Source organism: Henriciella sp. (assembly GCF_029936995.1).
In the GTDB taxonomy this organism is placed as follows: domain Bacteria; phylum Pseudomonadota; class Alphaproteobacteria; order Caulobacterales; family Hyphomonadaceae; genus Henriciella.
In genome coordinates, this window is record NZ_JAPYRE010000004.1 from 1 (window position 1) to 57,671 (window position 57,671).

Annotated in this window: 42 protein-coding genes and 2 pseudogenes (1 of these 44 running past the window's edge); 20 read left to right on the top strand and 24 right to left on the bottom strand. The window is 56.9% G+C overall.

Translation table 11 applies throughout. The features are described from left to right. Positions 1 to 119: 119 nt before the first annotated feature. Positions 120 to 338 (top strand): annotated as a pseudogene (locus Q1K31_RS09630) (transposase); the annotation flags it as partial. A gap of 62 nt (positions 339 to 400) precedes the next feature. Here Q1K31_RS09630 and Q1K31_RS16640 read toward each other — a convergent pair. Next, the gene (locus Q1K31_RS16640) at positions 401 to 874 is read right to left on the bottom strand and encodes a MarR family transcriptional regulator (RefSeq protein WP_051599949.1); all 474 of its coding nucleotides are present in this window, start codon (positions 872 to 874) and stop codon (positions 401 to 403) included. Between the two features lie 419 nt (positions 875 to 1,293). Between Q1K31_RS16640 and Q1K31_RS09635 the strand changes: the two genes are divergently transcribed. From Q1K31_RS09635 to Q1K31_RS16650, 4 genes are all read left to right on the top strand, one after another. After that, entirely contained in the window at positions 1,294 to 4,209 is a 2,916-nt protein-coding gene (locus tag Q1K31_RS09635) for a TonB-dependent receptor (RefSeq protein WP_034766449.1), read from the top strand. Between the two features lie 756 nt (positions 4,210 to 4,965). Continuing rightward, positions 4,966 to 5,190 carry an IS66 family transposase gene (locus Q1K31_RS09640; RefSeq protein ID WP_009802131.1) on the top strand — a complete coding sequence of 75 codons (225 nt, stop codon included), beginning with the start codon at positions 4,966 to 4,968 and terminating at the stop codon, positions 5,188 to 5,190. Positions 5,191 to 5,201: 11 nt separating this feature from the next. Next, entirely contained in the window at positions 5,202 to 5,339 is a 138-nt protein-coding gene (locus Q1K31_RS16645; RefSeq protein ID WP_206740499.1) for a transposase, read from the top strand. A gap of 18 nt (positions 5,340 to 5,357) precedes the next feature. Next, on the top strand, positions 5,358 to 5,468 hold the full coding sequence (locus tag Q1K31_RS16650; protein ID WP_009802130.1) for an IS66 family transposase: 111 nt from the start codon (positions 5,358 to 5,360) through the stop codon (positions 5,466 to 5,468). 1,215 nt (positions 5,469 to 6,683) lie between these two features. Here Q1K31_RS16650 and Q1K31_RS09645 read toward each other — a convergent pair. Genes Q1K31_RS09645 through Q1K31_RS09655 form a run of 3 tightly spaced genes read right to left on the bottom strand, consistent with a single transcriptional unit; the run spans position 6,684 to position 8,796 of the window. Continuing rightward, entirely contained in the window at positions 6,684 to 8,180 is a 1,497-nt protein-coding gene (locus Q1K31_RS09645; protein ID WP_300379041.1) for a recombinase family protein, read from the bottom strand. Then, positions 8,177 to 8,563, bottom strand: coding sequence for a DUF2924 domain-containing protein (locus tag Q1K31_RS09650; protein WP_300379042.1), 387 nt, complete (start codon positions 8,561 to 8,563; stop codon positions 8,177 to 8,179). Before Q1K31_RS09650 ends, Q1K31_RS09645 begins: the two co-directional genes overlap by 4 nt. Then, positions 8,560 to 8,796 (bottom strand): DUF3489 domain-containing protein, encoded by a 237-nt coding sequence (locus Q1K31_RS09655; RefSeq protein ID WP_300379043.1) that lies wholly within the window; start codon positions 8,794 to 8,796, stop codon positions 8,560 to 8,562. Before Q1K31_RS09655 ends, Q1K31_RS09650 begins: the two co-directional genes overlap by 4 nt. A 284-nt stretch (positions 8,797 to 9,080) precedes the next feature. Here Q1K31_RS09655 and Q1K31_RS16655 point away from each other — a divergent pair. Together Q1K31_RS16655 and Q1K31_RS09665 are read left to right on the top strand one after the other, a co-directional pair. Continuing rightward, a pseudogene (locus tag Q1K31_RS16655) lies at positions 9,081 to 9,745 on the top strand (IS6 family transposase). Between the two features lie 166 nt (positions 9,746 to 9,911). After that, positions 9,912 to 10,316 (top strand): hypothetical protein, encoded by a 405-nt coding sequence (locus Q1K31_RS09665; RefSeq protein WP_300379045.1) that lies wholly within the window; start codon positions 9,912 to 9,914, stop codon positions 10,314 to 10,316. Positions 10,317 to 10,322: 6 nt separating this feature from the next. Here Q1K31_RS09665 and Q1K31_RS09670 read toward each other — a convergent pair whose 3' ends face one another. The 4 genes from Q1K31_RS09670 to Q1K31_RS09685 form a co-directional block, all read right to left on the bottom strand. After that, positions 10,323 to 11,255, bottom strand: a complete 933-nt coding sequence (locus Q1K31_RS09670; protein WP_300379046.1) for a hypothetical protein — start codon at positions 11,253 to 11,255, stop codon at positions 10,323 to 10,325. An 8-nt stretch (positions 11,256 to 11,263) separates the two neighbouring features. After that, positions 11,264 to 13,717 (bottom strand): fimbria/pilus outer membrane usher protein, encoded by a 2,454-nt coding sequence (locus Q1K31_RS09675; RefSeq protein WP_300379047.1) that lies wholly within the window; start codon positions 13,715 to 13,717, stop codon positions 11,264 to 11,266. 32 nt (positions 13,718 to 13,749) lie between these two features. Further along, positions 13,750 to 14,451, bottom strand: coding sequence for a hypothetical protein (locus Q1K31_RS09680; RefSeq protein ID WP_300379048.1), 702 nt, complete (start codon positions 14,449 to 14,451; stop codon positions 13,750 to 13,752). 162 nt (positions 14,452 to 14,613) lie between these two features. Then, positions 14,614 to 15,174, bottom strand: a complete 561-nt coding sequence (locus tag Q1K31_RS09685) for a spore coat protein U domain-containing protein (protein ID WP_300379049.1) — start codon at positions 15,172 to 15,174, stop codon at positions 14,614 to 14,616. A gap of 635 nt (positions 15,175 to 15,809) precedes the next feature. Here Q1K31_RS09685 and Q1K31_RS09690 point away from each other — a divergent pair. Beyond that, positions 15,810 to 16,382, top strand: a complete 573-nt coding sequence (locus tag Q1K31_RS09690) for a Crp/Fnr family transcriptional regulator (RefSeq protein ID WP_300379050.1) — start codon at positions 15,810 to 15,812, stop codon at positions 16,380 to 16,382. Positions 16,383 to 16,593: 211 nt separating this feature from the next. Here Q1K31_RS09690 and Q1K31_RS09695 read toward each other — a convergent pair whose 3' ends face one another. The 5 genes from Q1K31_RS09695 to Q1K31_RS09715 all read right to left on the bottom strand — a co-directional run bounded on the left by Q1K31_RS09695 (position 16,594) and on the right by Q1K31_RS09715 (position 26,640). Continuing rightward, on the bottom strand, positions 16,594 to 17,154 hold the full coding sequence (locus Q1K31_RS09695; RefSeq protein WP_300379051.1) for a hypothetical protein: 561 nt from the start codon (positions 17,152 to 17,154) through the stop codon (positions 16,594 to 16,596). A gap of 190 nt (positions 17,155 to 17,344) precedes the next feature. After that, a complete protein-coding gene (locus tag Q1K31_RS09700; protein WP_300379052.1) occupies positions 17,345 to 17,809 on the bottom strand; it encodes a hypothetical protein in 465 nt (154 codons plus the stop codon). Positions 17,810 to 17,936: 127 nt separating this feature from the next. After that, positions 17,937 to 20,228, bottom strand: coding sequence for a CshA/CshB family fibrillar adhesin-related protein (locus Q1K31_RS09705; RefSeq protein ID WP_300379053.1), 2,292 nt, complete (start codon positions 20,226 to 20,228; stop codon positions 17,937 to 17,939). Continuing rightward, positions 20,215 to 25,239 carry a hypothetical protein gene (locus Q1K31_RS09710; RefSeq protein WP_300379054.1) on the bottom strand — a complete coding sequence of 1,675 codons (5,025 nt, stop codon included), beginning with the start codon at positions 25,237 to 25,239 and terminating at the stop codon, positions 20,215 to 20,217. Before Q1K31_RS09710 ends, Q1K31_RS09705 begins: the two co-directional genes overlap by 14 nt. 168 nt (positions 25,240 to 25,407) lie before the next feature. After that, positions 25,408 to 26,640, bottom strand: coding sequence for a hypothetical protein (locus Q1K31_RS09715; protein WP_300379055.1), 1,233 nt, complete (start codon positions 26,638 to 26,640; stop codon positions 25,408 to 25,410). Between the two features lie 353 nt (positions 26,641 to 26,993). On the opposite strand from Q1K31_RS09715, the gene Q1K31_RS09720 reads away from it, so the two are divergent. The 5 genes from Q1K31_RS09720 to Q1K31_RS09740 all read left to right on the top strand — a co-directional run bounded on the left by Q1K31_RS09720 (position 26,994) and on the right by Q1K31_RS09740 (position 36,683). After that, entirely contained in the window at positions 26,994 to 27,632 is a 639-nt protein-coding gene (locus tag Q1K31_RS09720) for a response regulator transcription factor (protein WP_300379056.1), read from the top strand. Positions 27,633 to 27,819: 187 nt separating this feature from the next. Then, positions 27,820 to 30,072 (top strand): transglutaminase family protein, encoded by a 2,253-nt coding sequence (locus Q1K31_RS09725; RefSeq protein WP_300379057.1) that lies wholly within the window; start codon positions 27,820 to 27,822, stop codon positions 30,070 to 30,072. Then, complete coding sequence (locus tag Q1K31_RS09730; protein WP_300379058.1) at positions 30,069 to 34,991, top strand: VWA domain-containing protein; 4,923 nt, start codon at positions 30,069 to 30,071, stop codon at positions 34,989 to 34,991. Before Q1K31_RS09725 ends, Q1K31_RS09730 begins: the two co-directional genes overlap by 4 nt. Positions 34,992 to 35,119: 128 nt before the next feature. After that, complete coding sequence (locus Q1K31_RS09735; RefSeq protein WP_300379059.1) at positions 35,120 to 36,127, top strand: helix-turn-helix transcriptional regulator; 1,008 nt, start codon at positions 35,120 to 35,122, stop codon at positions 36,125 to 36,127. Between the two features lie 124 nt (positions 36,128 to 36,251). After that, on the top strand, positions 36,252 to 36,683 hold the full coding sequence (locus Q1K31_RS09740; protein ID WP_300379060.1) for a hypothetical protein: 432 nt from the start codon (positions 36,252 to 36,254) through the stop codon (positions 36,681 to 36,683). Between the two features lie 416 nt (positions 36,684 to 37,099). On the opposite strand, the gene ctaD is transcribed toward Q1K31_RS09740, so the two are convergent. Beyond that, positions 37,100 to 39,589: a cytochrome c oxidase subunit I gene (gene ctaD, locus Q1K31_RS09745; RefSeq protein ID WP_300379061.1), complete on the bottom strand. Its 2,490-nt coding sequence runs from the start codon at positions 39,587 to 39,589 to the stop codon at positions 37,100 to 37,102. After that, positions 39,586 to 40,254, bottom strand: coding sequence for a hypothetical protein (locus tag Q1K31_RS09750; protein WP_300379062.1), 669 nt, complete (start codon positions 40,252 to 40,254; stop codon positions 39,586 to 39,588). The genes ctaD and Q1K31_RS09750 overlap by 4 nt, the downstream gene beginning before the upstream one ends. An 18-nt stretch (positions 40,255 to 40,272) precedes the next feature. Here Q1K31_RS09750 and Q1K31_RS09755 point away from each other — a divergent pair, with 18 nt between their 5' ends. After that, complete coding sequence (locus Q1K31_RS09755; protein ID WP_300379063.1) at positions 40,273 to 40,785, top strand: DUF2231 domain-containing protein; 513 nt, start codon at positions 40,273 to 40,275, stop codon at positions 40,783 to 40,785. Here Q1K31_RS09755 and Q1K31_RS09760 read toward each other — a convergent pair. After that, positions 40,755 to 41,267: a CopD family protein gene (locus Q1K31_RS09760; protein WP_300379064.1), complete on the bottom strand. Its 513-nt coding sequence runs from the start codon at positions 41,265 to 41,267 to the stop codon at positions 40,755 to 40,757. The two genes, Q1K31_RS09755 and Q1K31_RS09760, sit on opposite strands and share 31 nt — an antisense overlap. After that, positions 41,264 to 41,962 (bottom strand): cytochrome c oxidase assembly protein, encoded by a 699-nt coding sequence (locus Q1K31_RS09765; RefSeq protein WP_300379065.1) that lies wholly within the window; start codon positions 41,960 to 41,962, stop codon positions 41,264 to 41,266. The genes Q1K31_RS09760 and Q1K31_RS09765 overlap by 4 nt, the downstream gene beginning before the upstream one ends. 270 nt (positions 41,963 to 42,232) lie before the next feature. Here Q1K31_RS09765 and Q1K31_RS09770 point away from each other — a divergent pair, with 270 nt between their 5' ends. The 5 genes from Q1K31_RS09770 (at position 42,233) to Q1K31_RS09790 (ending at position 48,150) form a co-directional block, all read left to right on the top strand. Beyond that, entirely contained in the window at positions 42,233 to 43,825 is a 1,593-nt protein-coding gene (locus Q1K31_RS09770; protein WP_300379066.1) for a bifunctional diguanylate cyclase/phosphodiesterase, read from the top strand. After that, positions 43,822 to 44,574 (top strand): LysM peptidoglycan-binding domain-containing protein, encoded by a 753-nt coding sequence (locus Q1K31_RS09775; protein ID WP_300379067.1) that lies wholly within the window; start codon positions 43,822 to 43,824, stop codon positions 44,572 to 44,574. Before Q1K31_RS09770 ends, Q1K31_RS09775 begins: the two co-directional genes overlap by 4 nt. Positions 44,575 to 44,627: 53 nt before the next feature. Next, positions 44,628 to 46,343 (top strand): serine/threonine-protein kinase, encoded by a 1,716-nt coding sequence (locus Q1K31_RS09780; RefSeq protein WP_300379068.1) that lies wholly within the window; start codon positions 44,628 to 44,630, stop codon positions 46,341 to 46,343. Between the two features lie 56 nt (positions 46,344 to 46,399). Further along, positions 46,400 to 47,395 (top strand): type VI secretion system-associated FHA domain protein TagH, encoded by a 996-nt coding sequence (gene tagH / locus Q1K31_RS09785; RefSeq protein ID WP_300379727.1) that lies wholly within the window; start codon positions 46,400 to 46,402, stop codon positions 47,393 to 47,395. Between the two features lie 89 nt (positions 47,396 to 47,484). Then, positions 47,485 to 48,150 carry a protein phosphatase 2C domain-containing protein gene (locus tag Q1K31_RS09790; RefSeq protein WP_300379069.1) on the top strand — a complete coding sequence of 222 codons (666 nt, stop codon included), beginning with the start codon at positions 47,485 to 47,487 and terminating at the stop codon, positions 48,148 to 48,150. Positions 48,151 to 48,351: 201 nt separating this feature from the next. Here Q1K31_RS09790 and eda read toward each other — a convergent pair whose 3' ends face one another. From eda to Q1K31_RS09825, 7 genes are all read right to left on the bottom strand, one after another. Then, positions 48,352 to 48,999, bottom strand: coding sequence for a bifunctional 4-hydroxy-2-oxoglutarate aldolase/2-dehydro-3-deoxy-phosphogluconate aldolase (gene eda, locus Q1K31_RS09795; RefSeq protein ID WP_300379070.1), 648 nt, complete (start codon positions 48,997 to 48,999; stop codon positions 48,352 to 48,354). Between the two features lie 45 nt (positions 49,000 to 49,044). Beyond that, positions 49,045 to 50,064 carry a sugar kinase gene (locus Q1K31_RS09800; protein WP_300379071.1) on the bottom strand — a complete coding sequence of 340 codons (1,020 nt, stop codon included), beginning with the start codon at positions 50,062 to 50,064 and terminating at the stop codon, positions 49,045 to 49,047. A gap of 94 nt (positions 50,065 to 50,158) precedes the next feature. Next, positions 50,159 to 50,911 carry an SDR family NAD(P)-dependent oxidoreductase gene (locus Q1K31_RS09805; RefSeq protein ID WP_300379072.1) on the bottom strand — a complete coding sequence of 251 codons (753 nt, stop codon included), beginning with the start codon at positions 50,909 to 50,911 and terminating at the stop codon, positions 50,159 to 50,161. Between the two features lie 18 nt (positions 50,912 to 50,929). After that, positions 50,930 to 52,255: an MFS transporter gene (locus Q1K31_RS09810; RefSeq protein ID WP_300379073.1), complete on the bottom strand. Its 1,326-nt coding sequence runs from the start codon at positions 52,253 to 52,255 to the stop codon at positions 50,930 to 50,932. Then, a complete protein-coding gene (locus Q1K31_RS09815; protein ID WP_300379074.1) occupies positions 52,252 to 52,617 on the bottom strand; it encodes a cupin domain-containing protein in 366 nt (121 codons plus the stop codon). The genes Q1K31_RS09810 and Q1K31_RS09815 overlap by 4 nt, the downstream gene beginning before the upstream one ends. After that, positions 52,614 to 54,854 (bottom strand): heparinase II/III family protein, encoded by a 2,241-nt coding sequence (locus tag Q1K31_RS09820; RefSeq protein WP_300379075.1) that lies wholly within the window; start codon positions 54,852 to 54,854, stop codon positions 52,614 to 52,616. Before Q1K31_RS09820 ends, Q1K31_RS09815 begins: the two co-directional genes overlap by 4 nt. Continuing rightward, positions 54,851 to 57,103 carry a polysaccharide lyase 6 family protein gene (locus Q1K31_RS09825; RefSeq protein ID WP_300379076.1) on the bottom strand — a complete coding sequence of 751 codons (2,253 nt, stop codon included), beginning with the start codon at positions 57,101 to 57,103 and terminating at the stop codon, positions 54,851 to 54,853. The genes Q1K31_RS09820 and Q1K31_RS09825 overlap by 4 nt, the downstream gene beginning before the upstream one ends. A 387-nt stretch (positions 57,104 to 57,490) precedes the next feature. Between Q1K31_RS09825 and Q1K31_RS09830 the strand changes: the two genes are divergently transcribed. Next, positions 57,491 to 57,671, top strand: partial view of a TonB-dependent receptor gene (locus tag Q1K31_RS09830; protein ID WP_367187576.1) — the start only. 2,765 nt of this gene lie beyond the right edge of the window; 181 of the gene's 2,946 nt are visible here — the first part of the coding sequence; it begins with the start codon at positions 57,491 to 57,493; the stop codon falls past the right edge of the window.

A 57,671-nucleotide genomic window follows, 5' to 3' on the forward strand; every position in this document is an offset into this window, starting at 1 on the left:
CTCGGCGAAACCAGCCCGCTAAGGTGAGGAAGCGCCAAAAACTCCAGCCCCGAATGAGGGCAATTTTGGGAGCGGTTCAGAAAGGGCTAGACTCTCGAAATGAATGAGGGACGCTTGGGGCTCAGGTCGAGTCCTTCAATGGATCGCTCCGGGACGAGTGCCTCAACATCAACTGGTTCGCCTCCTTGGCCGAGGCAAGGCGGCTGATCGAGGCGTGGAGGCGCGACTCCAATGAGAGCCGGCTTCACATGGCTCACAATGGGCAATCTCCCGACGAGTTTGCCCGTAACGCCAGCCTATGCCATGGTGGCAAGGTCAAAATCGCCACTGGATTTTAACGCCAAGGCCGGACCACCAGACCCAAGCGCGTCAGAATCACAAGTTACTGAAATCACGCAGCTTAATTTTCGGCTGGATTCTTAGGGATTAGCTTTTCAAGACATCGACGGAGGTTTCTAAGATCTTTCTCTTCGAACTCCGCAAATAACTCAGCGGCCACGCGCCTTCCAGCCCGGTCAATTTTAGACCGCCGGGAGAGTGCCAATCTGGAAGGCACGACTCTCCACACACGACGATCCTGACTGTCCGCGACCCGGGATACATATCCACTCCGCTCTAATTGGTCTATCAGAGCCCCGACTGAAGCTCGCCCCAGCTCCATTATCTCGGCTAATTCAGTTTGCGTGGGGTTAGAAAGCCGAAAAACATACAGCATCGCCCTCCATTGTGCCCGCGTCAGTTCCAATGCAGCCATATCCACATCGAATCGACGCCGAAGCTCGCGCGTGACACGGCCTATCAGAAAAGCCAGTTCAATTCGCTCATCGTTCAAGAAATCACTGTCAGCGAATCTTTGATTATTCTTTTGGGCCATTCCAACCAAACCTTGCCATGGTGTCAAAAGTTCAGTCTGGCTTTGTGCAGCTCGATATTCAACCGTTATGTTCAGAGCAAGAAAAAGTGCTGGCTAGATTAATCTAGCCAGCAAGTTTCCCAGAGCTACGGAATGTTGGGAGGACGTCTTCCTGACGATGCGATACCTTTCTCACTTCGTCGGAACGACAATTTTGACATTCCACCACTCAGAAAAGCAGCGGGCACTCGGACTGCCAACTGTTGCAAACTCCATTACTCAAAATTTACGGGCATGTCCATACTGTATGTTAGCGAACTGAGCTTCGCCCCCCCCTGAAAAAATAAAATGCCCCGGCATCCCATCTGCTTGCATATGGTATGACTTCGTACAATGATGCGCAAATCCGCAATAGACGGATACCATAATGGGAGGAAATTATGATTTTCACGAGATTGGCCAAGACAGCATTTCTATACACAACAGTATCGGTTTCGAGCGTCTTGTTCGCAGCCGAAGCTCAAGAAGAAGGTGATGTGAGAAAACTGCGGACAGTTGTTGTCACAACTCAGAAAACTTCAGAGTCGCTTCAGAACGTACCAATAGCTGTTTCTGCTTTTGATGAAGAGGCAATTGATAGACTCCAGTTAACTGGTGGTCCAGATCTCACAAAAGCCGTGCCGAACCTGTCGTTCACAAAAGGACAATTTACCGGCTTCAACCTCAAAATCAGAGGCATAGGAGTGGATGTGGTAGCAACATCCGGCGATGCCGGGGTGGGCATACATCAGAACGACGTCCCCCTTCAATCGAACAGACTTTTCGAATCGGAATTCTTTGACACTGAAAGGGTCGAGATCCTCCGTGGACCACAAGGAACACTCTATGGCCGAAACGCTAATGGGGGAGTGTTCAACCTGATCACCGCCAAGCCGGTTTTCGAAGAATTCCAGGCAGACGCCGCGCTAACTTACGGGAACTATAATTCAGTAAAAGCTAACGGCATGGTCAATTTGCCCGTAGGAGAACGGGTTGCCCTTCGAGTTGCCGGATCTCTCACGCAACGCGACGGGTACGTTGATAATATAGTCACCGGCAACGATATTGACGACCGGGACTTGTGGTCAGTCCGCGCCACTCTTGGATTTGAGCCGACCGACTCATTTAGTGGGTGGCTATTATATGAACATTTCGAAGAAGACGATACGCGTCTTCGCTCGGGCAAGCAGCTTTGCCGGAAAGACCCTCTAGATACTAGCTTTGCGGGAATTCCCATCGCCTTCGAAGATCAGATTTTCACGTCTCAGGGCTGCCTAAGTGCGCCTCTTGACGAGTCGCACGATACGGTGAATTCGGTCGCGACGCTGGCGGGTGGACTAGCTGTTCAGGTTGGACTGCTAAGTGGAGATGCATTCACGGCACCAGCCATTCAGGATTTGCGAACTATTGCGGCAGGATTTGACCCATTTTACCAAGCCGAACAGGATCTGTGGACACTTAGTTTGTCATGGGACATTAACGAAGTCCTGAAATTGACTTCATTGTCGAGTTTCAATGAAACATCTGTATTCTCTCTTGAGGATGTCTCCAAAGTCGAGCCCACAATCACCTTCAATGACTTGTCAGCAATTCCTCCAGGGATAAATCCGCAAGTCGATCTCTATAATTCAGTTTTCCCCGGCGGCGTCGTCAATGACCCGCAGATCGGCCCTTCGAACTTTTATACGGTGGCGGATCCATCCGGTGAGACAACAGAGGCATTTACACAAGAACTGCGTCTACAGTCGGATTTTAGTGGCCCGCTGAATTTCAATCTCGGCGCCATCTATATGGACTATGAGGCGGGCAATGACGATGTAATCGATGGATACTACTTCATAAGCAATGCCCTTACCGGTCTGCTGCAATTACACAACGCATCACTTGCAGCTGGTGGACCACCAGTGATTCCGGGAGTTCCATTCCCTGCAAGCCTTGATGAGTCCAATGTGGATGGCGACTCAAATATCGGCAATTCACTCAACGGCTTGGGACGAAATTACTTCCGGACAGTTTCCCCTTATGAGTTGCAGTCGACAGCGCTCTTCGGGGAAGCATATTATGATATAAATGATGAACTGACCTTCACGCTCGGATTGCGCTACACGAAGGATGAAAAGTCGCAAAAGAATATTCCGACCTATCTCTTCACGCCTGATGTCGTCCGCGCGGATCCATTAGCTCCGGTTCCGGATCCGGCGACAGAGACGAACCTGGACGGAAATGTCGACGGAATTTTCGAGGTTGAATTTGAAGAGGTTACAGGGCGCGCCGGATTTGATTGGACACCGGATTTGTCGTTCACAGATGATACGCTTCTGTATGGCTTTTACTCCCGCGGTTACAAGGGAGGTGGTATAAACCCACCGCAGCCTTCGGAAAATGCCAACGCATTCCCATCAACTTTTGAACCAGAGTTCATCAATGCATACGAAATGGGAACCAAGAATCGGTTCGCAGGAGGCACACAGCAACTTAATCTCGCAGGCTTCTATTATGACTATACGGATTATCAGATCACTCAGGTGATCAACCGCTCATCGGTGAATTTCAATGTCGATGCTGAGGTGTACGGCCTGGAGATTGAATATCTTTGGGCGCCCGGAAGTAACTGGCTGCTGTCTGCAAATATCGGTTTGCTCGAATCTAAGCTGGTTGATGTTTTTGCGATTGACGTCCTTGATCGCACGGCCGGTAACTCCGATTTCGTGGTTCTGAAGAACGCGGCAAGCTATTCGAACTGCGCTGTTTCCGCAGAAGGGTATGCAACGATTTTAGGCGCAATCGAGGCCGGGCAACTTGGCGCGGGCTCTACCGCTGGGCTGTGTCTTGGCAGTTTTGCAGGTCAGGAGGCGACTTTTGGGCTGGGAAATGTGTCCTATGTCGATGGGGACGGATCACTCCGCACAATCGGCGCATTGACGCCATTCGACGGCGTCAACAAAAACCTCAGCGACAACAATCTGCCGGGTGCTCCGGATACTACGCTAAACTTGGCAGCGGAGTATACTTTTCCATCTCTTGGTAATAGTAGCTGGGATCTGACAATCCGCGGTGATTATTACTATCAGACGGAGAGCTTTGCTCGTATCTGGAATGTTCCGCGCGACGAGATTTCCAGCTGGGAAAATGTCAATCTTTCTCTTGTCTTGGCGAATAATGACACCGGCTTCCAAATCACAGCTTTTGCCAAAAACCTGTTTGACGAAGAGGTGATAACGGGAGCCTATTTGCAGGACGACAGCCCTGGACTTTATAGCAATGTGTTTCTGACTGAACCGGCATTGTACGGAGTCACAATTTCGAAATCATGGTAGCAAGTACCGACGAAACATGACGCATGCATGCGAGGAGGCTAGAAGAACAGCAGAAATCTTCTGGCCTCAATAATCGAGAGGGTCGCTGGTTCATCGCCTTCTGCTGTTTGCACCCCTGCGCGGTATCCGAAAAAACTGACCTGAGCCCCAAGCGTCCCGCGTTTATTTCGAGAGTCTGACCCTTTCTGAACCGCCCCTAAAAGTGCCCTCATTCAGGGCTGGAGTATTTGGCGCTTCCTTACCTCTACGGGCTGGCTCTAACGAGGCGATCCATCAGTGCTGGTTCAGGCATTTTGCCCTGAGCCGGCCATTGAATGACTCGATGAAAAGTCATTGTCTGTCGTAAGCGCCACACTGCTCCCCTCGTGCGGCGCATGAGGTGAATGTGGCAAGAGTCCGCCGATCGTTAGAGTCGGACGGTCCAATTGGGAGCAGACGGCAAAATGGACGTCCTGAGGCGCCCCCAATGGGTTCCGAGATTATTGGGAGAGTCCGTTGGTTGAATAGCTCAAAGCGTGTTGGTTGGCGAGCGCGCCGAGCCCGGAGCCATCCCAAAGCTCAGGCGCTCGGCGCGCGCCTGTCGGCGTGAGGCCGCGGGTGCAGCAGGTCATCTAGCCCGAGCGCGCGTTGTGCCCGTGCGGCTGCGGCGAGATGGCCAGGATTGGCCAGGACGTCAGCGAACGGCTGACGCGCCTGGAATGACCGCAAGGACCGTGGAAGCTCGTCCAATGCTGGGTCCATCTGCGCCGAAGGTTCGTGAAGCTGGCGCGCAACACCAAGTCCCCGATCGCCGAGGCCGCCGTGCGCCAGTTCACTAAGCTATACGCCATTGAGGCGACGGTGCGAGGAATGACGCCACAAACTCGGATCGCCGCGCGACAACGGCACTCCTCCCCGATCATAGCCGCCTTGAAGCCCTGGTTTGAAAAGCAATTGTCAAGGGTCTCCTCCGGCTCTAAGCTGGCCGAAGACATTCTCTAAGGTCTTGCCCATTGGGAAGGGCTCACCCGCTTCCTGGCGATGGCCGGCTCGAGTTCGATACCAACCCGGTCGAAAACGCCATCCGGCCGATATGCCTAATCAGAAAAAATGCCCTGTTTTCTGGACACGAGATCGCGGCCGAAAACTGAGCGCTGCTCTCATCCGTCGTGGCCACCTGCAAGCTCAACGACGTTAATCCCATTGCCTACCGCGCAGATACCTTCGACGCCATCATCAACGGCCATCCGCAGAGCCAGATCGAGGAACTCATGCCCTGACGATTCCGGAAAATGTCATGCCTAAATCCGTAGGCGATCGGCGAGGCGCTTACTGTCTGTCGGTTTTCCGGGCCGTGAGGCGTCCAGCGTCACATTGTTTGGATGTGCCTATAGGTCGAAGTTCACGGGAGATGAACTCAGAGCCTTGGTCGACCCGGATCGTCTTCGGATAGTCAATCTTGCCGCACACAAGGTCGAGTTCATCTGACTTTAATCCGGTCTTTACAACGAACACCCACGCGGATTCTTTCGGAACTGTCGTCCAAAAATCGATGCCAGCTTTCCAGGCAACCTCAAACTGCTCCGGCCCGAGCGAGGAGTACGCAAGCACGTCCCGCTTTCTTGACTAAAAACCGATCGGCGCACCAGCACTTTTCATCGTCGAGACGCTTTTGGCGCCGAGAGGTGACCAGACGTCGGGTGTCACCTTTCCCCTGCAATACACCTTTTTAAGTCCTCAAAGCTTGTGGCCAGCCTCGATTCCATTGGGCACCCCCGTCAAGCGTCCTGCATCAGGTCAATTCATCAGTAATGGTGATACGCGATGAAGCCGCAGCCGGCCAGTAGAAGTTCTTTCCATTTCCAAATGAAGTGCCTCGCCCCTTGTTCCCGGCTAACGCCGGGTGACTTGGACGACACCTGCCGGACCTTGAAACCGTCCTTCCGAAGAATTTTTCCCGCCTCTGCGCGGCTCCTCCTGGATCATGTGTGGACACCCTGCGACCTCCGTATCAAATGGCTTCCATTCCAGCCAACAACCGAAAATGTTAATGTCATCATAGTGCTATCGCGTAGCAATAGTGCCCACCTTCATCCCGCACGGCCCGCCAGCCAGTCTTCCGAAAATCCCGAGAATAGAGGCGTCTGCGAATAGTCCCGACAATTCCGGGACTTGCAGGCGGCATTTCGGGCCGAATTCCTCGATTCCCGTCTCTCCCTGATTCCGGACAGGGCGAATTCCGTAAGAGTCTCCGCGCGCGAATTTTTCAGTCAGCTTTGTCCCGCGATTTCCCTGATAATGGGTGATTTACAGGGAATTTGGGCGAATTAACAGGGAGAGGGCAGATTTAGCCCCCTCTAAGAGCCCCGTCACAACTGGGGATTCCGAGGAAATTCCCTAAGCGAAAGAACAGGGAATTTGGGATCAAAGAACAGGGAATTTTCTCGTCAGAACAGGGAAATCAAGCGGCCCGAAAAGCAGAACAGGAAAGCTTTTCAGGAAAGAAAAATCGCGTCCTGGTGTTCCCATTTCACCGGGATCGAGATCTTGGAAAGCTGGTAAGCCGAGACATGCGGCGCCTGGCGGCCTCCACTGATCGCATCAAGCACGCGCGGCGAAAGAAAGGCCAGGTCAATATTGTGAGTGATGTAGGTCGCCGAGATGTCCTGCTCTTTCGCAATCTCGCTGATAGACTGGCCGGCCTTGATGGCTTCAAGCCAGCTCATCGCCCGCACGATTCGGCGGATCAGCACCTTGTCGATCTTGCGCGATGGAAGATGGCGATCAAGGACCAGCTTACGCTCGACCCCTCGACGCCGTTGGGTGTAAGTTATCTGTATTGGCTCGATCTCATCAACGCCAGCCAGGTGGAGGGCGACCGTTTCGTTTCCAATTATGACACGCTGGATTTTTTCAAGTGAGTTCGTGACTGATGCGTCAGGATCAAGATCCATCCGTATGTTCTGATCAAGCGCCTCGCGAACGGTCCGCTCGAGTTCGCGGGCCGGCAGCCGAATCTCGCGGTCTCGAGAAACATAGTAGCGATATCGCCGCTCGCCTTTCCGCGCATGGCTGGCTGTAAACGGATGCCCGGTCTCGTCGAAGACCTTGCCGGCAAGCGGGGAGGGGTTGGCGGTGTTCTTTCCGCTCTTCCGATCGTGTCGGTTGGCCTCGAGCTGTGCCTGGACGCGGTGCCAGAGGTCTTCGGGAATGATCGCCTCGTGCTGGCCATCATGCACCTTGTCGCGATGCCTGATCTTGCCGCGATAGATCGGATTGGACAGCAGCTGGTAGAGATGCCCGCGCGAGAAGGGCTTGCCGCCATAGGCCCGCCCGCTTGTGAAAGTGTGCTGCTTGGTCGTCAGGCCATTCACATCCGCGAAGTCCTTGAGCTGGCGGACGTTACCGAGCTCAAGATACTTTTCGAACAGGGTGGTGACGGTGCGGGCTTCAGACTTGTTGATGACAAGACCAGCGTCACGCTTGTCATAGCCCAGCGGGAGAAACCCGCCCATCCAGAGACCCTTCTTCTTGGAGGCGGCAATCTTGTCGCGGATACGCTCGGCGGTGACCTCGCGCTCGAACTGGGCAAAGGACAGAAGCACGTTCAGGGTGAGCCGGCCCATGCTTGTCGAGGTATTGAACTGCTGGGTCACCGAGACGAAGGAGGTGCCGGCTGCTTCCAGGGTTTCAACCAGTCGGGCAAAATCGGCCAGCGAGCGAGTCAGCCGGTCAATCTTGTAGACAACCACCATGTCGATCCGGCCCGCCTCGATCTCTGCAAGTAGTCGCTGCAAGCCAGGGCGGTCCATTGTGCCCCCGGATATCCCGCCATCATCATAATGCTCGCGAAGGATTTTCCAGCCCTCATGGCGTTGGGACTGGATATAGGCCTCGCAAGCCTCGCGCTGGGCATCGAGCGAGTTGAAGGCCTGGTCGAGGCCCTCGTCGGACGACTTGCGGGTATAGATCGCGCATCGCACCCGGCTCATGTCCGTACCCCGAAAAAGCGCGGGCCCGACCATTTTGTCCCGGTGATCTCGCGGGCGATGGCGCTGAGGGATCGCCAGGTCCGGCCTTTCCAGACATAGCCGTCCTCGGTTACGTCGACGATGTGCTCGACCCCGTTCCATTCGCGCACGAGCCTATGGCCGTGGTTGGCCACTTTGTCGGTTTCGGACGCGCCCGCAAGGCGTGAGAGCTTCCGCATGAGCACAGCGCGTGGTTTGCCCGACGCCTGCCATTGCTGCTCACAGGTCAGGATTTTCGCCATCATCGGCGCGCGAAGCTTGGGCGGAGGCGCTGAGCCGATGATCTCGACCCAGCGCGCAATGAGCTCTTCCCGGGAAAGCTCGGAGAAGTCTGCCTTGCTCATGACTTGGCTGTCCGCAGCTTGAAACGCGCCGCCGACGTTTCTGTCTTCGCGACGCACTCGATGACATAGCCGCGCTTGCGCAAGCGGGTGAGGGCCGCCCGGACCGTATGCGGCTGCCAGGACAGCAGGCCACAGAGCTGGTCCAGCGTCTGGCCCTTGCCTTTCAGGGCCTCGACGAGACGGGCTTCCTTGGTGCCGTCTTTCGGCGCGTGAATTGTCGGTTGTTCAGTCATGCGTGTCTCCTTGTGATTGCGGGGGCGATCATTCGCCCCCACTGAGACAAGCCCGGGGCGCTACCGGGCTACGCGATCTGTTGTTGACGACAGCAATGCTCGGATCAGGGGCGAAGTCCAGCGGGTTTCGAAAAAGCTGCGTGGACTGGTCGTGGGATGTCGGGGCACGTTAGGGGCATGGATGAACTGGACCCGATCCGTGAGCTGGTTGTCGAGGCGATGGCCGGCTTTGTCAGCGGACCCCGGCGATCGAGGGAGTAGGGTAGGTTGGCTAGCATTAATGAATGCCCCGAAATCCATTCCGTTATATCAAAACGTCACCGGAGATCATCCAGCTTGCGGTGATGATACATGTCCGCTTCCCGCTTTCTCCGCGCAACGTAGAAGACGTACTCCATGAGCGTGGCATTGACGTTTGCCACGAGAGTGCGAGGAATTGGGTGGACCGTTTTGGACCTATCTTCGCCGGGCAAGTTACATGCGTCGGATTCCACAATGGCGGTGGCACCTGGATGAGGTGTTCGTGAAGATCAACGTGGAGACGCATTACCTCTGGCGCGACGTCGATCATGAAGACGAAGTGCTTGAAAGCTATTTCACCAAAACACGAGATAAATCAGTGGCATTGCGCTTCCTGAAGAAGGCAATGAAACGGTACGGAAATCCACAAGCCATCGTGACGGACAGGCTCAGATCATATAGCACCGCGATAAAGGAAATAGGAAACGTCGACCGCCAGTAAGTCGGTCGCCATCTGAATAATCGAGTCAAGAATTCGCACTTGCCGTTTAGGCGACGAGAGCGAGCGATGCTGAGGTTCAGACTAAGGTCGAACCCGCAAAAATTCGCTTCGACCCACGCTACGTTTCACAATCATTTCAATCTCGAACGCCATATCAATCACCGCCAGACCTTTAAATCCATGCGAAATGCCGCCCTCCTAGAATGACGCAGGCTTCTGACTTGATGGGGGAAGGGGCGCTTAACGATATTGGAGATCGGTTCACATTCGACTGACAGTACGATTTTGTCTTTGATGCGGCAGTGAATTTGAGGTGGGTAAACCATTTTTTCTTAACGTTTTTTTGTTATTGGCTCTCCGGAAGGAGAACGTGATGTATAGATATGTTTCCGCCATTGCAGCTGTTAGTCTCTTATATGGAGCGCCGGGGAATACAGAAGCGGCAGGAAATGTCGATATTACAGTCGTTGTGCCCGAAGTCTGCCAGATCGAATCCACAGCCATTACGGTTGATTCGAACGGTTCCTCCGCGAGCGGTACGGTTTTCGAGATGTGCAATAGCGGTCGCGGCTTTCGCGTGATCGCCTCTCACCGGACTCTGGCCGGCGGAGAAGAAGTCGAGATCAATTATAACGGCCAGGTCCGCGAACTCGACAGCTCCGGCGTGAGCGATGTCGCTTTCCGCAATGGCCCGATCGCTGGCAGCGTGCCGGTCACGATTCAGAGCAACGGTCTCGTCGAAGGCATTTCCATCAGTCTCGGACTGACGATCATCTAATCTTCTCTACATTGCCGTTACGGTCATTGTGATCCGGTCCGAATAGCTGCCTGCCAGTGCAACGACCGGTGGCACCACAATGCGCATGGCGCGCCGGTCACCCGCCTGGGACGTGTGCTCGGGAAAAGCGATCTCGTACGTGCCAGCGAGGTCGACCTCGGTGCCGTCGAAGAAGAGGCGGTAGGGGATTTGCTCGCTTCCCTGCTCATGCAGAAGGCTGCCCATATTCGCCGAGCTGAATTCGACAGAATAGGGCGCCGTGCTGAAGATGCGGGCGGCGAACGGGTTGGAGCGTGTTTCGGTGGTGCTGGACAGGTTGCCGAGATCGATCTGGGCGGGCCCGCTGTCACCGGAGCCCACAACAGCCCCGACCAGACGCAGCGAAGATGCCGGCGGAATGATGATCGTGAGCGTCAGTGATGACCGGTCGGCGATATTGCCGGCGTCGTCAATGAGCAGGAGCTCGAGCTGCTCGGTATAGGTGCCTGCACGAAGTCCCCATTCGGTCGGAACACTCAGCCGGACTGGCACAGCCCGGCCCTCTGGCCCCGCCGGCACGTTTGCGATGGGGACATCACTGTCGGTCGTGCCGCCGGATGCTGCATCGGGCAGAACCTCTATCTGCCGATTGCGAGGGGTGCGCAGTGAGTATGGCGGGAAATCGGGCCCGGGCAGCGCGCCAATCCGCGCGATACGCAGCCTGGCCTCGCACCGCTGTCCAGGGAAACCGCGGCGATCATCCTGCCGCGTTTCGGTGCGCGCCTCGTTCAGGATGCGCACGGTGAAATTTTCCGTGGCCCGTCCGCCGGGTTCGATACTGTCGCCGTTGAGGCTGAGCGACTGGTCGCCATCGGAAAAAGCTGGCCGGCAATCCTGCGCGTTCGCAGTTGCAGGGAAGGCCAACATGGAGATGAGAGCGATGAATATCGTATTGCGCATGATGGCTCCTATTCAGATGCAGCCTGAAGATTGATCGTATCCAGCCGGTAGAGGCCTGTATTGTCCTCAGGGACCTTGATGGTGAACGCCTGACGCGTGTCGTTGAGGCGGACGGTGTAGGTCCGCCCCGGTGCAAGCCCGATAATACCAAAACGACCCGCAGAATTGGTAAAGAAGGGCTCGGGCTCAAACCCTTCGTCGTCTTGCGATGTGATGATACCCGTCGCCAGCTCAGCGGGGGCGTCGCCAATCCGGAGGAAACCGACCGCGCTCACGAACCTTTCATCGCCGACCTGCAGCTCATAACCACTGCGGAACGGAGGGTCGACGCGAACGACACCGGACCCGATATCATAGCCGGCTTCGAGCGTGTCGATGTCGTACTGGACGTCCTGGGTATTGTAGGAAGACAGGCGGTTCACGACGGCGGCACCGAGAATACCGCTGGACGCCTCATAGCCAGCGCCCCGCAGGCTGCGCCCGGTGATGACGTTGGTGCCATCAAGTGTCTTGTGGGGGTGGGCCAGCAGGAAGGAATCCTGGATCGGGCGGCCGACACCAAATGAGCCGTCTGCAAAGGCCAGCGATGTGCCGATTTGCAGCCGGGCGGTCTGATCGTCCGTGATACCTCCCAGCCCATTGCCAGACGAGGCGAGCGAGGCCCGCGCTTCGAAGCGGTTGGAGACATAATCGACCACACCGTCGACCGAGGCGCTGCCCAGCGATTCCTGAACATTGACCGAATAACCGACCGAACCGACCTGGTTGTCCGATCCGCGAGAGAGGGAGGCGCGCGCAAGCTCGCGGCGGCTCTGATAGGTTACGTCGCCGCGGTGCCGGTTGCCGAAAAGCACGGAAAGCCCGACACGGATGCCGAAGTTGGATTCGTAGATCGAGCCGGTCCCGTACTCTACGCCTGCGGTGGCGCGGACATTGTCATAGAGGCGATGATTTACGTCGAGAAAATAGGTGCTCTGGTCCCGGCCGCGCGAGCGCGAGAAATAGTTCGCGCCAGCGACCATCGAGGTTCGCCGGGTAAGTGACTGGCTATAGGATGCGTTCACCGAGAGCGTTTCAAAGCTGGACCGGAAGATGTTGCCGACACTCTGGAAGTTCTCGTCTTCATAATCGAACGAGGCAGAGAGCCGTTTGGCGCCGTAACCACTGCCAATGACGAGGCGATAGCCGCCGCGCAGGGCGATGCCGGTGCTGTCCCCCGTGCTGACCGCGCCCTGAAGGTCGAAGCTGCCGGGAATGACCTGCGGGACGACCTGCGTTTCAGCGGACACGACCTGAAGATCTTGTGAGGCCTGTATGCCGCCGCCGAGAATGAAGATGTCGCTCAACGCCTTGCGGTAGTGCCCGATGAAGGCGAGATCGCTTGAGTATTCCGGCTGCAGGCTCAGCTCGTTGGCAACGGCGCCGATCGCCGCTGTATATTCCTCTTCGCCGGCCCGCAGTTCGATCGGGTCGTAGAAATAGTCGAACCGGGTCACCTGCTCACGTCCGGAGCCGTCGCGGACAACAAGCTGGACATCGTTAGAGCCGGTCTGGATCGGCAGATCTTCAAGGCTGTAGGTGCCGGGCCGCAGATCCAGGGTCTGGTAGGAGGCCCCGTTGATAATGACTTCGACGGTGGATGGCGACGCGATGAACAGCTCGCGCCCGCCGAGGTTTACCCGGGCTGTCAGTGGATCGAAGGTCCGGCGGCTCTTCTCTACGGCGACGCCGCCGATAAACGGTGTCTGCAGAATACCGGTATTGTCGAGCTGGAGATCGCCAGCGCTCCACCGTCGATAGCTGTCTGGCTCGTCATAGACGGCGCGCAAGGAGCGACGATAAAAGCTGTACTCATTGTCCAGGCTTTCGGTGAAGCCGCCGTCAAGTTCCAGGACGACATTCCGATATCTCATTGCCCCAAGCAGAAAGACATCCGGCGGTGTCGAGTCCCCCTGGTCGCGGTGGACCAGGTTCACATTGGTATTGAGGTACGCGCTGAAACCTGCAGGCTCGATCGACGGCTGCAGCGGCGCGCGTTGTTCGCGGCGCCCGCGCAGCGGTTCGACCGGACGCAGGGTCGGGTCAATCGCATTCACCACCAGCTCCAGCCGCGACATGCTGAAGGTTATGTCGAAGCCACCCGCAGCCAGATCCTCGGAGGACACGAATGGATCACCGCCGATTATATCGTCCAGCCGGCGTACGCCTGTGTCAGTGAGCAGCTGGCTGAGTTCGGCCTGCAGCGACTGGCTTTCGATGGCCGTTGTTCCATCGGGCTGGACCTGCACGATCACGTCGTTGAGGACCCGGCCTTCCCAGACCAGCGGGACGGACATTGTAATTGAGCGGGCGGACTGCTGCGCCGCTGCGGTATTGCCGGTCTGCACTGATTGGCCAGACGACTGTGCTATCCCCGGGCCGCACAAAAACGCCGTGGCGATGGCAAGGCTGCTGACCCTCATCAGCAGGACCCCGGACTCCCCCCTAAGCATGGTCAGCGCACCACGCTGGCCTGGATCGAGCCTTCAACGAGTGGCTTTTCAGTCGGGATGAAAAACACTCGCGCACGATCGGGCGCGACCACGCCGACACCGATCTGCTGGGCGACGTCTTCGGGCTGAAGCCGCAGGTCTACCGCTGAGCCATCTTCGGCCGTGCCGCTGATGCGCCAGGGCAGGGACCCGGCGGTGAAGTAGCGGGTGCCGCGATTTTCCAGGCGCACCTCGATACCGTTTACATCGCCGCGAACCACGGGCGTGATGGATTCGACGTAAGGTTCCGGAGTGGCGCCGTCAGGGATCACATTCACCAGGACATTGAAATTGACCACGACCTGAACCTCATTCTGGTCGCCGGTCACGTCGACAGGGATCTGGCGGATCTGCATGTAGTACATGTCAGAGGACGAAAGCTCCGGTTCGCCAATATACTGGATGCGGAAGACCTGCTGGGATCGCGCTGGCACGATGACCTGCGCGGGAAAAACAAGGAAATCTTCGTCGGCAGGGGTCAGCTCAAGTTCGCCAGCTTCGCTGATGACGCCCCGGAACATTTGAACTTCAACCGGGAAATCCGACTCGCCGGAATGGATGAGCTCGACGCGAGCAACAGACTGGCGGCCGATCGGGGTGACCTCGACGATCATCGGGGAAACGCGCGCAGCATCAGCCTGGTTCGCCGTAAGGGCGAGCATCATGACACCGCAAATAAAGAGTAGTTTTCTGAGCACTGTTCTCCCCCCGCTATTCAGCGATACCCCGCCTGAATGAGCAAAATCACGTTAAGGAATTGTATCTGGTAGAAAAACGGAAGGGGGAACCGCGGCTCCCCCTTCTGAATAGTGGCATACAGTTCCGACTTAGATCGGGCCGAGCGAGATCGTGGCCGTGTCGGTGTAGGTGCCGGCAACCGGACGCTTGGACGTGTCGTCTGCATCGATCACAACGCGCAGCTGCGAGTTGTCGTGGAACGCGCCGTCAGCGGTCGCGCTCGGGACGAAACCGCCGCCGATACGGGTGCGGAAGTCGACGTTGGAATAGCTGCCGTCGGTCGACGTCATCTGAACGCGATAGTTGATCAGGTTGGTGAAGTCATCCGGATCATTGTCGACCAGCGACTGACCAGCCGAGTTCAGCAGGCCATCATTCGCGGAAGAGACCGAGATGCTGGTTGCGTAGTTACAGCTAACGTAGATGTTCTGCGAGTCGGCCTGGGAGCCGTTCTGAAGCTGCAGTGCGTCTGCACCGGCGCCTTCATTGATCTCGACTTCCGAGAAGGTCACAGCGTTCGGCTCGCCGATGCTGCACTCTTCCATGACAGTCGCGGAAACTTCCAGGTCGGTGGAATCCGTCGGTGCGGCGAACGCAGCCGGTGCCATGAGAGCGCCTGTCATTGCCGTGGTGATAAGAAGCTTTTTCATTTCAATACTCCAATTGGCCTGACGGCCGTTTCATTGATATTCAACCCTCAGGGGAATCAAGTTCTCCTGACGATATACTTATAGGGAGGCCAAACACACATCCCCCACCCAGTGATTTTTACTTCGGCGTCTTTGGTTGACGCTCTCTTCTCATTCAATCGCAGAAAATTTTGGTTGCCCGCGATTAATGTTTGAGAGAGCAAGGCGCGTGCCAGTCTTGTAGATGAGCTTAACGCTTCGACATGGTCGGGTTGATTGGATAGCAATGCAAAAAGCTGCATAACACATTGAGAAACAAAATATTTTTTTTGAATCTGAATATGGCTTTTCCGCTGGTTAGCTTTAGAGATAGCTACGAACACGCTTAACAGTCGTTGCTAATTTTTACACCTTGATTTCCCTCATAACTAATTGGTAACCAAATTCTTAACGTAAATTCTGTGACTTTTGTCACTCAAGAAGAAATGAAGTGCAAAACTGTTTCAAAATAGGATGTTATTTCTTATGGATGGTGCTGGGATGCATTTAATGCTCCTATATGCAATCGAAAGTAGAAATCTTTGCCGAAGATGTTGAAGCCCAATTCAGTCGAGTTTCTGAGTGAACTTAGAAAGATATCGGGAAAGGTCAGAAACTTGAGCGAGGGCGACTGGATCGCCAGTTATGATGGAAGTTCCGAGAACTGCCTTATTGTTTTCAATGGCACGATTGAAGAACGCCACACTTCGGAAACCGGACGTTATACAGTGTCTCGTGTTTATAGCCGAGGGCACGTCATATTGCCGCCGGGTTTTCGACCCGACCGGCTGGACCAAATTTCCCGGGTGGCCGTTACGCCCTGTGAGGTAGGCGAAACGAAAACAAGCATCTTCTGGAATTATCTGCTTAGCAGGCCAGAGCTAACCCAATTCTTCCTGGCCCAATGCGTAGAAGATCTTGATGAGATCATGTCGAGGCTAGTGGACGCAAATTTGGTCCCAGTGCGTGAGCGCCTCAGGCGTGAATTATTAAAGCGGGCAAATGAGCAAGGTTCAGGACAAGCCGCTAAAATTCACATTAGAAGTCATGATGAGTTTGCCGCCTACCTGGGTGCAAACCGTGAAACAGTTTCGCGTGAGATTTCCCGGCTGAGCAGGCTGGGGGCAATAGAGACGTCTAGAGGCCATATTCTGGTAACGAATGTCGAGCGGTTAAGGACCGTCAGCTAGGTACTGGTTGCCAATCCATCGACAGAGAAGGCCAATGACTTAGCGTGCAGGGCATTATGGCGAGTGTCGTTCCACACCCCCGAAATACCTTCCAGTATATCAAAACGTAATGTCGCCTAGTCGGATCACGCGGTCTTCTGGTTGAGCAGGACTTGGCACGTGTACTGATGCTGAAGAGCAATCTGTACTAGATCAACAGCACCATGTTGGTTCAATCGAGTTCGGGGAGCTGCTCCAGGCCGAGATCTTCCGGATGCATCTGTATCACGCCAGTGGGCCAGCCAGCCGTTTCCATCATGGAAAGGGTGCGTTCACGCGCTGCGGCATCGCCAGAATAGACCGCCTTGATGAGTTCGTCATTGATCGACTGGTTGCTGGAAAGAAGCTTTTCTTTCGCGGACTCCTTGAGCATCAGCTCTGCCAGACGCTCACAGTTTGAGTTACTGGTCGTCGCCTTCAGATGTAACTTCATCAGCTTGTCGCTGGCGATCGTTTCGTCAGAGGCCAGCTTTTCGTAAGTATGTTTGGCGTGTCCAGCACATATCTTATACAATTTTGGAAAAGTGCGTGGTTTGATGTCCGTCAGGTCGGCGGCTGTGTGGATCACGTCGACACGTTCTCCGCCGACGATTGCGACACCGGGCACCGGTCCTTCGATGTCCTGGGCAAAAGAGCCGGTCGATGTTCCAAGGGCCAGCCCCGCCAGGAGGCAGATCCTGGTAAAGCCCAGCCTGCGATGTCTCGAGCGCGCCCTATATATGCTTTGGTTCATGTTCAGACCTCGTACTAGTTAAGTAAAACTAGTTCGATGTCTTTTACAGGCGCAATAGGTCAACCAGCCTATACTCGCTCAGGGGGGCGACTGAGCCATGCTGCACCAGGTTCGCAGAATGGCGGCAAACGCTAGAGCTGAGACGGGTCATTATGGGTTTCGTCTGCCCACCTCCGGGCGGACAACTGGGCTATTCCACGATCCCGGTATAACTTACAGATCCACTTTCCCCCGGTTGAATGGGAGAAACCAGCTGCCAGCGCAGGTGTGTGGCGCTTGCAAATTCCGGTGGGGCTTCACCTTCCGGGGAAGTCGTCAGTGCCTGATAGGTCTGCCCACCATCGACCGAAAATGAACGGGTCGTCTCTCCTGCGTGGAGGCCTTCGAAAAGTGGTTTGATCTGTGGTGGCACAGCCATGGTCAGGAGGATGTCCGAAGCAGGTTCGCGGCCTGTGTGCGTATAATCCAACTGGTACATCACACGGTCCCCGGGCGCGACGCTATCGGCCGCGACACGCTTTTCAACGATATTGCCGTTTTCGTCAGTCGTCTCGATAAGCTTGCTGACATTCTGCTTTGCCGAAAGGGCCTGGGCCAGAGCGTCCGGGACCAGCATCAAGCCGAGCAGACCGGAGAGAATGAGATATCTTGTCATGCCGTGGGCTCCTGAACTGGAAGATGTTTTTTCGCGGAATGTGATGAAGGGAAGTTAAAAGGGACAGTTTGAATTTCCTGTACCGTCTCATACTTTCGTATTGCCCGCCTGCGGGCAGGCTGGACCATCACCGGATGCGCCCCCGGAACGACAGGGTGAATTCCGGTATCGGCGACCCCGTCTGCATGATGCCTTTGGGGTTGAAGCAGATAAACTTCACTGCCGGGTCGTAACCAGCTTGAGGCGTATAGTTGCAGCCGGAGAAGTTTTCTGGCCGGCTATCTGAATCCGAAAAACCGACATCGCGGCTGTACTCGAACGAGAGCCCGGATCCCGCGTCCACGAAGGCAACCGGCGTTGTGCCGGGCAGGATGTCGGCCCGGCCATCGTCGACATCACCATTCCAGAAAGTGATTTCGTGGGGCAGCATGTCGATGAGCAGCACGCTGTCATTATCTGCGGGTAGCTCACCGACATTTCGTATGCGGATATTGTAGATGACGTCTTCGCCCGGGAGTGTGTAGGGGCTGGTTGACGTCGTGCCATCGAAAAGCTGGACCGATTTTTCGGCCGTCAGCTCGGCTGTGCCGGATGCCAGCAGGAAAGTGTAATCTTCGGCTTCTCCGTCAGGGGCGGGCGAGACGGCGTCCAGACCTTCGACACTCGACCAGCGGAACCGGGCTGTGCGCTTTTCTCCCACAGTCAGTCCGGCTGGAACGGAGACCGAAATACTGATCCTGCCTTCGGTGGTATCCTGATCGTCAGTTCGTCCAGTGACATCGGTGATGCCGTCTGCGGCGTCTACGGCGATCTGTTCGCCGGCATCAAGGAAGTCGCCATCACCGTTCCAGTCGATCCAGGCTTGTAGCAATCCGCCATCTCCGGCCACTTCAACGGGGATGAGCGCCGTACTTGCGGGGACCATGATTGGCAGGGTGATGCCGTCTTCATCATCGCGGCCGGTCTGATCATCGGTGAGGGCATCAGCGTCGGCCTGCAAGCTGCCATCGCCATCGGGCGGGACATTGCCGAGCCGGAGTGAACTGGCAGGTTCCATCTCCGCAACCGTGAGAAAGTCAGTCAGCCTCAGGACGCCAGTGCCGAGAATTTCGGGGAGGATGGGAAAGGCGTCCGGCTCATAACGCGTTGAATGTCCGGCTGCCCCATAGCTTGAGGGGGCGTCACCAGTATCGATGGGCAGGAAAAGTCCGAATGCAATCGAGGAATAACCGTCAGCGGTCACGTTGACATTGGTAACGGAGACGCCTTCTGAAAGTGCAAGCATGGTGCCGCCGCCAAGAAGAGGGGACAGGTCTCCCATAATGACCGTGTTTGCAAGGATATCCGGAAAGGCGGCCGCGAGTATGCCTGTCGCCTCGATCGGCAGCCAGTCACTGCCGTCACTGACGATTGTCGTGAGGTCGACGAGTTCCGTGTTCTGGGCATCGGCGAGCACCAGATCGACCGGGAAGGCTTCTCCACTTGCGGTGGCCGACCACTCGATCCGGAAATCCGGTGCCAGAGAAAGGTGTGCATTGGAGAGCCCGACAGGGTTAACCCCTGAATAGAGGTTGTCGAGAGCGTCGGTTGCTCCCGTACCGGTAACGTATGGACGGAGAGGTTCAGTGATGCCCGTGATGCGGGCCGTCACGACGATACCGCCAGGCAGGGTCCAGCTTTTGGTGACGGAGTCACCAGGATTGAAGGTTTCCCCTCCACAGGACCAGTCGAGCCACCAGATCTCGTCGCGGTATTTCCCCGAGCCGCCTGAGGCGTAGCCGGAGCCTGTCAGGGAGGACCCTGTCTCGCAGACATGATCTTCAGGGGCGATGATGAAGAAGGCGTAGTCTTCGACTTCTCCATCCGGGGCGGGGCCAACAGGACCGAGATCAGCTTCGCTTGACCAGCGAAACCGTGCGAATGTCCTTTGGGTGGTTGTGTTAGCCGGCACAGGCACGGCCAGAGCAATGAAACCGTTGATCAGGCCGTCTGCATCGGATGGCCCACCGTCTGTTGCATTGGTTGCGACCTGCTCACCTGCGTCCAGGAAATCTCCATCGCCATTCCAGTCGATCCATGCCTGGAGCTTCCCGCTACCAAATACGGCCACGGGGATTGTTGCGGTCTTGTTCCAGTAGAAACTCGGCAGGACAACACCGTCATCAAGATCGTCTGCTGCTATACCGGAAGAGTTGTCGGCGTCCCGTTCCGCAGTTGGCAGAACCCCCATGAACATCAGCGCTGACACGGTATGGGAAGGGCCATTGTCTGCGGCGAGCGTGCCATAGGAGGATGGCGCATCGCCGAAGTCCTGGGTCGGCAGAATCTGGGCAGATGCTGCCACGTACATGGCAAGCGCGACTGCCCATGAGGTGAGGCCACGGCCTGCGCGAGAGATGGCTGTGCTAGATCTTTTCATGTGGGGACACCCAGTCCAGCAAACCATCAAGGTCTGTCTGATCGAATTTGAATCTCAGCCGGAGAGTAAGACCATTCTTGCTGTATGATGCTTCTTCGAAATCATCATCCTCGAAACCGGAGAAATTATAACCCGCACTCACCCAGAGGTTCTTTCTGGGCGAGAAGCCGATAACCGGGCCGATGGAGTATGAGTATGTCCGTGTGGCAGAGGCCGACATGATGCTCCCACGGACGCCGATATCAAGCTTCGGTGTAAGGTCGTGACGAACCTCCCCGCCGAGAAGGTGGCTCCATCCCGAATAAGTCCTGCCAGCATGTGTGGCTTCTGTAAATTTCAAGCCATGAAAGAGGCTCGTTTCCAGCTTGCGGGTGATGCGGCTGTTCCAGTTTGTGTTGCTGACAAATTTGGCGGACCTGTCAGCTCGCGATCTTGCATGGCGTATAAAGTCGAACCGGTTGAGCAGGACGGACTTTCCGTTGCGCGGGCGCCAGGCGAGACCTAGGCGTGCGTCCTGGGATTCGGTCTGGCCGTTCGCGCCCGACTCATCCTGCCACCTTGCGCCACCTGCGAATGACAGGGCCTCGGTCAATTCGCGCGCGCTTCCAAGAACCAGTGTTTTACGTGTCGAGATGCTGGTATCCTTGTATTCGGCGCGAACCGAAGTTGCCATTCTGGCTGAGCGATGACCAATTCCCAGATAGCCGGACTGGAACGCTTCGCTGCCGGACAGGCGATTGCGCGGGCGCGGGATAAGCGGCGAATCCGGGGGGAAAGCATCTGAGCCTCCTGCTTGGTGACTTTCGTCAAGGAGCGAACGATTGGCAAAGCCGATGCTCGCGCTCCAGGCTTCTGTAAGTTTCAGGGTCTGGTCGACCCCCATCGTGGTCGTGAGCTGCCTTGCGCTATCCTGTGTGAAACCGCCAAGATCAGCGCGCATCGTGTTGCCCGACCACGGACGAAGCGTGACGCCGACGGTTGAACTGGCTGCGGAGATGTCTTCCCCGTCGGTGATCTCATGACGCAGGTTCAGCTGGGCGTATTTGTTGATGGTCTTGTCGAGCCCGAGAAGTGTACGTTGCGGAAAAAGGGTGGTGCGGCCGCCACTGAGTGGCTGCTCGTGGCTGACTGTTGCGGTAAGCCCGATATCGCTGAAGCGTTTAACAAGACTGCCTGTAGCCAGCACGGCTTCCGTCGATTGACCGGAAAGGTCTTCGGCGACAGTGCGCAGGCCGAGACTGGCATCGAGAGCGGGCCCGTTATGGATGATACTGCCTTCGGCAACTGTGCGGGTGTGGTCGGTGTCGAGTGCTTCTTCCCGATAGGCTTCCAGCGCGACTGACTTACTGGCCAGACCCTTTTCAGTGACAGTCTGGTCGACCCGTATGGTGGTGGCTGCCCCGGTCCGGCGAATGGCGCGTGTGTTCTGGGCCGTCTGGCCAAGACCATAACCAGAATCCTCTTCACGGACATAAGCGTTAAGCTGCAGCATTTCGCTCTGATGAAGGACCTCGACCAGATATGCGTGAGCGGTGCCGGACATCTCTGGCGTGCTTTCTGCATCCCGGCGCGTCTGTGCAGCTTCCACCCGGACTTTCGTGTTGTCGTTCAGGTGCGCAGTCACGTCGACGGCGGACAGCTCGGTAGCGTTCCCTGCCTGTGCGTCCGGATCAGCTTCATGAATGTGAGTGAAGCCTGCTTCGAGGCGGTTTTCGAGCATCCGCGCAGCGAGCCGTCCGCCATAGGAAAGGGCGCGTCGGGCGTTAGAAAATGTCTCATACTCGGCGACGATGACGCGCTCGTTGAAGGCGGTGTCGACCGGGTCGACGGGCTGCCTGAAAATCAGTTCGCCCGTTTCGTAGTCGAGGTCATAGTCGACAAACCGTTGAAGCGCTTCGGTCGACAGGACGCGGTCCGGGCGAACACGGTCGCGCGTTTCAACGCGAATGGTTTCCGTGAACCTGGCTATGGGCGTTGTCTTGAGCCGGTAGGGCCCGGACGTACCATCAGCTGCAATCTCATCCCGGGCGAACCGCTGGTTCGTTTCAGCGGCGAAGCCGCTGGCTGAGAAGGTTTCGCCCTCATGAACAAGCCGTGCGCCGGTCAGCTTCCTGCTGTATCGGGCAAGTTCGGTGTCGGCCAGGTCGGTGTTGAAATCGCCCAGCAGAAACTGAAGTGCAGCTTTCTCCAGCTTTACGTAAAATGGATAGTTGCTGGCGGCTTCCTGGCCGGTGTGGGAGCGATCACCATAGAGCGTGTAATAAGCGTTCGGGTCGATGATATCGAACAGTTCATCGTCGCGTGCACCGCGTCGCTTTCGTGTATCCAGCGCTGCCGTCAACAGCCAGTCTCCACGAACGAGCCCCTTTGCGAAGAAGGCAAGTCGAGCGTCCTTGTTTTTGGGGGCGAGCAGGCTTTGTGCGTTGTCCAGCTCAAGGCCGGCCTCGCCAAGCCCGACCATCACCCAGTCACGGGCTTCCGGACGCAGATAGACATCAATGTCTTCATGCTGCCCGTCAGCCAGGGAGACACGCACGCGCACATGTCCTGTCTGTAGCGTAGGCGCGAGGATTACGCGTGCGATACCATCATGATCGACGGAAACATCCCGCAGCGCCTCGAGGCCACCAATAACGGGTGACATTTCGAGCAGCATGTCATCGCTATGCAGGCGGTACGGGGAATTTACACTGACATCTACCAGACGGCCGGCATGGACGGCTTTTCCTGCGGCATTCTCAATGCGCAGTGCTATGACAGGCGGTGTGCGACCGTCCGCGGCGAGGGTGGACTGGTCGGCGACAAGCTTTGACTGCTCGATCTCGTCAACGAACCATATCGCTCTTTCCAGGCGCGTGGGCCGGCCTGTTCCATCGGTGAATAGAACCTCGAACTGATTTTCTCCTTCCTGAATGTCGATACCGCGCCATCGATGCAGCAGGGCCTCGCCATTCGCAGATGTCAGGGATTGCTGGCGATTGCCGACCGGCACAGGCCTGCCATTGAGACGAAGCTGAGGCTGTGCGCCCCTGGGGAGTTTCAGACCGATATTAACGCTCTTGCTCGAAGCTGTACGTGAAGCGGCTGGGTAGACCCACTCCGCGTGCGCTGCCTGCGTATCCAGCCATGCCTGATCATAGGCTAGGTATTCCGTCACGTCGCTGAATACCTCTTCTGAGGTTTTCGCAGATGATGTGCCTGTGTTGCGCAAATAGAAGTTTGCTTGCCAGACGGAGCCGCCTTCACCTTCGACAAACTGCGATATGGCGCTTCCGGCAAGTCGTGTGTTTGTTTCGCAGGCAACCGCTTCATAGCCTTCCGGCAGGGTTTCCATGTCAAGCTGGACAACGTGGGTGCCGGGCTCCAGACCTTCGAAGCGGTACAGGCCATTGATGTCGGAAATGGCGTAACGGCCGGTTTCCAGATACAGGCGAACGCCTTCGATGCCTGCCGCGCCACTGACCGGATCTGGCTGTTCAGCCTGCCGGACGCAGCGATCAGAGACCCGCCCCATCACGATCATCTCTGACGTAAACAGGTCGTCGCGCAGCCGGAGGCGGGTTTCAGCCTTATTGGAAAGAAGGGCCAGGCTTTCGTTCGCCGCCCATGCCGTGTTCACGGCCCAGCCTTTCGCGGCATTGGTGTTCACCGATGTCAGATATCCCAACTGAGCACTGTCACCGGCAGGGATATTCCCGATATCAAAGATAAGTCTTTGGCCATCGCTGCTGATCTCGGGATCAGCAACTGGCGTACCATTCAGGGTGGTCGAGCCCGGCACATAGCGAAAGCCGCCTGGAAGATCATCCACAACCATTGGAGAAACCTGCGAAGCATGCCGGTTCTCGACAGTGGCATTGTAAGCAACGAAGTCTCCATGGGCGGCGCTGGTCGCGGGTGTCTGTACAGAAACGATAAGAGACGCATTCGAATCCATGGGCACATCAAGATTGAGTGGGCCGGAAGCAAGGACTTCAAATGGGAGGCCGAACGATTCGGGAATGATCTCAAAGGGGCCGTTCTCAAGCTTGTTAAAGTCGCCCTTCTGGAGGCTTGACGGGAAGGCGTGGCGTTCCGTCGAAGTGATTTCGAGGCGGTATGGGCCGGGCGCGACGAGCGGGAAGAGGAATTCGCCGTGTTCGAGTGTATAAACCCGGCCCGACTGGTCGCTGACAGTTGAGCCTGTCGTGAGGGAGGAAGGATATGGAGAAACGCCGTCCAGTCCGAAGACTTCAGCGGGCTCACCCGTATCTTCGCGAATGAGCGTTACTTCAACGTCGTCGAGGAGTGTGCCTGTCGTGGAATCGAATACGCGTCCGTAAGGGTCAACAAGGGCGGACTCGACAGACTTTTCCTCCCTGTCAAAGGCATCTTCATACTCTGCATGAATTTTCGATTTCCTGCGAGTTGTCAGGAGGTTGTCGTGGGCAGGTGTCGCTTCTGCAGTAAGCATGACATAGCCGTAGAATGCCCCGCTGTCGGCTTCGTCCTCATGCAGGCGCAGTATGATCTCGTCATCACCCCCTGAGTGTACGCGCACAATGATCGATTCCACTCTCGTCGGATCGCTATTGTGCCCCGGGTCAATGACACGCAGGAATACAAGGTCATCGCGGAAGAAGGTCCGGGATTCCATGAGCTCAACCATGTCGCCGTTGACAGGTGCAGGTGTCCGGAAGCGGGTTGTGGACGACAGGGGGATGAAGGCAGCAGCATCCCTGCTGCCGCTGGGAGAGTATTCAGGGGTGTTTATCCTGAGCGCCGTTGCTCCCGGAAGACCGGTTGCCAGCCGGAAAAAACTGACCTGTGAGGGACTGCGCCGGGCCTCGACGACAAAGCTTGCCGGGTTGGTTGTTTGCCGGAACGTTCCACTTTCATGTTCATAACTGATGTGTGCGGTGTTGGTGACCTCCCGGCCTAGCGATGATGCCTGGGCGGCAGCGCCAGATGACGAGGTGGCTATAAGACCAGCCAGGCACAAAGTCCGGAGAAGGGAGCGCAGAAAGGTCATGTCGGAAAATCTGCCTGCCATTCAGCGAAAATTCTGGACCGATCTGTCCCGTTACCGGCGGTGTGCGGGTCTTGCAGGACGGGGACTAAGAATGGGGCTACTGCGCCTTAAGGGGGGGGGACAGGCGCAGTAGCCCGGTCATCCACCAAGTGGGGGGTGGGTGGATAACTATCTCACGAGAGCCTTGATAAAGAGGTTGGCCTCGGCCTTTGTCGAGCCTGCGACAGATTGCAGGGAGGCTCCAGTCAGCTTCACTGTGCAGGTCTCGCCGTCGGAGCCATCACAGTCTGTTGTGCTATCGGCTTTCTTGCTGGTGAGGGTGCCCGAGCTTGTGAAGCCGGAAGCAGAAGCCGAAACAAAGGCGACGCCATCTGGAAGCGGGTCGACAATGTCGATGCCGTCCGCATTCACGCCGGCCGTTTCCCCGGAATTGAGGACCTGGATCGAATAAAGGACGCAGGCGCCTGGTGCGGGATAGTTGCTGGTCGGCTCTGATGCGGGAATTGCTTCGCTGTTACAGCTTGTGCGGTCCGATACGGAATCGAGGACCCAAACCGTTTTCAGGGCTGTAAGTTCTGCAGACGAGACGGTGAAGCTCGCTGAGACCGATAGCAGACCATCAGCGCTGGTTTCTTCAGTCGATCCGGAACCATCAGCAAGGAAGTTCTCTGCGCTTCCACCTATTGTGTTGCTGCCATCGACGTCCGCCTCAACGACCGCGCCCGGCGTCGGCGCGGAAGCCTCGTGCGCCCAGGCGAGCGGATTGCGTGCTTCGACAATTACAACAAATTCGTCTGTATCGGTATCGGAGACGGAGTCTGGAATGTCAGCCGAAACATGGACCGTGAAAGGCAAGTCCTTGGGTATGTCGCATGTATAGCTGGCATCACCTGCAGCTGCACCGAGAGGAGTGAAAGAAAGAGAGGCATTTACGATCGCTGCTTCGCAGGCATCATCAGTATCACCATCATCATTCAGATCGTGAGCATCGCGGGAGTAGGTGAGCTCGAGACCGGTCGCGTCAAAGTCATCGCCGGCCACATCGGCCAGACTGAATGAATAGGACAAGTGGTCATTGCCAAGATTGGTGACAGTGAACTGTAGCGTGCGGTCCTGTGAGTTTGGAGGGACCTGAAGACCGGAATTGTCCGCTGTGATGCTGAGGTCGACAAGGCGGTCCACAGTGAAGCCTGTTGGGCCACCTGGATTGATCACAGGTTGTGGGTCAGCCGGGTCGCCCGTGTAGTCGGGATCATTGGTAATGGTCCCCTGTGCAACGCCGCCAATCTCATATTCGAGCGTGAAGGTGTTCTCGACGGTCGTGCCCGCACTCGTCTCATTGGCATGTGCAGCATTTGCGCTGAATGCAATCAGACCAATAATGCCTGCAGTAGTTTTCATATGTCTGGGCGGATACATTCTGTCTTTCCTTCGCCATGGATTTCAGGCGTGAAAGATTGTTTTTTATTATTTATGAGTCCTTATTCGCAATGGTTCGATTTGAAGTAATAATTTTCAAATATTAATTATCGAGCGTTTGATACATAATTTTTCATCATGAAAACAATATATATCGTCATTATATGACTAATATTGTCATCCCTTAGTATGAGAGGGTTTAAACCAAAAGTATGATGCCGAAATTGAAGGTTTTTGGCGTTTAGGCTGCCGGTGGTCGCGTGTGGTGAGTATGTAAAGCCTGTGTTAGTTAAGGTCATAGATATTTTCGCTCAGGTTAGAACGGGTCAGTTTATATGCCGCCTAAGGTGGAAATCGGGATTTGTCTCGTCGTTGACGATCACCCTCTTTTTGGGGAGGCATTGGCAATCGGCGTTGCAAGAATTGACCCTGACTGCGAAGTCTTGCATGCGGCAAGCTTTGGTCAGGCACAGCGGATACTTGAGCGCCAGCCTAATATAGATCTCGTTTTGCTGGACCTCATGTTACCCGATGTTCTCGGCTTGCGTGCGCTGTCGACTTTTCGCGCCGAACTCCCCCTGGCCAAGCTGATCATGGTGTCCGGCCGCGAAGAAGATGCGGTCATACGTACCGCCATGGCCTGTGGCGCTGATGGCTTCATTGGCAAGTCACAACCCCTCGAGCAGCTCATTGCTCAATTGGAGCGGGTGTTACTGGGCGAGCATGTCTTTCCCGCGACAGGCAGGAGCGACCGTACAGACAGGTCTTCACAAGTCACTGCGGGGCTTTCTCCCGCGCAGCTGAGGATCCTGGTCGCCTTGGCGGATGGGCGGCTCAACAAACAGATAGCACACGATCTCGACCTGGCAGAAGCGACAGTGAAAAGCCACTTGTCTGCCATCTTCCGAAAGTTGGGCGTCAATAACCGGTCACAGGCAATTCTGATGGCCCGGGAACTGATAGCGACTGATTAACAGGCATAATAATGCATGTCGCTTTTGATCGCCCCGGCGTGAAGACGGCACCAGCAAACTTGTATGATCCGGGCCTGTATTAGGCTGAATTTGTCCTTACGGGCGTTGGCATAGGCCGGATGCCCTATGCTCATGTCCTTGCTTGCGTGATAACGACTACACCATGCCAGACGGGGGAGGGGCGTGGATGTTTGCTCAATTTGATAGGGATATGGGCCGCCGGCGCGGAGGTCTGATCGCTTTCCTGGTCGCCTGTATTGCGCCCGCCGCTGCAGCGGCCCCGCTTCCGGACAGCATCGTACGCACTGGTGATATCTTTCAGACGCTGGCAGCAGACATTCCGGAGCCGCTCTATTCCGAAGAAGGGCTTATCGAGTCTCTGGATTACGACGTGACCGCGGCTGCAAACTACGTTCGCGATGAGATTGCCTATGAGCCGTATGAGGGTGTGCTGCGCGGGCCAGAAGGGGTGATCGCGACTGGCGGTGGATCAAGCTGGGATCAGGCCGTCCTTGCGGCTTCGCTCATCAATGGGATGGGCGGGGAAGCGATGCTCGTTCGTGGTGAACTTACATCAGATGATGCCGATCGTCTCCTGGCTCTTTCTGGGGTTGGACATAAGCCTTTTCCGGCCCCTCTTGAAGCAGAGAGCGTGCTCGCTGCGTTTGATGGGGTCTTACCTCCAGCAGCAATAGAGGAAGCCCGTGTAACAGCATCCGAGCCATCGCCTGAAGCGGTAGATGTCAGTGTAAGTGCCGCTGCCCTCGCTGATGCCATCGTGGAGACGGCTCAAAGTGAAAACCTTGCGTTCGGAGGAAATGGAGAGAGCCATTTCAAGTCGTTGCGAGAGCGTCTGGCAGGTGAGTATGTCTGGGTTCGCTACAGGGACACACCAGCTGATCCATGGACAGAGCTGCACCCAGCCTTTGGTGGCAAAGCCGACCCTGAGGTTAAGCCCCAGGAGTATCTGGACAGTAGTGTGCCCGATGAGCGTCTTCACCGGGTTGAGCTAAAGCTGGAGATCGAGCGCACAGGTAGTGATGGCAGACCGGAACGGGTTTCGGTGATGACCCCATATGAGCGACCTGCTGCCAATCTTGCTTCGGCTCAGGTCCCGATCGGGATAGCCCCGAGCGAGCCTGTGATGACAGGTGAGGTGCCTGATTTCTTCGTTCCGGTCCTGTTTGGTGAGACGGCTCCGGGCGCGCAGGTCTTCAATGCGCTTGGCCTGTCCGCGTCAGCCGATGATGCCCTGGCGGGGCCGGGTGTTTTTGCCGAAGTGGCAGGCAAACTGGCCCTGGGGACAGGGGCTGTTGGCGGGGGAGATTCGCCCAAACTTCTGGGTGTCATACTAACGGTTACGCATATTGCTCCGGGTGGGGGGCGCACGCGTGAGGAACGGCGGATTGTCGATGTGCGTGGTGTGAACCGCGACATGTTTGCCAGCCGGGTTCCTGTCGATGGCGTTATCGACATCGGGATTGGGCGCGAAAACGGTGCGCGGGAAATGTACGCCGTATTGAGCGCTCAACCAGGACGTCTACGTGTGACGGGCGTCCTTGCAGATGTTGTTATTCGCCGTGACGAGGTTGATGCCCGCGAACTTGCCTCGCGTATGGGGGATCCGCAACATGCTGGCTGGCCCGGCATGGTATTGCGCGGGGGCGCGCTCGAGCCAGACCTGCAAGAGAGCCGAACATTTCGCACCGGCCCTCTGGTCACGATGCGCAGGATACGTCCCGGGGTCCCCGGTGATGGATTTTCTACGGTTTTGATCGACGTCCTTCACAATCCTGTGCTCAGCCTGGCAGAGGATGGAGCAGGTCTCGATCCGCTTGCCGCGTTGCGCCAGGGCGTGCGGGAAACAATGCTTGAAGGCGTTATCATTGGCGAGGCTGATAAAACGCCGTGGTTCAACCGGGAAATGGAGGCTGTGCTGACCAGTAAAGAGGCCGTCAGCAGCTTTGCTGAGCAGGCAGGTCTCGAGGCCACCGTCCGTGAGAGGATGCTGGCCGATCAAGCGCAGTCTGGCTGGATCGTCATCGCAGATGCCGGTGACGCATCACATTGGTGGCGGGTCGACCCGGTCACGGGGCAAAGCCTTGGCATGGGAGTGCACGGCGGTCAGAGTGCTGTCGAACATCTCATCAGTATGACGGCGGCCGCCTATGGCTGGTACAGTACGATTGCCTCCTATCAGGGGTGTGAGGACACGTTCCCCGAAAATGACAAGATGTACCTCTGCTGCTTGGGTGCGAATTCGGTGATGTTTGGCCTCGGAAATGCGGCAGGCCAAGGGGTCGGCAACTATATTGATGATCATCTCGTGTCGGGCGTCGGGTGGATCATGTCGACGCTCACATTCGAAGGGCACATGTATGTCTTCGACCAGATCTCGGGTATGGGGATCGACTCGGCGTGCCGGGCAGCCTTCAAATGATTTCGATGGTGCGGCTGGTTTCAGCGGGAATTGTGCTCGGTCTTCTCGTCGCGGTCTGGGCGGGCGCATTGGCCCAGACGGACCTTGATTTTTCCAAACTTCGGGGCGCTTCCGAGGTCCCCCCCATTGAAAGTCGTTCCCTGGTATTCGAGGACGGTGTAGCGGCAACAACGTTCCCGGCTGAAGGCAGTATGATCTTCAGCTTTGAGGTAGATGATCCGCTAACAGCCTATCGTATAACTGCATCGTCCCCTGAACAAACCAGTATCGTACTGGAGGCGATGTCGCTCGAGCTCAATGACAGGAACCAGGCGACGGCGCGGGAAGTTCTTTTGACCACGGCGACCACGTCTCTTGATACCGATAAGGCGGAACTACGTACAACGCTATTCGAACCGGGGCTTGTCTATCTCGGTGTCGCCGTCATGACGCCCGTTGAAGTGAATTTGAAGATCGAGGCCGTCGAGGCTCTGGAAACCCCCGACAGCTTGCCGTCACGTGCCTCAGAAGCCCGAGAGACCGGTAATGATGTCGCCGCGCTTAATGCTGGCGCGACCAGCTGCGTCAGACCTACGGCCCTGGCAGGGAAGGTGGTGGATTTAACCTTGCTTCGTCCTCCGAAGACGGGAGGTGAGCTAACAATCTATGACGACCGGGGGAGACGGTTGGTGCAACGCCGGGGCCAGCACGAACTGAAGGTCCGCGGCCTTCGACATGAAGATGCCCGGATATGCGTAGAGACATCGGGCGCCAAGGCAGGAAATTCAGGGTGGCGGCTGCTGACTGAACCGTCAACGGATACGTGGTCGGCGACCGAACCGGACGATGCGCATGACAAGACCACGCCGAGCCGGGTTGACCTAACGGAGAGTGTACGAGCCCCTCTCGATACCGGGGACATTGATCACTTCCTGATTTCGGATTCAGCCGAAGGTGGAGCGTTCAATGCGCGGATACGAAGCTCGGTAAACATGGAAGTCTGTGTCACAGAAGAACGGTCGAGTGAATGCTACCGGGGAAACGTTATCGACATTGGCCCCTTTGCGAAAACCGCCCGGCTGTCAGTTGAGAACCAGCGACCGCAGGCGGGGGTTTATGAGATCAGTCTTGCGCCTGCCGAGTTCGATGCAGCGATAAGTAATCTGGAGCCAAATTCGTCTCCTGATTTCCATGAGCCCAAAAGCGGAGCGGGCGTGTTCTCAGGCACGCTATCCAATGACGGCGATGTAGACGTCATAGGTTTCGATGCGGGGCTTGAAGCGCAGATGTGGAGGATCGTCGTCCTGGGTGAGGCGGTCGACCGCCTCAACCTGTACAGCAAAAGCGGTCCGGTCGCGGAAAAACGGCGCACGCGGCCCGGCAAACGTATGACCACGTCAGATTTCTACCTGGATCCCGGGCCAGCTTATATACGCCTTGAAGGCAAGACCGGTGACTACAAGCTGATTGTCAAATCGCTTGGCCCTCCATTGGTGACCTCAGAGCGTGAACCGAATTCTGCGCTGCCAAGACGCCTGACACCTGGAAAGGCAATCATTGGAACGCTGGACAAGGGTGATGAAGACCAGTTCAGTCTGTTTCTGAGCCGGGAGACGCCCCTTAGTGTCAGCCTTGATGTGCCAGCCGGCGGCACCACCAGAGTACAGAGCTACAAGAGGTCTAACCTGTCCTCGCCTGATCTCGATGGAGTTGACGTCGAATCTGGCGGTTGGCGCAAACGCGTTATATTTCCGGCAGGCGAGCATATATTCTCCCTGGAGCCGAGAGAGCCCAGCCCGGCCGAGTACGAGTTCCAGGTCGATTATGCCAACCCGTTTGTTCCGAGTGAGGCCGCGCCCGATGATGTTGGTCTTGCATTAAGCGAGCTTCCTGTCCTGCAGGCATTCTCTGTTTACCGGCAGAAAGTGGCGGCTGAGATCACCGTGGAAAATACGTCACCGGAACCGCTTACAGGCCGTCTTGATGGATGGTTTGTGCGTGAAGGCACGAAGGTCGAAGCGCCGCTATTCGGTATTCGGCCGGGTAAGAGCAAGACCATATCCATGCATATAGACGCGCCCGCTGATCTCCATGCCGGGCCGCTTACAGGATTTGTTGCCGCCATCGACGGACAAGGCCGCACGCTGGGGACGGTCAGGGTCAACATCGAGACGAGCGCGGAAGTGGCTCCACATGGTCGCCATGCGGCTCTGCCGGCGCCTCCGTCAATGATTGGCGGGATCAATGTGGCGCTTTCGGCGATCGGTGCGCAGTGGGTTTCGGTGCCGGGCGCAGACGTCGACCCCGAAACTGAAGACTATGAGGCGGATAACAGTGCGGGGGCGCGCAATTTTCCCCGGATCATAGACGGTTTTCTGGAACAGGGGCAGGGAGCTGAAAGCCACGCTGCGCGGCTCACACGGGGTGTCGAGGACATCATTGCGCCGGTGCTCGATCTTCCAGGTGAAAACCCGATCCCGGTGGCTGGAATTGGCATTGATACACGTATGACGGCGAACACCGCGCTCAGATCATTTGCGATCGATGTTTCCATTGACGGGAAAGAGTGGCGAGAAGTCCTTCAGGCCCAGCATGAGGCCTGGGGTGAAACCCGGTATTATGAGCTGTCGAACGGGCCTGAACCTGCGACGCATGTACGGTTGCGTGCCCTTGACCGACGCCCGGGTGCAGATGGCGTCGTTGAAATCAGCGGATTTGAAGTGATTGCCGAGCCCGGTGCGACGGGGCTTTCTGATTTGAACATTGCCGACAAACGGCTTTGGGCGCTGGTGCGTGGCTGGCAGAATATTCAGGCGTCCGGCACAACACAGATCGACCCGTTCTGGGAGAAACCCCTGCGCATGCCGGGCGAGGGGGAAGTAAGCGACTTCGGGCTTGCCGTGACCTTCAAGTCCCAGATGAGCGCGGATGTGAGTGCACTGGAACTACTCTATCCCAAGGAGATTCCAGATGATTACCCATTTGCCTCCGACGCATTTGTCTTTGCATCCCAGCGCGGGCCTGCCGGGCCCTGGGAAGAGATTGCCCGGTTTGACCTGCCTGAGAGCCCTGAACCAAACCAGATCGTGCGTTTCGACCTTCCTGAATATGAAAGTGCCAAAGCCGTAAAGGTCGATTACCGGCTTCCGGATGCAGCCTATGTCTATGCCCCACGCCAGATCCGCATACTGGAGCGGCCGGAGACCGACGGGTATCGCTCCATCCTCGGGCTCTGGGGGCCATACGCTTCGGAGCGCATTGATCTCTCAACAGTGTTTGATGCCCCACTGAAAGCAGGCGAGACGGAGCATGTGCTGTCAGTTAACGGGAAGGCGCACCGTGGGCTGGTCGAGTTTGAACAGCGCGAGGAAACCTGGAGGGTTGAGCTACCCGAGGGGCAGAACATCCTGCAGCTGTCGACGCGCGGCGAACCAGGGTTCTCACCAGCTATAGAGGCAACTGATGACGAAGGGGCTATTATTGAGCCAGTAGAGGTCGAGCGTCCCGCCCATTCCGATGAAACACGTTATACATTCATGACGGTGCCCGGCGGTGTAATTGAACTTAAAGTCTCCGAAGAGCAACGTTCGACGACGTTCCTGTTTGATCAAAGCCCGTCTGTAAGCAGCTACATACCCATGATCCGGCGCGGAATTGTCGATTTCGCAGATTCGATGGTTGAGGGCCGGGATGCCGTGAAATTCAAATCCTTCGGCGGCGACTGGGGCCAGGAAGGATGGTATACGGATCCCGAGAGCCTTCGCCTGGCCCTGTCGACCTATGGCGGCGGGGACCAGAGCTCCGCGGAAGCATCGCTGCGGGATGCGGCGAGAGAGTTGCGGGAGCAGGAAGGCTCTCGTGCCATAGTGGTAATCAGTGATGCCGAGACAGGTATTGTGCCGGAGCTTCCGCTTGCGCTGGATGCCGCCCAAGCACGGGTGTTTGTCCTGAAAATCTCGTCGGGTGGTGTCACGTTTCAGGACCCGGCAAACTCGCAGCCTATCGCTGCTGCGTGGGCGGGGCAGACAGGGGGAGAGGTCAATCCTGTCTTGTGGGCCGAAGACGTCTCTATCGGATATGCACGTGCTTCTGCACGCATCCTGGGACCAAAGGAGTATTTCCTGCGAGCGAAGGCTGACTATCGTCCTGAAGAGCCAGGCTTCCTTGCTGTCACATCCGACGATGCAGCCGGTAGGAGACAGGCTGATGATGCCGGAATGCTGGTCATTCTCGATGCATCAGGCAGCATGCTCAAGCGAATGGAGGGCGGACGCCGTATAGATATCGCGAAGGCGGCTTTAAGCGATTTTCTCAGCGATCTGGCGGATGACTCCAGGCAGGTACGCGTTGGCCTTCGTACATTTGGCGGGCCGCCCGGATCTTGCGAAACTGAACTGTCGCAACCGGTTGGCCCTGTCGAGGTGGAGACAATCATCGAAAGCGTGCAAGAGGTGCGCCCCCAGAACAATGCGAAGACCGCGATTGGCGCAGCGATTGACCAGGCAGCTGAAGACCTCGCCGCGCTTGATGGTGCAAAATCCATCCTGCTTGTGACAGATGGCGAAGAGACCTGTGGTGGTGACCCGCTGGCATCGGTAGAGGCTTTGCGGGAACAGAGTGGGCAGTCGCGTATCGACATTATCGCTTTTGCGCTCGAGCCGGATATCGACCGGGGGCCGTTTCGTGAATGGGCTGAGGCCGGCGGGGGACTGTTCGTTGATGCAGCGACCGCTTCCGATCTGTCCAGTGGCCTTAATGCGGCCAGGCAGGTCCGGTTCGAGGTCTTCCGGGGAAAGGAACTTGTCGCCAATGGTGCTTCGGATGGCGGGCCGATCGCTCTTGCCCCCGGGCAGTATGAAGTGAGTTTTTCGGGGAGCGACACCACGAAAAATGTGACCATAAAGCCAGGAGAGACAGCTTCTCTGGGTATTGCCCCTTGAGCCCTGGAGTGGGTTTTCGCGCAATGGTCTACCGAGCCGACCTTGCGATGACGGTTCTGCCAGTCTAGCGTCCTCATGCGCGCGCCGCATTGAAGGCAGCTCCAGAATCCAGTGCTGGGGGCAGGGGAATGGTGAAATTCGAAGAGCCCGAGCTCAACGAAATTTCAGAAATCCAGCGATCTCTATTCGATCTGGCCGTAACGCGTGCCCAAGGTGATGTGCGCGACTGCCTGTCGAGATTGCGTGAACTGGTTGGGGCTTCGGGAGCCTTTGCACTGTATTTCCATTCTGGTTCACCGGTGATTGTCAGTGACAGCATAGGCGAACAGATTTCCGACTACTTCTTCGAGCGGTGGCAGGGGTTTGACCGGGAAGGATTTTTCCTTTTTTCCGACCAGGAACTGGAAACGATCAATCGGATGCGCCGCAGTCTTGGCTCCGGAGTTCATCACGAAAACAAGATAGGTGTGCGTGAGGAAATCGAGAGTACGCGCTATTTTCAGGAGGCCTTTCAGCCTGCCGGGATGCACCACGTCATCGGAATGAGTGCCCGGCTGCCTGTCGGTGAGGCCGTATTCGCCTTTGGGTTCGCTGGCGATGAAGACCCCGGTTTTGCGGGGGAGCGCACAGAGGCCATTCTGAACCTTGTGCTTCCCACATTCGAGCATGCATTCAACGCGCTTGATGCCAGCAGTCCGAGCGCCGGCGAGGTCGCACAGTCTTTGCAGCAGATTCCCTGTCCGGCCGCGCTTGTTGATGGCTCTGGCGCCGTGATCCATGCCAACTCATTCTTTCAGGATGTTCCGAACGTTATGGGCTCGGGAGAGGTGCTTCGTATCGTTGGCCCCGTCCTTGAGGGCTGCCTGTCGAGCGAGCTTGTGCTTGTTCTCGGGCAACCTGTCAGTGCTTTTGACCTGTCGTCGGCTGCCCGTGAAGTCGGGCTCAGCACCCGCCTGATCGAGATTGCCAGGCTCATGGTCGAGGGAAAAAGCAACCGCGATATCGCCGAAGAGCTGGGGATCAGCATTCATACTGTGCGGCGCCATGTGGAAGCAGTCATGGACCGCCTTGGCGTCAGCTCGCGTGCCGCAGTCCTTCCCGCCCTTATGCAGCGTGCTTCGGTATTCATTCACTGAAGTTGAGTAGGCCGGTTGCCCTATTGTGAGGCTGCAGACCCGCAGGATAGTTTGCTGGGAGTATATGGGACTGTGAGGCCCAGCGCTGGCTGGGGAGGCTTCACAGGAATAGAGGAGGGGTTCCATGAAATCCGCATATCTGGCTCTGTTGATTAGCGCCTCACTTGCAGCGTGTGGCAGCGAAGCACCTGCAACAACTGACACCGAACAAGAACCTGGGGCCAGCGCTGCGGTGACAGGCGCTAACGCGACCGACGCCGCTACCGCGCAGCAGGACTTTGCGCTGGACTTCACACCCTATCCAGGGGCCGATCTGGAATCATACATGTCAGCCATGGGGCAGACGATGGCCCTTTTCCGGTCCTCAGACAGTGCTGAAGCAATCATGAGCCATTACCGCGATCAGGCCGTGGAACAGGGGTTCGAGATAACGGTGGATGAGGTCGATGGTCCGGTCCACAACATAAATGCCGAACGCTCTGACGGAGCTAGCCTGGTCATCACTGTGACAGATGAAGGCCAAGAGCGGCTGGGGGACATCTCCATTTCAAGCTGAGTGGTCGCCGCTTTTAAAGAGTGACGTGCGTTTCTGGTTGGATAGGTCGGCGACCGGAATTGCCTGAGACAGGGCGTATTCGGGAGTACACACCTGTTAGACGCAATACGAGGTCGTGGCGGCCGGGAGCAGTGACCATATCGTGGCGACCAGCCCAGTCCAGCCAGTTGCACGGCTGACAAACCTCACAAAACCGGACCGGGAGCGAAATTGAGCCGAGTACAGCGCGCCGAGAACGACCATCTGTACACCAATGGCTAGCAAATAAGCTGCGACCAACAGGGGTCGCGGCAAGGAAAGGCTGCCAATCTGAATAGCCTGAAGGCCGTGGCCGCAGATAAGGCCGTGCAGGCCGTAGATCGAGCTGAAGGCCACAAACCATATGAGTGGGGCGATAAGGATGCGCAACAGGTCCTTCACCCAAGCGCTCCCGGAAGATGAGCGGCCATCAGGATGAGGACACCTGTGACAGCCGCATAATCGACCCATAGTTTCACAACGGAAAATTCCGCCCGGCACGCCGTCATTGCAAACTTTCCTCTGACCCGCGCCATGAGGAACAATATCATCATAGTCGCCAGAGCTGCGTGGAACAGGCCGTAACCGCCGAGCACAAGGAGTGTGGCACCATAAGCGTGACCAGGAGGGGCTGGCGCGCGAAGCATCAGGGTAATGCAAATAACTGCTACCAGTCCCGTGCCGGCCAATGCCATGACAAGCCAGGCTCCCGGCTTGTCCCCAACCCGGTTGGCGCCGATTGCCCGGCGTATGCTGATGGCACTTATTCCCATACCTGCCAGTCCTGTGGCGAACTCCAGCGCCGAAGGCTCGAACAGGGCTGGAGGCGGCCAGCCGGGAGCGACCGTCCAGAGGAAGGCAAATCCGAACAGGAGAGAGCCAAAAAAGGTGGCGTCCGCGGTGAGAAGGAACGCAGATCCCCACCAGCCCGGCGACCTGTCGACAGTAGATGAGTTCGCCAGTTTTATGCCTCGGCCAATGGGTTGGGGCGGCATGTCTTTCTTATGTCCACGAGACCAGACCCAGAGCCAGCCGAGAATTGCGACACCTGTTACAGCAAGCGGCGTGACCCAGTAGGTCTTCAACAATAGCGACAGAAAGAAGAGGCCTGTCACTGCGGCGAGGATAATGGGAAGACGCGAGTTTCCCGGATAAGCAACATGATAGTCTGGCCGGCCGGTGGAAATATCTACCGTCAGGGTTTCACGTCGGCTGCCCTCAGTCGGCGGATCGGCGAGGTACCCGTCACCCCGGGCCAATCTTGCCGGAAGACCGGGATCGTCGGCGAGCGGTTCGCGACTGGTTACATGCGGCAGACTGGCAAAATTGTAGGCAGGCGGCGGGGTCACCATTGCCCACTCCAGCGTGCCCGCCTTCCATGGATTACGCTTGCCGCGATTGGCGGTCATGGCGTGCAGAATTATCTCGACGAGGACGATCGCGATGCCGATTGCCAGGATGAAACCGCCTATGGACGAGATGAGATTGATCATCGTCCACCCATCTTCCGGCTGATACGTCGATATTCTGCGGCGCTGCCCGAGGAGCCCGACCCAGTGCATGGCAAGGAATGTGATATGGAAACCGATAAATATCAGAGCGAAAGCGACCTCGCCTAGACGGAAAAAGCGCTTGCGTCCCGTGAAGTGTGGCAACCAGTAATAGATTCCGGCAAATACTGGAAATACGAAACCGCCAAACAGGACATAGTGCAGGTGCGCAGTGATGAAGGCTGTGTCGTGGGCCTGCCAGTCAAACGGCACCACGGCGACCATGACACCAGTCAGCCCTCCGATAACGAAGGTCAGAAAGAAGCCCAGAATATGCAGCATGGGCAGGTGCAGTTCCGGCCGGCCTTTCCAGATCGTACCGATCCAGGCAAAGATCTGCACACTGGTGGGAACGGCTACAAGCGTGGAAGCAGCAGAGAAGAAGGCGAGTCCCATGTGCGGAATGCCCGTGGTGAACATGTGATGCACCCACAGACCGAATGACAGGAAGGCCAGACCGAGTGTCGCGGCAACAATCCAGCCATAGCCTAGGAGTGAGGTACGGCACATCACTGGCAGGATAGTAGAGATAATCCCCGCCGCAGGCAGAAAGATTATATAGACTTCCGGATGTCCGAAGAGCCAGAAGAGGTGCTGCCAGAGCAGGCTGTCGCCTCCAAGGTCAGCCTGGAAGAAGGGCAGGCCGAAAGCACGTTCGAGCTCAAGCAGGACCGACCCCAGAATAAGCGGCGGGAAGCCGGTCAGGATCATGAGCGCTGTCACCAGGGCGTACCACGCGAAAATTGGCATCTTGTCGAGCGACATCCCCGGTGCGCGGAATTTCAGGATCGAGACCGTGATCTCAACAGCTGCCGCGATGGCAGAGATTTCCACGAAAGTGATACCGATAAGCCAGAAATCGGTATTGATGCCCGGCGAATGGATCGCGCCTGTTAGGGGCGGGTACATGAACCATCCGCCGTCGGGCGCGATGCCGAACAGCATTGAAACAAGCAGCATTGTTCCGCCGAAGACGTAACACCAGTAGCCGTAAGCTGTGAGCCTGGGAAAAGCGAGGTCGCGGGTTCCAAGCAGCTTTGGGAGAAGATAGACCGCCAGTCCCTCGAAGGTCGGGATGGCGAACAGGAACATCATGATTGTTCCGTGCATGGTGAAGATCTGGTTGTAGATATCCGGACCCGCGAACGCTGAATGCGGTGTGGCCAGCTGTGCGCGGATCAGCATCGCCAGGATCCCGCCAACCAGGAAGAAGAAGAACGCTGTGACGAGAAACATTCGCCCCAGGTCGGTATGGTTTACTGTGGAAAACCAGCCTTTCAAGCCGCGCTCGGAAGCCCAGATCGCGCTCAGCTTGCGGTGGCGTTCAAGTGTATTCATCCGGTTTCACCCGCCAAGAATGACTCCCATGCCGTAGGGTCGTGAGCAATAAGGGTAAAGCCGAAGCTGGCATACCCGCTGCCGCTGAACTCGGCACTGCGCCCGGCGTAGCGGCCCGGCCGGTCCGCCTCAATTCGGAGGACATTTACGTGGCCTGGCACGGCGTCCATCTTTCCGGCGACCCGTGGAACCCAGAAGCTATGGATGACGTCGGTAGACGTGATTTCGATATCGACTGGTCGCCCGGCCGGAATATGAAGGACATCCTGTGTCTGTAGCCCAGGCCGGTCTGGATAGGAAAATGTCCACGACCATCGGCTCGCTTCAGCTTCTACAGTGATGACCTCGGCACTGCTGCGTGGCAGCAGGCGTTCCCCGATCACAAGGCCGTAAACAAGGAGGGCAAGCAGGATTGAAACCGGAAAGATCAGGCCAAGATTCACGATCCAGACACGGACCTGCTGAGCTTCGTCTGCTGTCTTGGCCGGCCGGCGGAAGGCCATCAGAATGAGCAGCATGACGAAACTGAGTATCAGAAGCGCGCCAACCAGCATGCCCCACCAGAGTGTCGCTATGTCTCGCGCGGCCGGGCCTGCTGGCGACAGGGTGGACAGTTCGCCCTGGCAACCGCCAAGAGTGAACAGCGTTAGGAATGTGAGAGACAAGCGGGGAAGCGGACCGACATGACGGAAACGATCAAGGGCGAACGCGAAGAACTTATCGACCCGATCAGTGAAAACCCGGGTTTTGATCAGACTGAGTCCCGCATTTCTGTCCTCGGTCACCCGATCCATGCCATGAGCGTCGCGTTTCCTGTTGCGCTTACATTCTGTGTTTTTGGAGCCGACGCGTTTTACTGGTGGACGGGAGATGTATTCTGGGCGCGAGCTGCGATGTGGGCTGCGGGAACGGGATTTCTGCTCGGTATGTTTGCCGGCATCTCCGGGACCGCAGAATTGTTGCTTGTCTCCGGCATTCGCGCGCGGGCACCAGCCTGGACGCATTTCATTATCGCCGTAACCCTGCTGTCGCTTCTCGGCGCAAACTGGGGCTACAGGCTTTATGGCTATGAGGATGCGGTGCTGCCCTATGGGATACTCCTGTCGGCGGTTTGCGTTGTCATGGTGGCATTTACCGGCTGGCATGGGGGCAAGCTCGTTTTCGATTACCGGCTGGGAACTTCGAAGGTCAATTGAGCATCGCGGGGCTCCAGCAACCACTCCGGGAAAACGATCCAGTTGAGCGCAGGTTTGACGAAGACAAGAACGAGAATGGCAATCACCAGAGAAAGTATAACTGCCATAGGCAGATAGGGGCCTGGTGGCGTGTGTCTGCCTGGTTGCTCTGCGACTTTGACGAGCGTGCGGCCTACCCAGACATGCACGGCAACAAGAAGTGCGACGAGCGCGAGCTTGACGAACAGCCAGGGCGAAAAGGCTGCGCGAAGGAATATGAGCCAGGTGCCAGCAATTACCGTGATTACAGCCGCAGGGGTGACACAGGTAGTATAGGTGAGGTGCGTGGCACGGCGGATAAGGCGGTAATCAGCTTCGACCACAGCAGGGTCATGGCGCCCGAGCATAAAGGGCAGGATTAGGAGGCCGCCGCACCAGATGGCCAGCCCCGAAATATGTATGGCCTTGAAGATCGGTGTTGTGGAAATGAGCCAGTCTATCACGCTACGCCATCCTTGAGATTGGCCCAGCTTCGTCTCGCCAGAAAGACGGCAGCGACCGCGTAGGGAAGACCGGCTGGCACCCACATCACCAGTCCCGCGAGCTGCTGGTCCTCAAGCGGTGTGAGCCCCCAGAGGAAGGGGGCGGTGCTGTGAGCAGCATAGACCGGTTGCGGCATCAGGGTCAGGATAGCTCCAAGCATGCCCATTTGCGCGAATGAGGCGACAATGTAGGCAAAGCGTTCCACAGGCGAAGCCTGTCCGGCCAGGACAGTGTGCCAGAACCAGGTTGCGCTCCCCAGAAGCGTGAGCTGCATGATCCAGTAAACCGGGATATTTGACAGGGCGAGGTCATACGCGCCGGGCAGATGCCAGAGCCAGAGCGTAACCGTTGAAACCACGAAGGGCGGTGCCAGAGACATGCCGGTACGTCTGCGCAAGACGAGCGAAAGCAGCGGTGCGGCCACAGCGACGAGCAGGACATGGTGAACAGCCCGGGCTGAAAAAAGAGCGGAGGACAGGGCGCAGAGTGGGGATATGAAAGCCACGCTCAGAACAAACACCGCCGCGAGGCCCGCCCTGTCACGCCGAAGCAATACCGCAAGAACGACAAGGGAGGCGAGAAGCCACCCATCAAGGTTCCAGCTTGTCCATATCTCCTTCGGTAGGGGAGGCAGTCCGCAATAGATGCCGTTCATGCAAGCAGGATCTTTCCTATGCAAAGATGAATAGATTTTTTTAAGGCTATCATAGCTGTGCTGCTATGAACAAACATCTGAAATGGATGGTCGGCGAGATGGCAGGATAGGGCAGGATACGCCCGGAGCATTTGCTGAAGTGTTTGCTCCCGACGAATAGCTTCTAATCGAGAGATTAAGAAAAGACGTTGTCTTTATACAATAAATTAATCGGGCTTTGAGGGTTCTAGTCCAGCTTGCTCACAGTCCAGATGATGGTGTGGCATAACTATGAAGCATTTGATCGGCCAGATCTCTACCGGCCATGTACGGTCGGAAGCCTGGTGGTCCTGTGCTGGATTAATGCTCGGATTTGGACCATTTGCGCTGTTGCTGGTTCTGGTGCCACAAAAAGTTCACCTCTCAGCGTTTTATGCGCTTGGGGTGATTGGCGGCTTGTTAGCCATGCGTCTTGGTAGTGCCCGAAAATGGTTCCTGGAGGGGAATAACCCTCAGGCTTCTAAAAAGCAGTCATATACCGAGAATGCCGTTAAACAGGAAGGAACACAGTCTGTTGTCCAGGGACGTGAAAACCTTGTTTCGGTTCTCTCCCGGGAGCTGACGCCTTCGCTAGCACCCTCGCTACTCGGGATAATCCGTATCGCAAATTATGATCGGATGGTGGCATTCGATGTGGCTGTGGCTGACAGGTTTTTGAATGCGTTCCATGAACGTGCCCGTAATGCCCTTGGAAAGTCGAGATTACTTACCCGCGTGGAGAGTAACTGCTTCGCGATCTGGTTTGGTGGAACCGACGAGCTAGAGGCGGCAAGAGCTGAGCTTCAGGCTCTGGCTTATGCGTTGAGAGAACCAATTTTCCAGGAGGGGGTTGCCATCGAGCCCGAACTGGAAATCGGGTCGGCTGAAACGCGCCAACAGCTTGAGACACCTGGAGAGCTCATTAGCCGGGGACTCGCCTCTTTAAGCCGTCCTGGTACGCGAGGCGGCACACCCGCACCCGCATCGGAAGATTCTGTATACGATCTTCGTCGCCGATTTGCGCTCGAACAGGACTTGCGTGAAGCGATAAGCAAAGGCGAGCTAGCCTTGCACTACCAGCCCCTCATAGACACTGCCCGGATGCGCGTTTCAGGGGCGGAAGCCTTGTTGCGCTGGAGCCATCCCAGATTAGGCGCGATTTCACCGGTCGAGTTTGTCCCGATCCTGGAAGATTCAGGTCTGATGGAGGAGGTCGGAATCTGGGTCATCAACACGGCTTGCCGACAGTTACGCGAGTGGCGCATGAGTGGTCATCCGGACTTCAAGATGGCTATCAACCTTTCGGCGCGACAGCTACGTAATCCTGAGCTCAAGACGGTCATCAAGCGGACCGTCCAAAACCACGGCCTGACACCGGCAAGCATCGAATTCGAGCTGACCGAGACCGCCGCTATGGAAAACTCGGCCCTGACGCTGCAGATTTTCAGCAGTCTGCGGGAAGCTGGCTTCGGCCTCGCTATTGATGACTTCGGAAGTGGTTACTCCAGTCTGAGCTACCTGAAAAACCTTCCCGTCAGCAAGCTGAAGATCGACCGTGAGTTTGTTTCTCATGTCGATCAGAGCAGCACCAGCGGTGCCATTTGCAAGGCGCTAATCGAGCTGGCCTCCGGTCTGGGCATTTCTGCTCTCGCCGAAGGCGTTGAACGCCGCGAAGAGCTCGATGCGCTTGCGCTTATGGGCTGTACAAGTTTTCAGGGATTCTATTTTGCCAAGCCAATGGATGCCGTCGCTTTCTCCAGTATAGCGGCAGACCCGGTCTGGCTCCAGACAATCTGCTCTCCGGTGGCAGACATGCACGATGAGTTAGAGAGGCGGTACTTATGATCAGGCCGACGACAATAATGATGATCGTGGGGACGGTCCTGACGACGGCATGTTCGCACACACCCCCTGAGGCGCCGGATCCGGTAGAGACGGTCTCGCAACCTGAGGTAGTGCCGTATGATCCGGCGCCAGAGATAAAAAAAGAGGCTCCACTTACAACACGCGAGCGTACGCAGCGTGCTATTCAGCTGCTCGACAAGGGCGAGGAAGCTCTGGCGTTGATCGAGATAGAGGCCATGCTGGCCATCAATCCGGATAACGCTACCGCCGTGAAACTCCTCGATCAGATCCGGACAGATCCGGTGGAGCTATTGGGTGAGAGTCACAAGCTGCACAACGTACAGCCAGGCGAAACGACATCTTCATTGGCGCAGGACTTTCTAGGGGATGCGCTGTTTTTCTACGCTCTGTCACGTTACAATGATCTGGAGGCGCCCAATCGGCTGATGGCGGGGCAGAGCCTGAGGATTCCCACCCGGTTCGGAGACATGGCGGGTGACCGGGAAGAGCAGGAGCTCGTGACTGCTCCCAGTTCTCAACCTGAGCCAGTACAAGCCGTTTCTGCGACCGATGTCGCGGCGGCGAACGCCCTGCGTCTGCAAGCGCTTGAGCAATTGAATACCGGCAATACCGACCGCGCCGTGAGCTTGCTTCGGCGGGCCCGGGGGCTCGACAGCAACAACCCAAACATCGCAGCGGACCTGGAAAAGGCTGAGCGTATCCAGAAAGCGCTCAATAAAACAGGCTGAGGAGCCCGGCAGCGCAAGAATGTGCTGCGAAATAGTAAGATGGAAGTGAACACATGAAACGTGTTGGCCGATATGAAATCCAAGCGCGTATTGGACAGGGCGCAATGGCCGAGGTCTACCGGGCTTACGATCCCAAGATAGACCGTATCCTCGCTATAAAGGTTCTCAAGCAGGAATATTGCGAGAAACCCGAATATGCGAAGCGCTTTCTTCGCGAGGCACGCGCTGCGGGGGCCCTCTCGCATCCCAACATCGTCACGATCTACGATGTCGGGGATGTGGCTGGATATCCCTACATCGCCATGGAGCTTCTAGCGGGGGAATCGCTGGACAATGCCCTCCTGAAACGTGGACAGTTCGAGATCGGTACTGTCATAGAAATCGGTCAGCAGCTCGCAGATGCCCTGAACTATGCGCATGGCATGGGTATCGTGCACCGTGATATCAAGCCTTCCAACATCATGCTTGGGCAGGATGGTAACTCGATAAAGATCCTCGACTTCGGGATCGCTCGTGTGGCCGAAGGCGGTCCGGCAGAAGCGGCTGAAGGTGTGATGACGCAAGTGGGGCAGGTTGTCGGCACCCCCCGTTACATGAGCCCCGAGCAGGCCTTGAGCCGGGAACTGGACGGACGTTCCGATCTGTTTTCGGTAGGGTCTGTTCTTTATGAGCTGCTGACGGGGCGTCCTGCGTTCAACGGCAATGGCATTGCGACACTGGCTGTACAGATAACCCAGCAGGATCCCTCACCTATAAATATCAGTCCGGAGTGTCCGCGCGGGCTCGAATTCATTGTCAAGAAACTGCTCGAGAAAAAGCCTGAACGCCGCTTTGCGAGTGGCGGTATTTTGCTGGAAGCACTACGGCGAGAGAAAGAAAGTCATGATGCCGTATTCGCGGAAGGCCGGCGTCGAAGACTGTCACTGCAACTGCGCCTGACGCTCTCGGCATGTGCAATCTCGATAGCATTCCTGTTTGTGGCTGGATCATTTGTCATCGGCCATCAGAACAAGACGATGGAAAAGCTGGCGATTACATCAGGCTCATCGATTGCTTCCTTCGTCGCGACGAACACCGCGCTTCACGCTGTGGAAAATTCTTCCTTACCGGAGACAGCGCAGGACTGGCTCCCCGTGCAGGCCTTCATCAATTCGGCATCGTCCGATCCGAATGTTACAGACATCACCGTTATTGACGGACAGGGTACAGTGCGTGCTGCGTCCGCTTCGACCCTGGTTGGCACTACGGTTGAAGATTTCGGGATGCAGGTGAAGCCAATTGGTGATGGGCAAGGCAAAGTCAGTACGACAGAAGGGGCTGATGGTGCCGAGCTTTTCCGCTTCACGCAGCCCATCAGCTACTCCGGCCGCAACTTTGGTGCTGTGCAAGTGCATATGCAGAAAGCAGAGTTGATCAATGCTGCCTCCCACATGCGAAACATGCTGATAGGCCTTGGGGTTCTCGTGGTCGCGATGGTGGGGTGTCTGAGTTATGTCGCGGCCCGGACATTGTTGTGGCCGCTTCGCCGCCTCAAGGGTGCGTTGCGTGATGCTGCAGCGGGTGATGTGGACTTCCAGATATCACATCAGAGAAAAGATGAGTTCGGCGAGCTGTATGACAGGTTCAATGCTTTTGCCGTCTCGGTGCAGTCGCGCGGAGAGCCCGCATCCGGAGCCTGTGCCGGATCTACCGAGACAGTGATCCTCGATGAACAGAGTGCCGATCAGACTGTGGTGACGCCGGCGAAACTGACGATGGTGTCACGATGATTACACTGCGACTGTTTCGAAAAGAAAATCCTGGCCGCCAAATCGATTCCTACATCATGGGTGAAGGGGAGGTGACCGTCGGCCGGGACGCAAACGCGGTATGGGTAATCGATGATCCTGACCGCCGTTTATCACGTTTCCACTGCACAATATCGGCCAGGCACAAGCAAATATTTGTACGCGATACGAGCGCCAATGGGGTCTACATTGGGGCAGATTGCGAGCGCATGGAGCGATCTGTGGAAATGAAGGTCCCAGACGGCGAAACACTGCATCTTGGGCAGTATGTCCTCGTAGTCGACGCTGACAGCAATGCTGAAGATGAGCAGGTTGATCCGACCGGCTCGTCTGCAAAGGGGGCCCCCTTGCATGATAGTGCCGGCGCGGCCAGCACAAATGCGATACCTGACCACTGGGCCGGGCCTGAGCCGCACCCTCAGCCGCAAACTGAAAAGGGCGATCCCGCCGGTGAAGTTGTTATGCTTGAAGCCTTCTGTCAGGGAGCCGAACTCGACCCTTCCTACCTGACAAGTGAGGATGCCGCAGAAGTAATGCACCGGCTCGGTGAAATCTACCGGCAAGTCGTGCTCGGCCTTGGCGACCTGATGAGCGAGCGGGCATCAGTAAAAACCGAATACAGCCTTGATCGTACAACAATCGGTGCGACAGCTAACAATCCCCTCAAGTGGGCGCCAACTCACCGCCTTGCTGTGGACCTGCTGTGCGAGCGAACAGGTGGGTTTCTTAAAGGCGCAGACGCGGTCAGGGAATGTTTCGAAGACTTGAAGGCCCATTCCCTGTGTCTCGTTGCAGGGTCCAGAGAAGTGGTTTCGGAGTTACTCGAGCAATTCGATCCGAAAACGATAGACGCGCAAGTGAAGACTTCTCTATTCATGGAACGTTCCGAAGCGTCATGGCGCCAGATGAAGTCTCTTCATGCCAACGTTTCAAGCAATCCTTTCAATGATGCGGATAGTGCCGTAAATCGCGCCTTCAAGCGAGGCTACGAGCGATGCGCCAACGACCTAAACGTGCGGGAACCGGGTGAATGAGATGGCGACCACCTTTGAAGGCCACGCATAACGTGACTTTACCTTCGCACGGCTTCCGCTTCCGGTCGGTGGGCAGGACGCATCCGGGCATGGTCCGCAAGCTTAATGAGGATGCTTTTGTCGAATGCCCTGAGACGGCCTTGTGGGCAGTGGCGGACGGCATGGGCGGTCATAATAATGGTGATTTCGCCAGCGCCTTGATTATCCAGCGTCTGGCGCGCATTAGCCCGGCAGAAACGGTATATGCCCTGCGGGGTGAAGTGGCCCGCCAACTAGGGCAGGCCAATGAAGAGCTGCAAGCCAGCGGGCGAAGTCCAATGGGCGCGACTGTCGCGGCTTTGACGGCATGCCGGGGCTATTATTCCTGTACCTGGGCTGGAGATAGCCGGGTTTATCTTCTCAGAAAGGGACGTCTGCGCCGCCTCACGAGTGACCACAGCGTTGTGCAGACCCTGGTCGATGCCGGAGAGATATCTGCCGAAGAGGCCCGCCACCACTCTCATGCACATATTGTAACCCGTGCGGTTGGGGCTAATCCCGATCTGGCGCTGGAAACAGCCAATGGAGAACTGGAAGCGGGCGACCGTTTTCTTCTGTGCTCTGACGGTCTTACCTCCGTGGTAGATGATCTCCAGATACTCGAGCTGATAAACGGCAGCGATATTTCTTCCGCGAACGACGGTTTGATCAGTCGCACACTGGAGAATGGAGCGCCAGACAATGTGACGGCCGTTCTTGTCGACGTACTCAGTTAGAGTGGCATTGTCATTGGAAGCAGCGATGTTCTCAGTAGGCGTCCTTGGAACCAGATCAGGGGTGGTCGGTCCATCGCCCTGAATGCACTTCGATAATTCAACACATAAGCCAGGATAAGCGGACTTCAGGATTCAAGCGTCTGCTTCTTTATATCTCACGGACGGCTGTAACCAGACTTGCAAGTTACAGCATGGTGACGCCTAGTGGTGCACTTTCCGGGCAATAGACGCTGCGTGTCGCGCTTTGTCGGCAATCGCAGCCCAGTCCCCGTTAGAGAGATCTTCTTGCGTGACAATCCACGAGCCGCCAACGGCGATCACATTTGGAAGGGAGAGATAGTCACGCATGTTGCCGGGTGTGATGCCGCCCGTGGGTATGAAGTCGATGTGGGGCAGGGGAGCGGCGACCGATTTCAGGAACTTGGCGCCCCCGGAAACTTCCGCGGGAAAGAATTTCAATGTGCCATATCCCTCGTCAAAACGGGACATGGCTTCACTGGCTGTTGCCACGCCCGGCAGGATGGCACCGTCATGTTCGGACAAGGCTTCAATCAGTGCCGGCGAGCTGCCCGGTGAGATCAGGAATTCGGCGCCGGCATCAAGAGCAGAGTTAACGTCCCCAGCTGAGACAATCGTCCCGGCGCCGACAATCAGATCAGGCGCGTGTTTCCTGAAGGCGCTGATGACCTCCAGGGCGGCGGGCGTCCTGAGCGTGATTTCCGCTGTCGTCAGACCGCCAGAGACCAGCGCTTCTGCCAGGGGGGCGGCGTGAGTGACATCATGCACGGTCAGCACCGGGACGATGGGGGCCTTGTCGATCGCGATGCGAAGCGCAGTCGTCGATTTCATGCAGATATTCCTCGATCTTGAAGTTTTGTCTCGCAGCCTGCGGACCTATCGGCGCAGGCGGCCAAAGGCGCTTGTCTGGGCCAGATTCAGCACTTCCTCGGCGGTGACCTGGTTTGCGTCTCCGGCAATCGAATGTTTGAGGCTGTTGGCGGCGGCACCGAAGTTGATGGCATCCTGAGCGGACTGTCCGTCCAGCAATGCATAGATGAGCCCGGCGCAGAAGGCATCACCGGTACCGACACGGTCGACGACATGAGACATGGTGTAACGCCGGGAGAATACCGCTTCTGTTCCCGTGCGCAGGAAGGCCTGCCAGTCATGGACGTCTGCAGATGAAGACGTGCGGATGGTCAGGGCGAACCGCGACAGGTTGGGGTAGGCTTCCAGCACCCGTTCGGAGAGCGATCTCGCCCAGTCTTCAGAGCCGCTTTCGCCCTCGCCTTCAATCTCGAGGCAGGCAGGGCAATCGCCCCGTCCAGCAATTAGCGTGTCGGCCATTGAGACAAGCGGCGGCATCACGTCCGAGGCGCTCACGCCGTAATTCCACAGGCGTTCGCGGTGGTTCAGGTCAATCGAGACATGGACGCCGCGTGCTTTAGCTTCTTTTACTGCGGCTTCTGCAAGTTGACGCGATGTCTCACAGACCGCAGGCGTAATGCCGCTGATGTGAAACCAGTCTACCCCGTTGAAGACGCCATCCCAGTCAATGTCAGCGCTGACCAGGTTCGAGAAAGCCGTATTGTCGCGATCATAAATGACGCAGCCTGACCGGTAATCCGCTCCTTCTTCCATGAAGTAGAGCCCCATACGGCCATCACGCCTCAACACATGGCCGGTGTCGATGCCAGTTGCCCGCAGGGCCATGAGGGCCTGCGTACCGATCTCATGATCAGGCAGGGCAGTCACGAAGCGGCTGTTCAGCCCGAAGCAGGCCAGCGAAGTGGCGACGTTGGCTTCAGCGCCACCATGGCAGAGCTCGAAGCCCGACGCTTGTCTCAAACGAAGCTTGCCGGCTGGTTTCAGCCTCAGCATCAACTCGCCCAATGTGGCTACAGTCTTGGTCATTCTGGTCGTTTCTTGATCTGAAAAACAATATGGGCCGGCAATCACGATGTAACGAACTTATTGCCGGCCCAGGTAAAGCGGGGGAGGAAGCCCGCTAGGAGAAGAACAGCCCGCCATTGACGTCGAGATTGACGCCGGTGAGGAACGAGCTTTCAGCTGAAGCGAGATAAACAACAACATCCCCCACTTCGTCCGGATGGCCTTCACGGCGCAGAGGTGTCGAGCCGGCGATCTTGCTGCGGCCTTCCGGATTGGAGAAAGTGTCGTGGAATGTCGTTGAAATCAGGCCGGGGCAGAGTGCATTGACGCGAATGCCCTTCGGGCCGAGTTCCTTGGCCATGCCTCGCGTGAAGGTCGTGACCGCACCTTTCGATGCGGCATAGGCTGTCGCGCCTGCGCCGCCACCGTCTCGTCCCGCGAGGGATGAGAAGTTGATAACGGATGCGCCTTCCTTCATCAGCGGCACGAAGGCTTTCATGGACAGGAATGTCGAGGTCAGGTTGAGCTGCATGAGGCCGTTGAAGAAGTCCTCATCCATCTCGTCCAGCGTCTTGCGGGCTACAAGGCCGCCGACAACGTTCACGAGAGTATGGACTTCGTCACCGTAGGCCTTGCGGGTCTCCTGCAGCAGCCGGTCGACATCTGCGGATTTGGTCATGTCACCCTGAACCAGAATGGCTTCGCCGCCATTGGCCTTGATTTCGTTCAGGGTCTCCTGCGCCTCAGACTCGCTGGAGTGATAATTGACAACGACTTTCGCGCCTTCCTTTGCGAGTTTGACCGAAGCGCTCCGGCCAATGTCACGACCACCGCCAGTTACAATGGCCACCTTGTCTTTGAGTTTCATCGGAAGTTCCTGTTCTGATTAGGTTGAGATGGACGGGGCGGAGTCGCCCCGGGGTTTGAGGGGCGCGATCCGTCCGCAGAGCAGCCATACGCTTGCCAGCGCTATCAGGGCGAGCGCAGCACCGATGACGAAGGCAGGCGTGTAATTGCCGCCCGTGGTCAGCCACGGCACCAGATAGGTCAGGCCCGCAGCGCCGAGCTTGGCTGCCATACCGGAAAAACCAGCCAGAGAGCCGACGGATTTTCCGCCGAAGAAGTCGCTGGGAAGGGTCTGGACATTGCCGATGGTTGTCTGGAAACCAAACAGGATCAGCGCCATGATCAGAACCGCGGCCACAGGGCTTGCGGCTATCGACATGGCGAGCAGGCAGGGCAGCATAAGCAGGCAGCCGAAGGTAATGGTCAGCTTGCGTGTTGCGTTGACACTCCAGCCTGCCTTGATGCGATTCTGGGCCAGAAGGCCGCCAAACCAGGCCCCCAGCATGGCGCCGACATAAGGGACCCAGCCATAGAGGCCGATCTCCTTGACGTTGAAGCCGTAGACCTCGGAGAGGTAGATCGGGATCCAGAAGACGAACAGCCACCAGATCGGGTCGATCGCGGCGGAGGCGATGATGACCCCCCAGCTCTGGCGGCGCGACAGCATTTCTACCGTGCCGGGCGTATAGCCCTCGTCAAACTCGCCGTCGCCTTCAAGGTCCTGATTCTGCTGGCCTGTAAGGATGTAGTCACGTTCGGCATCGCTGAGCCAGGTGTGCTCCTTTGGCGGAGCCTTGACGAGCACGAGCCATGGAACCAGCCAGAGCAGGCCTGTCACGCCGACGATGATGAAGATCGTGTGCCAGCTGAAATAGACCGACAGAAGCGCGATGAGCGGGATCGACACGATGCCGCCAATGGCTGCGCCTGAATTGAATATGCCTTGGGCGAGCGCGCGTTCCTTGGTGGGAAACCACTCGGCGTTGGCCTTTGTCGCGCCCGGCCAGTTGCCGGCTTCGGCGACGCCCAGGATTGCCCGGAAGATCGCAAAGGAGGTGAGCCCGCGCGCGAAGGCATGAGCCGCCGTGGCAAGCGACCAGACCAGAATGGACAGTGCAAACCCGAGACGTGTGCCGATCCAGTCGAAGATCTTGCCGAAAATCGCCTGACCGAATGCATAGGCGAAAACGAAAATGACCGAGATCAGCGCATAGATTTCCTTGCGCTCATCCTCTGTTTTATCCGGATAGAGTTCGGCCGAAATGTCCGGCCAGAGGACGTTGAGCGACTGGCGGTCGATATAATTGATCACGGTGGCCAGGGCGACCAGCGTAACAACCCACCATCTTAATCCGGCGATCTTCATGATGCGTCTCCCTCATATGCGAGAAAATCTTCCCGGGCGGGGCTGAACACATCGAGCAGGATGCCCGGTTCGAGGCAGACTGCTCCGTGCGGGGCGTGGGGCGGCACAAAGAAGCAGTCGCCTTCACCCAGCTGCTTTTTCTGGCCGTCGATCTGAACTTCGAACTGGCCCGAAACCACATAGGTGACCTGGGAATGGTAATGTGTGTGGACTTCACCGACAGCGCCCTGGGCGAACCACACCTTCGCCATCAGGATATTGCCGTCATAGCCAAGGAGTTTCCTGCGGATGCCATTGCCGAGATCTTCGGCAAGTGTTTCCAGGCCTTGCGTGAAAATTTCAGACTGCGCGCTGGGTGTCATTGTTCGTCTCCAGATGTCGGGGATGTTGACGACGGTGCAGTCGCGTCGTCTGACGTGCGGACGAGATGGACCGGCCCGGTCCAGTTGATGGTCTCGCCGTCAAGTTCGATCGAGTGGTCCATGGAGGGGGCGAGCGTCTGCGCGAACAGCAGCCTGATTGCCTTGCCGTTGGCTTCGGAGAGCTCGAAAATATCCACACCATCAATGGTTGTGCGTGAGAGATTCTCGACCGTGCCTCCGTCATAGACAGTGAGCTCTCTGGAATTGTCGTAGACGCCATGTGCCTGATAGGCGGAGAAATAGGTGGCCGTTTCAGCTTCGCTGCGAAGGATGAGTGCCTGTTCGCTGCGCAGGTTATTGTTGGGATCATTCGCCCCGAGACGTGTCAGCACCGCTGTCATGGGCGCATCGACAAGAAAGTTCATCGTGTAGAAACGATCTTCAATCAGGATCGACAGGTCGTTCAGCGATCCGGCGGGTACTTCTTCTGCCTTAGCGGTTTTCCAGAGGTGCTGGTAACCGGCATCTTCGCCCAGGGGGGCGAGGTTACGGGTCGCATGATCGAAGGGAAGGCTGGTTTCGATCAGCTGGCCCTTGAAGTGGACGGGAAGGTCATAGCTGTGACTGCCATCCGACTGAGCGCGGAAAATGTCTATCACGAAATGACCTTCACCTTCACGGTCAACCAGGGCCAGGGCACGCTGCAAATCGACGCCTTCGTGGGCGGTTCCAATCTCGGCGGCGGCATAACTGGCGCCTGGCGTGTCGTTGAAAGCGAGGATGCGGGGGGCATGTTCTTCCCCGAGCTTCCAGTCTGCGCCGAACTGGCTTGATTCATCGACAACAAGCGTATTGTGGGCGACCGTCTGCTTGGCCCAGCTGTCGTTCTCCGGCAGGTAGCGTCCGCCGTTCTTCGGCTCGACATTGAGGAAGCGCGCCGCGCCATAGTCTGCGACGATCTCATTGCCATTGTCGAAATAGAGCAGGCCGAGCCGGTCGAAGTGTCCGTGGCCGAGACCTTGCGAGGTCGCCTTGAAAACGACGGCCGCATTGTCCTCGTCTTCCTCGGAGCGCAGGATCATGAGGGCACCATTGTCACCTTCAGCGCCATCGCGGAGTTTCAATGTCCGGAACGGGAAGGGTTCGGCTTTGCCGGCTGCGATGGCTTGTGCCGCCTTGTGGCCGGCCTGCGTCGGGACGACAGTATCCTGCTGCTGTATAATGCTGAGCAGGCTTGGGTCTTCGGTGAGGTCGTAGGCGATCGCGAGCCCATAATGGAGCTCGGCTGTGTCGAGCCCTTTCTCCCGTATCGCATCATTTATCGGGAAGAACCGGCCAGCATAGCTGAGCTGTACGGTTGAGCGGATAGCCTTCAGGAGGACCTCGTCCCGGTAGGCGAAGATGTCCCGGTCCGGATCGTTCCGGTGGATCGCATCCGCAAACAGCACGAATGGCATCAGCGCATAACGCTGATAGTAAGGCCCTTCCGCGTAATAACCGTCCGGAGAGAAGAGAAGATCGATCTGGCGAAGGAAGCCCGCTTCACCTGACCGGTCGAGACCGAGCAGGGCCTTCTCGACCATATCCTCATCGTCGATGACATACCCTGTCATGCCGACGGCCGCGGCAGACCAGGTTCCATGATTGTGTATCCGGTCGAATGTCTGGGGGGAGCCCTCCGACAGAAAGTCTGCCATTGGACGGATCAGCTGCGACTCGATCTCCTCGCGGGCCTCAGCATCGATATCGCCGCGGATCGCTTCATAACCCTGGATTGCGTAGACAAGCCAGACAGCTTCATTCAGGCCCTGCCAGAACAACCGGCTCGGCGTTGAAGGCCGCACCTGCGGATGCAGGTCGAGCGTCGGGTAAAGTTCGGCATAATCGAGCAGGATATCTGTCGCGAAGTCGCGGTATTTCTGCTCCCCGGTCACGCGGTAGAGCATGCCGGCATTGTAGATCGTCGTGCCGTTCAGCTTGTGTTGTTCATGGGTGTAGCCGCCCCCGGCGTCGGCCGGGACTGGGACAGGCACACCATCTGCCATGCGGGTGTCGATCTGCTGGCGAAGTTTCTCGATTGTCGCGTTGAATAGCGGGGCCGGCGCGGGGGCTGACGCCTCCGTTCTGGTGGAACTGGTCTGGCCGGTTGCCGTGCCTTCGGTGCAGGCGCTGAGTGTAGAAGCGCCCAGAAGCAATGCGGCCACCGAGGCTGAAGGAAGCAGGCTTGCGTGTCTCATTTGATGGGCCTCCGGTCATCGACGGAAATCAATTCATCCGGCCCGTTGTCGCCGTTCGTATTGCCGGAGACAGTGACCTGCGGATCGCCCGTTGTCTTTACGAGGTCTATTGCGCTGACACTGTCGAGATCATTGTCCGTGAAGGTCGTCTGTTGCACACCGTGAAGGCGCATGAGGGGCGCACTACCCTTGCCGACATCCTTGAAAGTCGAACCGGAAACTGAAACGTGCGGTCCAAACGTGCTCTCGTCGGTTCCGCCGCGATAGATCGAGACAACCGAGCCGCCGACGTCCTCAAATGTGCTGTCAGTGATGGTGAGATACTCGGCATTATAGATGCCGTAATCGTCTGTCTCCTGGTCCAGCCTGAAGACATCCCCCGAGAAGTTCTCGAACCGTGATCCTGCGATGTCGATCCTGTCAAAGAAGGATCCTTTTCCCGCAGAGAGTACAGAAAATCCCCGATTGACGTCGAAATCCACGAAGTTGGCATCCTTGATGGAAACGAGATGATTTCCACTGCCCCCGCGCGGGGATGTGGTGACAAGAGCATTGCCAGACCCGTCCGGGGCACGGGCGCCCGAAAAGGAAAGGCTTTCAAGTGCAAGGGCGCCATTGCCTTCAAGGGCAAACAGGTTCGGGCGCAGGAACTCGATCTGAACCTTTTCACGCTCGCTGCCAATAATCGTCAGAGGCTTGTCGATCGTCAGAATTTTGGATTCGACATAGTTTCCGGGCGCCAGAACAAGGGTGTCTGCTTCTTCTGCGTTCTCTAGAGCTGCAGAGAGCGTGTCCGTGCCTGGTGAGACCGCAATGCGCTGACCACCGTCGAAAGGTGCACTGGGGCTGGCTTTCGGGAACCAGCTAACCCCTGTCTTCTCCCGCGATACGCCGAAAGGCGGTGAAGCCCCGGCGTCATTCTGTGGCGCGAGCAAGCCTTCGTCCGAACGGTCCAGTCCGGCAGAGAGCTCAAGAAAACCTTTGCCGTTTGCAAGCGGTTGCGACTTCGCGATCACGTTGCCCGTGAAGGCAATGCCTGAAATATCGTCATGGACATCGAAGACTGTATCGTCAGCACCGACAATCAGATTCCCCTGGAATGACGAATTGACCGGAGTTGCAGTGCGTTCGGTGTCGGATCCCTCGCCGAGCTCGATGACGGAGACATTATCAAAGGTGTTGCCCTGAATACTGGCATTATCGACCTGATGGTACCGGTTGATTGGAGAATCGGGCACGCCATTCATGATGACAAGCGCTCCCGAAAAGCCCGTGCCGGTCAGGTACTTGAAATAATTATTCCGCACGGTCTGGTCGGCATTGATGACACGAACGCCGCCCGTATAGGGCTTGTTGTTTCCGTCGAAGAAATTGTTCTCGACCAGTGTGCCGTTGCCGTGGCGCAGCGTCAGGGTGCCGCGTGACTGGTAGAAGGTGTTGCCGCGGAAGACGTTGCCGCCGGCCTTGTTGGAGATGATTTCGACTTCGCCGCTGCACCGGTCGAAATAATTGCCTTCCACAAGGGTGCCGGAGTGGGTGAGTGAGTAGTGGCTGGTCCCGATACGCAGCGTCTCGCCACCATTCGAGCCGAAGATGGGGCGCGGGCCGAAATAATTGTTCCGGATCTCGTGATTGTTCTCGCGGCTCTCCTCGCTGTCCAGCCGCACCGCCAGCGTTGGGCCTGAATTTGTCTTGCCGGCGAGATGATTGTGATCGAACACATTGTTCCGACCGTAGAGCATGACCCAGGTGTCCCGCTGAGCGCGGTCCGGCTGGCTGTATCCCTTTATAACGGTTTCGGTAACGCGCGAATTGTTTGCGAGATTCGAGGAATCCTTGCGGAAACTGATTACTGAATCACGCGGTGAGTAGCCGTCGCGAAAGACCAGGCCCGACACAAGGAGGTGCTCACCCGCCAGGCGCAGGCTCGACTGTCCAGTGAGAATGACTTCGCCAGGTGTCTGGGCGCTTAGCACGACCGGCGCGTCGGCAGTGCCCTGCGCCTCGAACAGGAGGTCGAAGTCCTCCCATTTGCCATTCGCCAGAATGATTTCGGTGCCGGGCTGGGCCGCCTTGATGGCGCTTTCAGCCTCTTCCTGCGTTTGAACGACTGTCTGTTTGGTGGCTGAGTGGTCCGCATTCTCTGCCTGCGGTGTCTGGGCTGAAGCGGGCGCGTGCTGTGCGGCGGCACATCCTGCAAGAGCCAGTGAAATTGCGGTCAACGAAATAGAGCTTGCGCGAAAACGCATCCTGAATTCTCCCTGCTCACCGTTCATGTGCGGCGTTTGAGGGAACGCTATCCGGTCGAGATAAAATGTCAACCAGTTATGCAGTCCAATTATAAGGATTGTTGAATTTGAGGAAAATATAGGAACATGCAGAATAGTAAAGTATGCTGTATTATATGAAAAAAATTATCAATAAAGCATATTGGTCCTACCATTTATGCTAATTAATTAGACCAAATTGGTTGACTTAAGGTTCTGCTCTAGCTACTCCCCGAAGCAATTGAGGCCCTAAATGGGTCCATTTGCCATCCGAGGGAGGAAAAAATGGCGCGAAAGCACGTTAAAACTGCGACTCCGTTTTCCAGTGCTGCTTTTAGGGCAGGGCTTCTGTGTACCGTTATCATGCCAATGTCGGCCGTGGCGTTTGCGCAGGAGGAAACCGAGACAGTGCCGGAGCAGGTCACTGAAGAAGAATCGCGGCAGGATGTCGTTGTCGTCAAAGGGATTCGCTCTTCTCTTGCCAATGCGCTTCAGGAAGAGCGCTCGGCCAGCAACCTGGTTGAAGTCATTCAGGCTGAAGATATTGGCA

Coding starts and splice junctions, on each gene's coding strand:
- Q1K31_RS09705 (WP_300379053.1), bottom strand. CDS start 20,228: ATGAAAAGATCTAGCACAGCCATCTCTCGCGCAGGCCGTGGCCTCACC.
- tagH (WP_300379727.1), top strand. CDS start 46,400: ATGGGTGAAGGGGAGGTGACCGTCGGCCGGGACGCAAACGCGGTATGG.
- Q1K31_RS09700 (WP_300379052.1), bottom strand. CDS start 17,809: ATGACAAGATATCTCATTCTCTCCGGTCTGCTCGGCTTGATGCTGGTC.
- Q1K31_RS09710 (WP_300379054.1), bottom strand. CDS start 25,239: ATGACCTTTCTGCGCTCCCTTCTCCGGACTTTGTGCCTGGCTGGTCTT.
- Q1K31_RS09665 (WP_300379045.1), top strand. CDS start 9,912: ATGTATAGATATGTTTCCGCCATTGCAGCTGTTAGTCTCTTATATGGA.
- Q1K31_RS09645 (WP_300379041.1), bottom strand. CDS start 8,180: ATGAGCCGGGTGCGATGCGCGATCTATACCCGCAAGTCGTCCGACGAG.
- Q1K31_RS09825 (WP_300379076.1), bottom strand. CDS start 57,103: ATGCGTTTTCGCGCAAGCTCTATTTCGTTGACCGCAATTTCACTGGCT.
- Q1K31_RS09815 (WP_300379074.1), bottom strand. CDS start 52,617: ATGACACCCAGCGCGCAGTCTGAAATTTTCACGCAAGGCCTGGAAACA.
- Q1K31_RS09650 (WP_300379042.1), bottom strand. CDS start 8,563: ATGAGCAAGGCAGACTTCTCCGAGCTTTCCCGGGAAGAGCTCATTGCG.
- Q1K31_RS09730 (WP_300379058.1), top strand. CDS start 30,069: ATGATTTCGATGGTGCGGCTGGTTTCAGCGGGAATTGTGCTCGGTCTT.
- Q1K31_RS09810 (WP_300379073.1), bottom strand. CDS start 52,255: ATGAAGATCGCCGGATTAAGATGGTGGGTTGTTACGCTGGTCGCCCTG.
- Q1K31_RS09695 (WP_300379051.1), bottom strand. CDS start 17,154: ATGAACCAAAGCATATATAGGGCGCGCTCGAGACATCGCAGGCTGGGC.
- Q1K31_RS09720 (WP_300379056.1), top strand. CDS start 26,994: ATGCCGCCTAAGGTGGAAATCGGGATTTGTCTCGTCGTTGACGATCAC.
- Q1K31_RS09670 (WP_300379046.1), bottom strand. CDS start 11,255: ATGCGCAATACGATATTCATCGCTCTCATCTCCATGTTGGCCTTCCCT.
- Q1K31_RS09655 (WP_300379043.1), bottom strand. CDS start 8,796: ATGACTGAACAACCGACAATTCACGCGCCGAAAGACGGCACCAAGGAA.
- Q1K31_RS09635 (WP_034766449.1), top strand. CDS start 1,294: ATGATTTTCACGAGATTGGCCAAGACAGCATTTCTATACACAACAGTA.
- eda (WP_300379070.1), bottom strand. CDS start 48,999: ATGAAATCGACGACTGCGCTTCGCATCGCGATCGACAAGGCCCCCATC.
- Q1K31_RS09765 (WP_300379065.1), bottom strand. CDS start 41,962: ATGAACGGCATCTATTGCGGACTGCCTCCCCTACCGAAGGAGATATGG.
- Q1K31_RS09675 (WP_300379047.1), bottom strand. CDS start 13,717: ATGAGGGTCAGCAGCCTTGCCATCGCCACGGCGTTTTTGTGCGGCCCG.
- Q1K31_RS09800 (WP_300379071.1), bottom strand. CDS start 50,064: ATGACCAAGACTGTAGCCACATTGGGCGAGTTGATGCTGAGGCTGAAA.
- Q1K31_RS09820 (WP_300379075.1), bottom strand. CDS start 54,854: ATGAGACACGCAAGCCTGCTTCCTTCAGCCTCGGTGGCCGCATTGCTT.
- ctaD (WP_300379061.1), bottom strand. CDS start 39,589: ATGAATACACTTGAACGCCACCGCAAGCTGAGCGCGATCTGGGCTTCC.
- Q1K31_RS09725 (WP_300379057.1), top strand. CDS start 27,820: ATGTTTGCTCAATTTGATAGGGATATGGGCCGCCGGCGCGGAGGTCTG.
- Q1K31_RS09790 (WP_300379069.1), top strand. CDS start 47,485: ATGGTCCGCAAGCTTAATGAGGATGCTTTTGTCGAATGCCCTGAGACG.
- Q1K31_RS09735 (WP_300379059.1), top strand. CDS start 35,120: ATGGTGAAATTCGAAGAGCCCGAGCTCAACGAAATTTCAGAAATCCAG.
- Q1K31_RS09740 (WP_300379060.1), top strand. CDS start 36,252: ATGAAATCCGCATATCTGGCTCTGTTGATTAGCGCCTCACTTGCAGCG.
- Q1K31_RS09805 (WP_300379072.1), bottom strand. CDS start 50,911: ATGAAACTCAAAGACAAGGTGGCCATTGTAACTGGCGGTGGTCGTGAC.
- Q1K31_RS09770 (WP_300379066.1), top strand. CDS start 42,233: ATGAAGCATTTGATCGGCCAGATCTCTACCGGCCATGTACGGTCGGAA.
- Q1K31_RS09680 (WP_300379048.1), bottom strand. CDS start 14,451: ATGATGCTCGCCCTTACGGCGAACCAGGCTGATGCTGCGCGCGTTTCC.
- Q1K31_RS09780 (WP_300379068.1), top strand. CDS start 44,628: ATGAAACGTGTTGGCCGATATGAAATCCAAGCGCGTATTGGACAGGGC.
- Q1K31_RS09755 (WP_300379063.1), top strand. CDS start 40,273: ATGACGGAAACGATCAAGGGCGAACGCGAAGAACTTATCGACCCGATC.
- Q1K31_RS09715 (WP_300379055.1), bottom strand. CDS start 26,640: ATGAAAACTACTGCAGGCATTATTGGTCTGATTGCATTCAGCGCAAAT.
- Q1K31_RS09685 (WP_300379049.1), bottom strand. CDS start 15,174: ATGAAAAAGCTTCTTATCACCACGGCAATGACAGGCGCTCTCATGGCA.
- Q1K31_RS09775 (WP_300379067.1), top strand. CDS start 43,822: ATGATCAGGCCGACGACAATAATGATGATCGTGGGGACGGTCCTGACG.
- Q1K31_RS16640 (WP_051599949.1), bottom strand. CDS start 874: ATGGCCCAAAAGAATAATCAAAGATTCGCTGACAGTGATTTCTTGAAC.